This is a genomic window from Streptacidiphilus sp. EB129 (genome assembly GCF_041262645.1).
Taxonomy (GTDB): Bacteria; Actinomycetota; Actinomycetes; order Streptomycetales; family Streptomycetaceae; genus Streptacidiphilus.
Map to the genome: position 1 here is coordinate 1 of NZ_JBGCCS010000033.1, position 55,610 is coordinate 55,610.

Genomic DNA, 55,610 nt, shown 5'->3' on the forward strand with positions numbered 1-55,610 from the left:
ACGAGCTTCGCTACTCGGAGAGTTGCGCGGTGGCCGCCCCATGACCAGGGGTCATTCCAAGATCCCTGCTACACCACTCGGCGGGACGCCATCCGGATCGCGGCCCTCGACCCAGACGAACCCGTCGGCCTCGTGTGTGGCGGTATGCGCGTGCCGGTCCTTGAGTACCTGCTCGCAGCGCCGCAGTGCCGCCGGGCTCGGGGCCGTCCAGAACACGCAATGGACCCCGATTCCTCCGGCTGGATGGGCGGCATGGCTGCTGAGCGACCGCAGGAACAGTTGCGAGCCGTCGGCACCGACCAGCAACGCGGCGGTGCTGGTGTCGGCGGACACCTTCAGGCCCAGGACTTCGCGGTAGAAACTCACCGCCTCCTCGAGGTCGAAGACGTTCAACACGACCGATGCCAGGCGCATGCTGTGCTCGTCCGCCTCCCGAACGCCGTCGGGGTCGAGGCGTGGAAGTCGTCCGGCGGAAGCCGCCGGAGTCGTCTCGGACCCCACAGGAACCTCCCATGTCGCGCCGAGCTCCCCGCAGGAGCATGAAGCATCCAGTCTCCGGGCGGCGCCTCATGCGGCCGCCCACACGCCAGCCGACCACACGGTGCAGGGCCCCGCACCCCGGACCATCCGTCCGGGGAGACGGACTTACCCCGGACCCCGGTGTGGTCAGGGCAGGATCTCGACGTACCCGTCGGTTCCGTGTACGCGGATCCGCTGCCCGTCCCGGATCAGCCGGGTGGCCTGCTCCACGCCCACGATGGCCGGCAGGCCGTACTCCCGGGCGATCACCGCGCCATGGGTCATCAGGCCACCCACCTCCGTCACCAGGCCCGCGATTCCGACGAACAGCGGCGACCAGCTGGGGTCCGTGAAGGTCGTGACCAGGATGTCGCCGGCTTCGAGAACGGCCTCCGCCATGTCAAGAATGACGCGGGCCCTTCCCTCGACGGTCCCGGCGGAGACCGGCAGGCCGATCAGGGCGCCGGCCGGCGCGTCGTCGCGCCGGTACGCCCCGGTGAGGGCCTCACCGTCGGAGGTGAGCACCCGGGGCGGGGTGAGCGCGTGGTACGACCGGAACGCGTCCTTGCGCTGCTGGATGAGCCGGACATCCAGCCGGTTCGAGCGCACGACGTCGTGGAGTTCCTGGAACGTGAGGTAGAAGACGTCCTCCCGCTCCGGAAGCACGTTGGCCTGTACGAGGCGCTCGGCCTCCGCCAGCAGGGCCTGCTTGTAAAGGAAGTAGCGGCTGACGATGCCGTACTTGGGGTACTCCCGGTACCCGATGAAGGTTCTGACCCGGTCGATCATCCGCTTGGTCTGGTCCGCTTTCCGGTCCCCGTCCGGCAGGGCCCGCAAGCGTGACAGCACGTCCTGTTCCTTCTTCCACGCCTTCTGCCGCCCCTGCTCGAAGCGCCGCCCGGCGGCGCCCGGCTCGAAGTTCCTCACGTTGTCGAGGATGACGGGCACCAGCGTGGTGGGGCGCTCGCGCCAACGCGGCCTGGTGATGTCGATCTCGCCGACGCAGCGCATGCCGTACCGGTCGAGGTAGGCCTCGATGGCGTCGCGCGCCTCGGTGCCGCCGGCGAGCTTCGGCAGGTCGTCCAGGAAGCCCTCGTCCAGGCAGCCCTCGCCGTCGACGCCCTGCAGGAACGCCACCACCTCCGGCTGTGGGCGGATCACGTCCGCGACGTCGAGCAGCGCCAGGCCCATCTCCGAGGTGACGTTGCCGGGGGCGGACAGCGTGAGCGTGTCAGCCGCGTTCTTCTCGCCCAGCCACTCCTGCAGCGTGTCGTTGAGCCACCAGGTGGCCTCCATCCCCGCCATGATCGCCTGAAAGTTCAGCGGATCGCCGAGGACTCGCCTGTGCTCCTCGAAGGCCTCCAGCAGGAAGTCGAACAGCGCCGGTCCGCTCCGCGTCCGAATGTCGCGCTCCAGGGCGGCGATGGACGCCCGGCTGCGCTCGATCAGCCCGGTGACGATGGCCGGATCGGTCTCGATCGGGGCGGGCGCGCCGCCGGGCTGCCGACCGCCGGAATGTGGCCCGCCGGAATGTGGCCCGCCGGACTGTGGCCCGCCGGACTGTGGCCCGCCGGCCGGGGGCCCGCCGGGAGGGGCGTCCGGGAGCGAGGGGACGAAATCGTCGCGGTCGAGGACGGTCTCCAGCGCGTCCCTGACCAGCGGATCACCTCTCCCCATGACGTCCAGGAGGGCGGCGCGGCTCGCGGGCGAGGCCAGGCGGCCGGTGACGTCGACGAACAGCCTCCCGCCGGCCTCATGCATCGGCACCATGGCCGTCAGCTGCCACATGGAGAGCCCCAGGGGCTTCATGGGGTCGGTCATCATCTGCTGATGGCCGACGGAGACGTAGAGGTGGTTCTCCTGGTCGCCGGACTCGGGGATGGGGAACAGCGTCGTGATCGGCCGGCTCTGAACGATCTCGAAGCCGTCATCGACCAGGCACCATTCGATGTCCTGCGGGCGGCCGAACCGCGCTTCGATCCGCCGCCCGAGCTGCACGAGCCGCACCACCTGGGCATCCGTCAGGGCCGGTTGCTCCCGCTGCCGCGAGTCGATCGCCACTTCCTGCGTACCGCCGGCCGGCAGGGCGTGAACGGCACGCTGTTTGGCGGCGATCGCCCTGGCGACGACTTCGCCGTGTCGCACCCTGAAGACGTCCGGATTCACCAGGCCGGAGACCAGGGCCTCGCCGAGGCCGAAGCCGGCGTCCACGGTGGCGACCTTCCGGTCGCCCGTGACGGGGTCGGCCGTGAACAGGATGCCGGCCGCATCCGGGAGGACCATCTGCTGGACGACCACGGCCATGTGGACCGTGCGGTGGTCGATGCCGTTGCGCCGGCGGTAGGTCACGGCCCGCTCGGTGAACAACGAGGCCCAGCACCGGCTGATGTGCTGGAGGATCGCCGTCGGCCCCATGACGTTCAGGTACGTGTCCTGCTGGCCGGCGAAGGAGGCCGTCGGCAGGTCCTCCGCCGTCGCGCTGGACCGGACGGCGTAGGCGGCCTGCTCGCCGTGCCGGGCGAGCGCGCGGGTGATCGCCGCGGCGACATCGCCCGGGATGGCAACCCCTTCGATGGTCCCGCGAATCTGCGCGCTGAGCCTGCGGAGCTCCTCCCGGTCGTCCCCCTCCTTGTCACGCTGGGTCGAGTGCGACAGCTGATCGAGTTGCTCGTCGATCGACGGCGCCTCCGCCATGATCCGCCGGAAGGCGTCCGTCGTCACGCAGAAGCCACCCGGCACCCGGACGCCTTCGATCCGCGACAGCACGCCCAGGTGCGCGCCCTTGCCGCCAACGAGCGCGACCTGCGTCTCGTCGGCCTCTTGAAGATCCAGAACATACTGCTCGATCATTGCGATGCCTCCGAGGCGGCCGTGCTCCATTGCACTGGACGGGCCGATCGAGTCACCGACTCCAGCTCCGTCGAACCTCTTCGCACGCCACGTCGTGCCCCTGTTTCCGCAGGTCGTGGCCTCGGTCGACGATTCTGCGGCACGACCCGGGTCTTGCCGCAAGCCCCCTGGTGCGCTATAGGTTAAGAGTGGCAGGGAGAGGACTCTCCTTGCCCTTTGTCTTGTGCCGTCCACTGACGGACGGTTACGAAGACTGAGGTTAGGTAGTTCTACCGATGCTTTCGCCGTTGGGAATTGCGATGATCATTCCCCTTCGCCCCCTTCGTACGAAAGGCACCTCGATGACGCATCCCCCCGGCAACCCGCCGCAGGGGCAGTGGCACCAGCAGGCAGACTCCGCGCAGCAGTCCGCGCAGGTGGCAACCCCGTCCGGTTCACAGGACAACGCGCAGACGGAGAACAAGGGGAGCGAGGACCATCCGTTCAGCTGGATCCTCACCGCCGCCGGCTGCGCGGCGTTCGCCGTCGGAGCCCAGACCTCGCTGTGGGACGACCAGATCGCGGGAAGCAGCACCCGTGGCCGGTACCGGGCCATGAGGGAGTTCATGCAGGCCCTGGGACCGAACTGGACCTCGGTCGTGTTCGGGGTGGCGGCCGCGCTTCTGCTGCTGGTCGGGATCCGCGAAATCCGGGCGGCGTACAAGGACTGATCCATCGGTCGCCGGCCGTCAGGGTGGAGCCTGTCAGGAGCTGCCGGGTCGGTGTGCGGGCCGGGTCTGCCTGTGTGCGCGGTTGGGGATTCCGTCTAGGGCTTGGCGGCGCGAGGCCCCGGTCCGGACGAATCGGTGTCGTACGCCTGCCGGGCGCGCTCGACCGTGTCGAGGTTGGTGGTGGCCCATTCGGCGAGGTGTGCGAACAGCGGGGCGAGGCTGCGGCCGAGGTCGCTGATCTCGTACTCGACCCGAGGGGGCACTTCTGGATGGTAGGTGCGGACGACCAGGCCGTCGCGTTCGAGTTGCCGAAGCCGCTGGGTCAGCACCTTCGGTGTGATCGTGGCGATTCCTCGCTGCAGTTCGACGAACCGCTGGCGGCCGTGCGCGTTGAGGGTCCACAGGATCGGAGTGGTCCACCGGCTGAACACGATGTCCACGACCGGCGCGATCGGACAGGCGTGTTCAGGGTCGGTCGATGCGAGTGCCATCAGGGTCGCGCTGCCGGCCAAGGTGGTCTCCTTATGGGTAGTCACTTTCCTGTAGGTACCTACTATATCGACGATGTTAGCTTCGTCGTGGATCAGCGAGGCCCACCCGGCCCGCGACTCCCTCGCCCGTCCGGGCGGGCTCAACCATGACGAAGTGACACAGGAGCTGTTCATGATCGTAGTGACGGGAGCGACCGGCAACGTCGGCGCGCCACTGGTGCAGGCGCTCGCGGCGGCCGGTCGGCAGGTGACCGCGGTGTCCCGGGGGTTGTCGGGCGTGCCGGTGCCGCAGGGTGTGCCGCACCGGCAGGCGGACCTGGCCGATCCGGAGAGCCTTCGGCCCGTTCTCGACGGCGCCGACGCGCTGTTCCTGCATGACACCGGTGCCGGCGTGCACCGGCTGAACCCACGGGACATCCTCGACGTTGCGAAGGCCGGCGGAGTCGGACGGGTCGTGTTGCTCTCCTCCCAGGGAGTCGTGACCCGCCCGCAGTCGGCCTCCCACGGGGGCACGGGAGGGGCCTTCGAAGACGCTGTCCGGCAGTCGGGCATGGCGTGGACGATCCTGCGGCCTGGTGGCTTCGACTCCAACGCCTACGCCTGGGCCGAGTCGGTCCGCTCCGCGCGGACCGTCGCCGCGCCGTTCGGTGACGTCGGCCTGCCGACCATCGACCCGGCCGACATCGCCGAGGTGGCCGCCGCCGCCTTCCGCGAGGACGGCCACTCCGGGCAGGTATACGAGCTGACCGGACCCGTCCTCAGCACGCCCCGGCAGCGGGCCGAGGCGATCGGCCACGCACTCGGCGAGCCGATCCGGTTCGTCGAGCAGACCCGGGACGATGCTCGCGTTCAGATGCTGCAGTTCATGCCCGAGTCCGTGGTCGAGACCACGCTCGACATCTTCGGTGAGCCCAACCCCGCCGAGCAGCGCGTCAGCCCCGCCGTCGAGCAGATCCTGGGCCGCCCGGCGCGCACCTTCGCCGACTGGGCCCGGCGCCACATCGCCGCCTTCCGGTGACGCCGGCGGGTGCGGATGCGGATACCCGGCTCCGGTGGGAGCTTGGGAGGAAAGGAGGCGGTCCAGATGACGGTCAAACCGATCCCTGAGGGCTACCCGCGAGTCACCCCCTACCTGTACGTGGACGACGCGGCCGGGGCGATCGCGTTCTACCACGACGTCTTCGGCGCGGTGGAGCGGATGCGGATGCCCTCCCCGGGCGGCAGGATCGGCCACGCCGAGCTGCTCCTCGGTGACGCGGTGGTGATGCTCGCCGACGAGCATCCGGAGATGGGCGTGCGCAGTCCCAAGGCCTACGGCGGGTCCGGCATGTCGATCATGCTCTACGTCGACGACGTCGACGCGGCCGTCGCCCGCGCCGTGGAGCGCGGCGCGAAGGTACGCCGGCCGGTCGAGGACAAGTTCTACGGCGACCGCTCCGGCCAGATCGAGGACCCGTACGGCCACGTCTGGGACGTCTCCACCCACGTCGAGGACGTGAGCCCGGAGGAGATGACCACACGCATGGGCGCGATGCCGGGCTGAGGGACGGCGCAGGGCCCGGTCAGGGGCGCTGGGCCCTGCCGAACGTCACACCGTGCCGGCGAGCCGTCATGGCTCGGCGCCAGCCCCCTGCCTGGCTTGTTCAGGTCGCCGTGCGAGGACTTCCGGCCCGATCCAGGGAACCCGGATGCCATGCCCACCGTCAGCGGAACTGCACCAGGTGTGGCACGCGGCCATCAGTCCCCACTGGATGGAGCTGCGCGCCCGTATGGAGACCCACCGCGCTGCCGGCCTGCTGCCCGGAGCCGAGCAGCCGCTGTGACCTGCAGTTGATACACCGTCACCACCGCTGATGACGCGCCGCCCTGAGCGACACGCGGGCCTGCCCAGGGCGCGTACCACCGGCCGGTATACGCGCCCTGGCCGGACCGTGGGTGCCGTTGACGTCGGTTCAGCCGTGCCTCCGGTCGGCTCTGCCCTTGCCCTTGCCTGCGTCGGTGTAGTCGTAGTCCTCGTCGTCGGCGTCGATGTCCATCGCGTCGAACTGCTGTCCGGCGACGGGCTCCGTCTCACCGGTGCCCGGGGAGCTCAGTCCCGGGGGCATCGGCCGCAGGCGACCGTCGTCGTAGTAGTAGTGCTCGCCGGTCTGCCGCTCGACGTAGCAGACCTGCCCGGTGCCGTGGTCGACCGCACGCTGGTAGCCGGCCATCTCGGGGTAGGACTGCGAGGAGCCGTACGAGGGGTTCGCGGACGACGAGGGACCGACCGAGGGGTAGGCGCCGGTCCCGCCCATCTCGACGTCGTCGGGCTGCCGTGGCGCGGCGGTCCGGGCGGGGGGAGTGGTGGGCGCCTGCGTCGGCTTGCTCCTGCTGCTGCTCTTCTTGCTCTGGCGGCGCTTGGAGTCCGGGATCTTGCTGTCGCGGGCCTCGTGCCCGGTCCTGCCGCTGATGCGGCGCGAGACGGTGTCGATGCTCAGTCCGGTGATCTCGGAGATCTCCTTCTGGCTCAGCCTGGACTTCCCGGTCTCGTTGCGCTTGGTGTAGTACCGGAAGGTCTCCCCCTGCTGCTCCTTCGAACCGTGCTCGGTGACCTGCTTGAGGTGCTGCACCTCCTCCGCGGTCGCGTGACGTCCGGCGAAGCGGCCCGGGTTCACCGCCCGGCCCTTGCCCACCTTCCGGCCGCCCTGGCCGGCCGTGTACGGGTTCAGCTTGCGATCACCGCTCTCGTAGCCCACCACCTCCCCCTCCTCGTCGGTGTGCAGCTCGGCCTCGCTCGCCGAGGGCGTCCCGTACGGGCGCCCCCGGGCTTCCTCGGCGGGGATCCGGATCTCGTGGCCGTTGTTGTAGTCGGCATCCGCCGGAGGGGCCTGCCACGACATCGCCGGGACGCTCATGGCGCCGCCGAGCTTCGGATCGATCATGCTCCTGATGTACCCGAGGTAGTTCGGGTCCTCCAGCACATGGCGCAGATGGGAGGCCAGGGACTTTACCGAGTCGGTCCAGTAGTAACCGCAGTTGGGGTTGAACTCCAGGCTGTTGAATCCGGCCCGGTCCCGGTAGTACATCAGCGCCCCCGCGCAGCCCAGGCAGGGCCGGTACTTGCCCATGATGATGTGCGGCCCGTTGATCTCCCTGGGCTTGAGACCGGACCGCTCCATGGCCAGCAGCAGCTTCTGCTCCGCGTGCATCGACCTGGTCCGCGCGGTCTTCGACGTCGTGTCGTCGGTCTTCGCGTAGCGCAGCATGATCACCGCACCGGCGTAGCCGGGGTCGGTGAGCATGTAGTGCAGTTCGGGGCTCTCGGCGTCCACGATGATGACCGACCTGCCGGTGTCCCTGCGGACGGCATTCGCCGTGGCGTCACCGGTGGTGCCGCGTACGCCCGCGAAGGTGGAGACGGTCTTGGTCTCGGCGCGGGTCAGCCGGTCGACGTACTCCCGGGCATCCGCGGCGAGCAGCCCGGACTCGCGGTTCGCGTCGCTCTGGTGAAAGGCCACCACGCTGCGCAGGGCGGCCACCGCGTCCTCGAACTGGAGGTCCCCGATGGCGCTCATGGACTCGTTGTAGTTCGACGCGAAGACCAGCCGGTCGTTGATCAGCATCCCCTGGACCTCGCGGTCGTCCACACCCTCCTCGCCGGACTCCTGGGCGTCGAATTCGTCCTGGACCGCCCGCGCGGCGTCGTACACCAGCATGCTGAGGTGGGACAGGGTCTGGCCGGAGCGCTCGTGCCGCTTGTCGCGCGGGAAGCGCAGCCGCACCTCGTTGGTGATCCGGCCCTGCCGGCCGCCACCGTGGTCGTTCGTGAACCTGGCCACGAAGTCCGTGACCTGCTTGACGAGTTCCGCCTTCGACCCGCCCTTCTCCGACTTCCCGCCGCTCTTCGACCTGCCCGGCTTCTCGTCGCGCCCCGCGCGTTGCACCGCCTGCCCGGAGGCCTGCGGCACCGCTGCGGCGGAGTCGACGGCTGGCACGGCCCGCTGTGCGACCAGGGACGGGGCGTGCGCCGCCCCCGCCCGGAAGGCGGCTCCGGCGGCCGTGGCCGCGCGCTCCTCGCTGTGCCCGGGATCGCTGACGCTCAGTCCGGCACCGTTGTCGGTGCCGGCCACCGCACCCTGGCCCTGCTGCTTGACGTGCAGCGTCTCGTGCCCGAGGGTCTCGTCGTCGTCGCCCTCGGCACCGAGCACGATGTCCTGGCCGACCGTGTAGGCCGCCGCCCCGAGCGCCTCGGCCGACCGCTGGGCCACGAGGTCCGTGTGCACGCGGACCCCGGACAGGTCGGTCTGGTGGAAGGCCTCCAACCTGGTGCGCCTGGCCCGTTCGATCGGCCGGCTCGGAGAGCGCAGGGCCTCGTCGACCAGGTCGCGCTGGGCGACAGGGTCATGACCGACAGGGTCATGACCGCAACCCGCGTCGTGGGCCTGCTCCTCCTGGGCGAGCGCCCGGGCCACGGCCCGATTGCCGGCCGAGCGCTGAAGGGCCGTCACCGCGGCGGCGTTCGGCCACCCGGCCGCCATGCCGTGCCGGGGAGCGGGGGGTTCGGCTGCCGCCCTCCGCGCGGCGCCGGTCGGCTCGACCGGCCGATTCTCCCGTTCGCGCATGGCATTCGCCTCCAGGCAGCTCGACATGAGGACAAGATCCGGATTAGCACATCCCCTGGTTCGGCGGAAGCGCTGTGCGGACCGTCGTGAGGGCAGAGATACATGTCCGTTCGGGCAGCACGACCCGCTTGCTGCAGGTGCGCTCGTGTCAGCAGCGCCGGGGCCGGGGGCGGTCGGCCTCAGTCGTGTCACATCGTCCAGACCCAGCCACCGAGCGGGCGCTGTTTGTGCGATGATCACCCGTCATGGCGGCGTACCGGCGCCGCTGTCGGAGTGGAGACGTCGTGGAATCACCGCCGCCGAACATCGCCCGTATCTACGACTTCCTCCTCGGTGGGAAGGACAACTACGCCTCGGACCGCGAGGTCGGAGGCCGGATCGCGCAGGCGCTCCCCGAGGTGCACCTCGGCGTTCAGCAGCAGCGCGCCGTGCTGCGGCGGGTGGTGGAGTACCTGACCCGCGAGGCCGGTCTGCGCCAGCTGGTGGACATCGGCTCGGGGCTGCCGACGGCGGAGAACGTGCACCAGGTCGCCCAGCGCATCGACCCCGCGACCCGCGTGGTCTACGTCGACAATGACCCCGTGGTGCTCACCCATGCCCGCGCGCTGCTGGCCGACAACAAGCAGACCGTTGTCGTGGACGGCGACCTGATCAAGCCCTCGGCGCTGATCACGGATCAGGCGCTGCGCGCCCACATCGACTTCGACCAGCCTGTCGGCCTGCTCCTCTGCGGCATCCTGCACTACGTGCTCGACGAGGAGGACCCGGCGGGCGTGGTGCGTACCCTGGTCGACGCCCTGCCGAGCGGCAGCTATGTCTTCATCCACCACCTGATCTCTGCCGGCGACCCTGACGCCGCCCAGGCGGAGGCCGCACTCCGCCAGGGCGTCGGCCGCGGCCAGTTCCGCACCCGCGACCAGGTGGCGGCCTTCCTTGACGGCCTGGATCTGGTCGACCCGGGAGTGGTGACCGTCGCCGAATGGCGGCCGGACGCCGGCACGCCATCGCTGGACGCCAACCCGGTGCTGCGCCTGGCGGCAGTCGGGGTGGGCCGCAAGCCCTGACTTCCGTGCCGACAGCGCCCGTCGCCGAGCGACCGCCCGGCGCGAGGGGTCCAAGGGGCCTGAGCTGCTCGGAAGCCCGACTCCGCCGCCTGATAGGCTCGTTGGCACATGATCAGTTGGGGCGGGTTCGGGGGGCCTTGTGACTGGAATCCTGTTTGACTTCGGCTTTGTCGAGGAGAGTCGCCAGACCGTACTCGGCACGATCGGCTCGCTGGCCTCGCACATAGAGGACATCGACGCGCTGGTGCGGCGAATATCGGAGACCTGGACCGGCGACGCGGCCGAGGCGTTCAAGGTGAAGCACGCCGAGTGGCGTCAGGCGGCCGTCAACATCCACGAGGACCTGCAGTACCTGCACACGGTCGTGTGCACCAGCCAGGACAACTTCGCCGGCGCCCACACCACCGTGCAAGGCCTGTGGGGTGCGGGGGCGTGAGCACACCTCCGTCAGGCGCCGGTTCGAACACCGGCGCCGGCAGCGGTACGGGTGGGGGCACGGGCGGCGGCAACCTCCCCGCGCCGCAACCCACGCCGCCGGCTCCCGCGCCGACGGGCGGCTCCGGAGGTGGCGGAAACGGAGGCGGAGGCGGCGGGGGTCTGCCCGTGCCGAAGCCCAGCAACCCGCCGGCCACGCCGACACCGGGCCAGCCCCCGGCGACCCCGGCGCCCGCTCCGGGCGGGGGCAGCGGCGGCCCGCCCGCTCCGACGGCCGAATGGACGCCGCCGACCAACAGCGGGGTCGTCGAGGTCGACCCGGAGCAGCTCTGGGACGCCGCGAAGCAGATGACGTCCCTGCGGGACGACTTCATCAAGACCTGCCACGGCTACGCCCAGGCGCTCACGGGCACCGCCAACATGTCCGGTGAGGACTACGTCGGCATCTACTTCGCGGGCCTGTACGACCCGGTGGCCCAGGACGCCATGAGCGCCATCGGGGACCTGATGAACTCCGTCGGCGGCGTCATCGAGGGCCTCGTCCTGTCCGCCAACACCTACGCCGCGGCGGACTACGCCAGCACCCACGGCGCCACGGGCGGTGCGCCGTCCATACCGGTGCCCTCCTACGGCCCGGAGACCTTCGCCCGTCCCGCGCCCGCCACGCTGTACGGCTACCAGGACCTGGAGTCGTGGACCAGCAACCCGGTGGAGACCGCGCTCCTGCAGCCGCTGGACGACCCGATCGCCGCGCTGACCGCCTGGTTCCCCAAGGGTCACCAGGACCGGCTGATCGCCGCGGCCGCCGCCTGGCGCGGGATCGACGCCGAGGTGGTGGCCCTGGCGCAGGGGCTCAACACCATCCTCGACGGCCTCACCGTGGACTCCTCGGTCGCCAAGACGGCGCGGGGCGGGCGCTGGGGCGGACTCCTGACCAGCAATCAGGTGCAGGCCTGGCAGCAGGGCATGCGCAAGTTCTGCAACAAGATCTGGGGCGCCAAGCCGTGGGGCACCAAGGGGCTGCCCGCCCATCCCCTCGGCCTCGCCGGCACCTGCGCCGAGCAACTCGCCACGATGTGCGACGACCAGCGCCAGGCGATCGATGCGGCCCGCAGCGCGCTGGAGCGCCAGGTCGCCGGTACCGTACTGGCCACCGTGGTCGGCGCGCTGCTGACCGAGGTGACCTTCGGGATCAGCGACCTCATCGCAGAGATGATCGACGAGAACGAGATCCGGGCCGCGATCATGACCCTGGTCGACACCTACTACCGGCCGCTGCAGCAGATCGAGCTGACCTGGAACCTGCTGACCCTGCGGAGCAGCCTGGAGCAGGCCCTCCAGGCGGCGCCGACCATCCAGTACATGGAGGCCCAGGCCGACTCGGTCGGGACCCGCAGTCTGCACGACTTCGGCTACCCGGGGATGAAGGGCCAGCCGCCCACCGGCGGGAAGTACTCGACCAAGCAGTACAGCGGCTGGGGCGACCCCTCCTCGATGCCTGCCTACCCCGTCGACCTGGCCGGCCAGGAGGGCACCGGCGGGGCACACGTCCTCGACCGGCACGTCGGCCTGACCGACGCGCAGCTGCTCGACCGCGCGAACGGGATGGACATGACCAACCCGCAGAATGGTTCCAGCGGCTTCACCGACGTGTCGTCCGCGCAGACCCTGGTCCAGGGCGATATCAACGATCCGGCGAACCAGGCCGCGATCGCCGCCTGGCTGGCCGGTCCGCGCAGCTCGAACCCGAAGCAGGACCAGTTGACGATCAACGAGACGCTGCCGCCGGGCTCGGCCGCCACCGGCCGGGTTGTCGTCGACCAGAACGGGACACATCAGGTGGTCGACGGGAACGGGGTACGGGCGGTGCTCAAGTACAACAAGGACCTCAATCCGCCGTTCTACGTCTACACGGCCTTTCCGACCAGCTAGCAGCAGGGGCGGGGCCGACCGAGCGGAGCGAAGGGAACGAGACGGGTGGACGACGTGGACGACGGCACGGAGGGCCGCGCGGCGGCCGGGGACGGCTCCGCCCGGTCCGCCTTCCTGGCGGCCCTGGGCGTGGACGCCGGCCGGGAGCAGGTGGACATCCTGCAGCAGGAGCTGGAGTGGTTCGCCCATCCCCGGGCCCGGGTCGCCGCGCGGCGGCAGGAACCGGTGGACACGCTCGTCGAGTTCCTGGCGACGACCCGGCTGGCCGTGCCCGGGGGCGCGGCACAGGGGTTCCGGTCCCGGCTGGCGGACGCGATCCGGGCGGCGACGGAGCCGGGGCTCGACCGGTCCCCGCGCGAGACGGTGATCGCCTGTGTGCCGGACCTGTTCGGCCACGCCCCCGAGACCCTCGCGGCGCGGCTCGAAGCGCTCGTCACCCTGTGCGGGAGCGAACAGCGCCCGCTGGACAGCCGCACGCTGCGCCGCCTCTACGCCGAGGCGTCCGACCTGTGCGACGTCTGGGTGCTGGCACTGCGCGAGGGGCTCAACACCGCGTCCGACCCGGTCGGCATGGCCGACGAGCTGTACGCGACCGAGGGCGCGGTCCTCAGCGTGTTCGAACCGGCCGACGCCGGCGTGCGGCGGCTCGAACTGGCCGACCTGGTGCGACAGCTGACCGAGCTGGTGGCCCTGGACCGGTGGGGGCTGCTCCCCCGGAGGGACTGGCCGTCCGCGGAGCTGCCGTCCCTGGGCTGGCCGTCAGTGCTCATCCAGGCGCAGTACCGGCTCCGCCAGGTGGCGGCGGCCGGCCCGTCCGCCGCGGTGGAGTCCGCTGCCCCGGAGTCCGCCGCCCTGGAGCCCGCCGCCCTGGAGTCCGCCACGGCGGCGGACGGCTCGGGTGGCCCGCCGGCCGCGGCAGGCCTGCAGGGCGACCGGCGGTACGGCCAGGCCCGCCACCTCCTCGCCGCCTACGGAGCCGACGAGCGCCGGTCCGCTCCGACGCGCGGTCGGCCCGGCATCGGCGACCAGCGCATCCGGCGCTCCCACCGCGAGGTGATGTTCTGGGCGACCCGGCTCCAGCTGGCCGACCTCGCCTGGGCCCTGCGCCGGCAGCCCGAGCCGATGGCGGCGTACCGGCTGGGCCGGGACGACGACGCCGAGGCGACCGCCGACACGCTGGTCGTCCTGCTCTCCGACCCGCCTTCGGTCCAGCCGGTGCCCGGGCCCGACCGGCTCCCGCTCGACTCCTGGGAGCTGCGCGAGCTCTTCCCCGAACTCTGCCGCCTCCTCGGCTTGTACCGCGTGCTGCTGACGCAGCCGGAGGGTGACCCGTACCGGGAGGCCAACGACCCGTCGGTGCTGCCCGACCTGGCCGCCGCCGCGTACGTCGACTCCTGCGGCGGTTCTGGCCGGGTCGCCGCCGAACTGTCCGCCGAGATCGCGGCGTTCGACCTGCTGTTCACGGGGGACGCGGAGGCCGACCGGGCCGTCGCGCTGCTCGGCGAGCAGCCGCGCGGCGCGGACCCCCAGGTGCCCTGGTGGGATGATCTGACCTGGCGGGCCTGGCTGCGCGACGCAGCCGCCGACGTGCTGTGGCGGGCCCGCCCCGGTACCGCCCCGAACGGAGGTCCCCGATGACGGTGGTGCTGCGAGCGTCCAGCTTCGCGAGCGGATCCGAGGCGCAGGACTACGTCCAGCGTGTCGTGAACCGCAACCGCGACCGGATCGCGCAGTGGCTGTCCGGCGGGGCCGGCGAACGCCTGGTCCTCACCGCCGACTTCCCCGGTGAGATCACCGGACGGCTGCTCCCGGCCGCGACGGCGCTGGCCGGACGGGCGCCCTTCGACGTGTCGACGGTGCGCGTCGTCCTCCAGCGGGACACCGCCGCGGCCAACGGCTTCGTGGTCCGCTACGCCTATCCGACCGAGGAATGAGAAGTCTGCCCATGCCCACGCACGACCGGTCCGATCAGCCCCCGTCCCCGGCGCTCTGGCAGGCCCACCACGCCGCGCTGCGGGACCTGCTGGAGGCCTACGCGGGCATGCCCACGGACGACGCGCCGGGCGCGCCGAGCGCGGCACTCGGCGAGTACCTCGGCGCCATGCTGCTGGTGGACCCGACCGGCCCGGCTGTCGCGGCCGCGCAGCTTCGGCGGCTCGCCGGCGGCGGCGCGTCAGCGGCGGCATCGGCGCCCATGCTGCCGTGGCCCCCGATGGCCGACCGGTTCGCGTGGATGGAGACGGTGGCGGACCTGATCGAGTCGTCGGTCGCCTCCGGGAACGCGGCCCCCGTCGACGTGCCAGGGACCGGTTGGGCCTGGCGCCGCCGGTTCCCTCAGCTCTTCCAACTCCTCGGCGGGTACTTCGGACAGGACTTCCCCGCTGAGCACCCCGGCGTGGATTCGGCCGAAGCCGAGCGCCGCGTGGTCGCCGCATGGCGGTCCGGCACCAGCCGCTCGGTGGTGGCCCGGACCGTCGGCGAGGTGCACGAACTGCTGGCCCTTCAGTTGGACCGGGGCCGGCTGGAGTACGCCCTGGGCGCCCTGGGCCGCGATGTCGAACTCGCCCCCGATCCCCACCTGTGGCTGCGCCGCCTCAGCGCCCTGCTCGTCGGCGGCTGACACCCGGCCAGAACGCGTTCCGCAGCTGACAGGGCCCTTGGTGGAGCGGAACATGACGAGTTTTCAGACATTCGCCCGTTGTGCGAAGTGGCATTTCGTGGCCTGTTCCAGGGGCCGGTACGGTCGGGTTCATGGAGTGGATATATCAAACGGCCGAAACACTCGCTGCTGCCCTGCGCGCCGGTGAAGTGAGTTCGGCGGAACTGACCGACGAGGCCATCGCCCGTATCGAGCGGGACGACAAGGCGATCAACGCGATCTGTGTGCCCGACTTCGACCGTGCACGGGCCGCCGCGCGGGATGCCGACCAGGCGCGCGCCCGCGGTGAGGACCGGCCGCTGCTCGGCATCCCGGTGACGGTCAAGGAGTCCTACAACATCGCGGGGCTGCCCACGACCTGGGGCATGCCGGCACACCGCGACTACATGCCGGCCGAGGACGCGGTGCAGGTGTCGCGGCTCAGGGCCGCGGGCGCGGTGGTGCTCGGTAAGACCAATGTGCCCCTGGGGCTGCAGGACATCCAGAGCTTCAACGACATCTACGGCACCACCAACAACCCGTGGGATCACGCCCGCACATCGGGCGGATCCTCCGGCGGATCGGCGGCCGCCCTGGCCTCCGGCTTCGGCCCGCTGTCCATCGGCTCCGACATCGGCGGTTCGCTGCGCACTCCCGCGCATTTCTGCGGTGTCTACGCACACAAGCCGACCCTCGGGCTGGTGGCGAACCGCGGTATGGTCCCGCCGCCCGCACCGGCACTGCCGATCGATCTCGACCTCGCCGTCGTCGGTCCGATGGCGCGCTCCGCCCGCGATCTCGCCCTCCTGCTCGACGTGATGGCCGGGCCGGACCCGCTGACCCTCGGGGTGGCGTACGACCTGCGGCTGCCGCCCGCGCGCCATGAGCGGCTCAGCGACTTCCGGGTCCTGGTCCTCGACGAGCATCCGCTCATTCCGACCGGGGCCGCGGTGCGGGCGGGCGTGAACCGGGTGGCCGACGCGCTCGTCGCCGGCGGCGCCCGGGTCGAACGGCACAGTCCGCTGCTGCCCGATCTGACCGAGGCCGGGATCGTCTACACGCAGTTGCTGATCTCGGGCTCCGTCGCACGTTTTCCGGTCGAGTCGTACGAGGAGTTGCGGACCCAGGCCGCAGCACTGAGCGCGGACGACCAGAGTCTGGATGCGGTGCGGCTGCGCGCCATGGTGTTCAGCCACCCCGACTGGATCGAGGCGAACAGCCGTCGCGAGCTCCACCGCCAGGGCTGGCGGCGGCTCTTCGCCGAGTTCGACGCCGTGGTGTGTCCGGTCACGCCCACTCCGGCGTTCCCGCACGACCACAACCCCGATCCGAGGACACGCCGGCTCGACATCGACGGCGTCGACTACCCGTACTTCGACCAGCTCGTCTGGGCCGGGGTGGCCACCATGCCCGGCCTGCCCGCCACCGCCGTACCAGCGGGGCTATCCCCCGAGGGCCTGCCGGTGGGAGTACAGCTCATCGGTCCGATGTTCGAGGACCGTACCCCGCTGCGACTTGCCGAATTGCTCGAACAGCGGATCGGCGGCTTCCAGGCACCGAAGTAGGGCGCAGCACCGGGCGTACCGGGCACCGCAGGCCCGGAGCTCACACCGGGCCTGCGCCCGACGCTGCCGTCTCCCGCGCCTGCTCGGCCCCCGGGATGGGCGTGTCGGTCGTCGCGAGTGCGTCGGGGTGGGCCCTGGCCCAGAGCACGAGGCCGATGTAGAGGAGGTCGAACACACTGCACAGGACGCCGATGCCGAGTACGAACGCCGAGTGGTCGAGCAGGCCGATCGAGAGCGTGGGTGCCAGGGTGCCGAGCCATTTCGCGACGGCGATGGTGAGGGTCTGCCCGCGCAATCCCCGCCGTGCGATCAGCATCGCGATGAACAGGCCCGACATCAGCAGGTTCTGCAGGAACGCCGAGTAACGGGCGCCGACGGAGGAACCGAACTGCACGATGAACAGCCACTGCACCGCGTACGAGGCGGCGAAGAGCAGCACGCCCCAGACGGTGAACATCGACCGCGTCACGAAGCGCGGGAACTCCGCGCGGCCGAAGGCGAAGAAGGTGTACACGATGACGAGGTCGGCCAGTGCCCAGACGATGTTGACCACGGTCTGCGGAGACAGGCCGCTCATCAGGTCGTGCACCGCGTAGATGGACTCCCAGGCGAAGTTGAGGCCCAGTGCGGCCATCGGGATCGCGTAGGTGCGGTGCCGGAACCCTATCCGGATCGCGCTGATGTAGACGATCGTCCAGGCCAGGCCGCTGACGGCGGTGAGGATCAGGTCCATGGGGAATCTCCGGGTCGAGGGGTGGTGGCGCGGTAGCGGCGGACGAGATCGGTCACCGCTGCCCGCAGCCACTGCGGGTCGCGCGCCGGGTCCGGTGTGAGAGCGGTGAGGACGAGGCCCTGCAGGGCGGCGGTCACGGTCAGTGCCGCCGCCTGCGAGCCGACGTAGGGCTCCAGGAGGCGGGCGAGCCGCCGGTCCAGGAGTCCTTTGACCGGACCGAGGTCCGGGTCATGTCCGGTCGCGATGATCATTTCAAAGACGGCGACGGCGTCGGTGCGCCGATCGGTGACCAGGTGTGCGGTGAAGTCACCGCACAACGCCGGCAGGGCGTCGGGTCGCGCGGCGGTGCGGGTGACCAGGGCGCGGAACTCCAGCCCGATCCTTGAGCCGGCGTGCTCGAACGTCGCACGGCGCAGGTCGTCGATCGAGGGGTAGTGGTACGTGACGGAGGCCAGCGACACGGCGGCGCCCGCGGCGACGGCGCGGTGGGTGAGCGCCCCGGCGCCCTGTTCGCCGACGACCCGCACGGCCGCATCCAGCAGCAGCTCCCTACGGGCCTCGCCCCGCGCGAGACGCCCGTCGGCTGCCTTGGACATGACCCCTCCCTCACCTATGCGTACAGATGTACCGGCAACTAGCGGTACCAATGTACCGCTAGTTCGGCGTTCGGGGGAACCTGGACGACCCGGCTCGAAGCCGCCTGAACCCCCGCGGTCCGGGGCATCAACGAGAGGTGAGGGAACACGCGTGGATCGGGCGCCCGGCAGTCGTCGCATCGGTGTTCTGTGGGGCTGCCGGCGCTGCGGCGATCGCGCTGGGCGTCGCCGGGGAGTCGGGCGCTGCCGTGGGTCTGGGGGTGGCGTCGGTCGTGGCGCTGCGGCTCGCGGTGCTCTTCACGCGCATCCGCGCGACACGCCGCCCCCGGAGCTGACCGGGGGCCCGCCGGATGGGTCAGGACTGGTCGCTCGCCGAGCCGTAGACGTTCTTCGGGCTGATGACCTGGGTGATCGCCCGGCCGAGCAAGGTACCGGGATTCTCGTTGTTCGACCTGATGTCGGTGTTGACCAGGATCACCACGGTCGCCCGGAGGGCGGGCAGATAGACCGTCAGGCTCTGGTAGCCGGGCAGCGAGCCCGCGTGGCCGATCCATCCGTGGTTGATGTCGATCCCCAGGCCGTACGCGTCACCCGGGGCGCCGGTGGGCAGCGCGTCGAGGCGTTCCGTCTGGGTCTGCGGCTTGAGCAGCCCGCCGGTCGCCACGTTCGCCGCCCAGGAGTGCAGATCCTCAAGGTTCGAGATCATGGCGCCGGCCGCCCAGCCCCAGCTGGGGTTCCAGTTCGTCGCGTCCGCCTCGGCGCCGTTCACCGTCTCGTCGGTGTAGCCGTGGGCGTGCGGCCGGGGGAACTCCGCGCGGATCGGCAGGAAGGTGTGGTCCAGGCCGCTCGGCCCGGTGATCATGTCCCGGAAGGCGTCCCGCAACGGGCTGTGCGTGACCTTCTCGACGACCAGGCCGAGCAGCACGGTGTTGGTGTTGGAGTAGTCGAACCGCGCGCCCGGCGCGAACTGGTTCGCGTGCGCGAACGCGAAGCGGAGCAGCTCCCACGGGGTGTACTGGCGGTGCGGCTCGGTCTGCAGCAGGTGCTGGAAACCCTTGTCCGCGCTGTAGGGGAACAGGCCGCTGCGCATCCCGGCGAGTTGACGCAGCGTGATGTGCCGCCCGTCCGGTACCCCCGGCACGTAGCGGGAGACCGGGTCGTCCAGGCCGACCTCGCCGCGGTCGACCAGTTCGAGCAGCGCGGTGACGGTGAAGGTCTTGGTCTCGCTGCCGATGCGCATGTACAGGTCCGGCCGCATCGGGTCGCAGTCGGTCTTGTCGGCGACGCCGAACGCGCGCACGTAGCGCTGCCGTCCGGGCATCCAGACGCCCACGATCACCCCGGGGACCCCGGCCTGCGTGGCCGTGCTCTGGATGACCCTGTCGAGCTCGGCCGCGGTGTCGGCTCCGAGTCGCGGTGCCGCGGCTGCCGCCTTCGAGGCGGACACGGCGGCCGCACCCCGCGTGGGTGAGGCCGCCGCGGGAGCGGACATGGCCGGCAGGGAGACCGCCAGGCAGGCGGCGACAATCGTCGAGGCGGTCGGCAGAGCCACTCGGCGGATTCGGATGCGCATGCTTCCTCGATAGGCCACCACGGGCCCGCGCCCATCTCGCCACGCCCGCCGGCTCGCCTGATCAACCCGATTGGTCCCCGCTGTGGACCTCGGCCTCCAGTTGCTCCGAGCAGGTCCTGCCGCCGGCCCTGGTCGCGCGGCCGAAAGCGGCTGGCCCGCCCCCGTTCCGGTCAAATAGATCTTCTGGGGCTATCAGCTGACTTATCAGACTTGCGGGGTGAGCTGCGGGGTGGCTTTGCCGCATGATGTCCCGCGTGCAGAGTGCGGAGGAGTTCGGCGGGGCCGACAGTGGGACGGGAAGCGCGGAGGTGCTGCGGCAGCGAGCGATGCGGGAGATGTCCGAGCAGGTCATCGCGGCGCAGCGGGGGGATGAGGAGGCGTTCAGGGCTCTGTTCAGGGAGGTCCAGCCCGGACTGCTGCGCTACCTGACCGTGCTGGTCGGGGAGGACGCCGAGGATGTGGCGTCCGAGGCATGGCTGCAGATCACCCGCGATCTGGGGTCGTTCAGCGGGGACTTCGACGGGTTCCGTGGCTGGGTGGCGACGATCGGCCGCAACCGGGCGATGGACCTGCTGCGCAGCCGCCGTCGCCGGCCGATCGGCAGCGTGCCGGTGGAGTACCTGCTGGACCGGCCGGCGGCCGAGGACACCGAGCGGGCGGCGCTGACCACCGTCGGTACGGCCGAGGCGCTGGCCCTGATCGCGGGGCTGCCGCGCGACCAGGCCGAGGCGGTGCTGCTTCGGGTGGTCATGGACCTGGACGCGGACAGCGCGGCCCGGGTGCTCGGCAAACGGGCCGGTGCCGTGCGGATGGCGGCGCACCGGGGCCTTCGCAAGCTGGCGGTTCTCCTGGAGCAGCGGGAGGCGGACGCCGAGCGGAACGGGCCCGGAGCGGGCCGGCCGAGGCCGCCGGAAAAAAGTTTCGCCCCGGGAGTGACACCGACGACGGCTTCGACGCTGAAGGACATGAGATGAGCACCAACCGATCCCGTCGGATCGACCACGACACGGCCGAGCAACTGCTCGGCGGGGCCGGGGCCGGCACGGCAGTCGGCCACGACGCTCTCGCCGGACTGATCGCCGCTGCCGCCGCCCCCGCAGCCGACGGTGAACTGCCCGGCGAGCAGGCGGCCCTGGCCGCGTTTCGGGCGGCTCGCCTCGCTCCTGTCCCGCCGTCCCGAAAGCGACCGATGCTCACGTCTGCCGTGTTGCGGCTCCTCAGCGCCAAGGTGGTGGCCGCTGCCCTGGCCACCGCCCTCGGCGGTGTCGCCGTCGCGGCTGCCACCGGCAACATGCCCGCCGCCCTGGGTGGCAGGCCCGTGCGCAGCGGTCCTGCCGCCACGGCCAGTGCGGGGGCACCCGGTCGGTCGCCCTCGGCGACGGTCACCGGCTCGGCTGCGGCAGTACCGTCCGAGCTGGCCGCCCTGTGCCGTGTCCTTGCCGTGAGCGGCGGTTCGAATCCCGGCACGGTGCTGGCCGAGCACCGCTTCGCCGCACTGGTCGCGGCCGCCGGAGGCCAGGCCGAGGTCCCCGGCTACTGCGCCCCGGTCCTGGCCGGCCACGGCAGCGGCCAGAGCGATGCGCCGGGTACGAAGCCCACGGTCGACCGGCCGGGCACCGTCCCGACGGGGCCCGGCGCGCCCGGAGCGGGCCATCGGCCCGGCGACCCGGGTGCGGGCCACGGCGGCGGCCAGGGCAGCCACCCGACCGGCCGTCCGAGCACCGCCCCGAACCCGCCCCGCAAGGGCGATCCGAGCCCCCACCGCACGGGGCGCCCCCAATAGCCCCGGGCGGGCCGTGGTCTCTCCCCAGTCTCCACGGCCCGTCCGGTCCCGCACCGCGGTTCGCACGCGGTGCCCACCAGTCCCCGGACGGGTGGTCGGTCTCCCCCGTGGCCGTCCGTCCGTCCGGTCCTCACCCGCCACCTGTTGAGCCGTCCACCCGTGCAACCACAACCGGGTTCCGGTCAGGCGGCCCAGGCGCGCTGGATGAAGGCGGCGGCGGAGTTCAGGGCGCGGTCCGCGTCGTCCAGGACGGCGGCGAAGCCCTGGAAGACGTGCGGGACCTCGGGCCAGACCTGTAGCTCCACGGCCACGTCGTGGTCGGCGGCGCGGGCGGCGAGGCGGACGGCGTCGTCGAGCAGGATCTCGTGCGAGCCGACCTGGATGAGCAGCGGGGGCAGGCCGGTGAGGTCGGCGAAGACGGGGCTGGCCAGCGGTGAGGCCGGGTCGCGATCCCCGAGGTAGTCAACGGCCCTGGTACGCAGGGCCTCGGGGGTGAGCGCGGGGTCCAGTTCGGCCTTGCCGGTCGCGCTGGCGCCGGAGACGGTGAGGTCGACCCAGGGGGAGAAGACCGCGGCCACGCAGGGTTGCGGCAGGCCGGTGCTCTTGAGCGCGACCAGGGTCGCGGCGACCAGGCCGCCGCCGGCGGACTCGCCGACGAACGCGATGCGCTCGCTGGGCACGCCCTCGCCGAGGAGTGCACGGTAGGCGGCGACGGCGTCGTCGATGGCAGCGGGGAAGGGGTGTTCCGGGGCGAGGCGGTAGTCGACCGAGATGGCCCGGGCTCCGACGCGTCGGGCGACGTCGGCGGCCAGGCCCACCGAGTCGGGCGCTGAGCCGAGGGCGTACGCGCCGCCGTGGAAGTAGAGGACCAGGGCCGATGGGTCGAGCCCCGGGGTTTCGACGGTCACCACGGGCACGCCGCCGAGTTCGCCCTGCTTGGCTGAGACGTCGTCAGGAAGCGGTGTCGCGGAGATCATCTCGTGGAAGATCGCGCGCTGCTCGGCGACCTCGCCCCCGACGTCGAGCGAGCCGTGACGCAGGAGTTCATCGAGGGCTTGGCGCTGCTGCTGGGTCATGGTGCTGGTGCCTTTCGGGCTTGGAGCAGACTGGCTCTGAGGCGGACCGGTCAGCGTGGCGGGCCCAGGATGACGTTGCCGTACTTGTCGGCGATGCCGGGATCGGGTTGCACCTGGAAGCCGGGTGGACGCGGGGTGGACTTGTCGCGGCCGGTCTCGCGGAACATTCCCTCGATGCCGGCCGGTGTGTTGATCATCAGCAGGTCGGCCCTCTTGGAGGTGATGCGGTACCCGTGCGGGATCTGCTTGGGTAGGAACACCACACCGCCCTCGGCGAGTTCGTACTCCTGGTCGTCGCACCACACCAGGGCGGTGCCCTTGAGCAGCAGGAAGACCTCGTCCTCCAGGGTGTGCCGGTGATAGGGCGGCGCCTCGCCCTCGGCGACGTCGAAGCGCCCCATCATGAGCTGGCCGTCGGTGGCCCTGCCGTCGAGCAGCATCGCCAGGGTGCCGCCGTCCAGCCATTCGAGTTGCTGCTGCTGTTCGGGTTGCGCGAGGTAGACCATGCTCATGGCGGGCTCCGTTCAGGTGCGGGGGCGCTCGTGCAGGCGCAGCGTCGAGGGGTGCGGGCGGTCGTGGTGGTAGGTGTCGGTGCCGACCTTGGTCCCGTAGAAGTGGGTCATCGGCGCGTCGGTGATCAGTGAGTCCTGGTTGGTGATCTCCAGCCGGATCCGGTCGCCCCGGCGCGCGAGGAAGGACATCGGCAGGAGTTCAACCCGCAGTTCGTAGACCTCGCCGGGCACCAGCGGCTCGATCTTCGCGTGCTGGTGGAACGGGCGCATGTCGGAGGTCAGTTCCGGGTCCTCGGCGCGGTGCGAGGCACGCAGCCAGCCCTGAGTGACCTTGACCGGCAGCCCGGCGTCGGGGGCGGCCGAGACCAGCGAGACCTTGACGAACAGGTCGAGGTCGGTCTGGTCGGTCGAGGCGTGCAGCGTCAGGACGCCGTGGCCGGTGAACTCCCGGTCCCGGTCCATCGGTGGTGAGGTGTAGGTGGTGACGCGGGCGACGTGGTCGGGCACGCCGTGCTTGTCGAAGACGGTGACGCCCGCCATCCACTTCGGGTCCGGGTAGGACCACGAAGTCGAGTCCTGCTCGCACTCCGGTGCGGTCTCGGTGAGCGAGCCGTCGTTGAGCGAGGCGACGGCACCGCTGCGGGCGCCGGCGAGGTGGAAGGCCGTCGGTGCCGCGTCCGGTGGCGGCCAGGATTCGGCGGACCGGTAGGTGTCCTCGCCGTTGACGTAGAAGCGCGCCGCGGGCTGCTTCATCACCCCGTTGTCGATGCCCTTGAGGTGGTGGTCGTACCAGGGGAGCAGTTCGTCGCGGTGGAACTGCTCGTCGAAGTAGTACATCTGGGCCTGGGCGAAGCCGGACGGGTGCGCGACCAGGAGCTTCTTCGGTCCCTGGACGCGTTCGTAGCCGTAGAAGTTGCCGCGCAGGTGCAGCGCCGCCTTGCCCCACACGCCGATCGAGAACACCGGGATGTCGACGGACGGCAGTTCCCAGAAGGGCGACCTGCGGCGCTGCCACTCGTCGTCCAGCGGATGGGAGAGGACGTCGTAGATGTACTCGTGCTTGTCGCCGACGTGGAAGTCGATGCCCCGGAGCTGGTGCTGGTAGAGCACGGATCCGAACAGCCAGGTGTTGAGGAAGCCCTGGATCGGGATCCCGCCCTGGTACATCCAGTCGCAGTACATGTCCGTGGCGCCGTCGTAGGCCACGATCGTCCGCAGGTGCGGCGGACGTGTCCGCGCCGCGTTCCACTGGCTCCAGCAGTAGTGCGATATGCCGATCATGCCGACCGCGCCGGTGGACCACGGCAGGACGGCGACGTGCTCGATCATGTCGTGGATGGCCTCGCCCTCGGCGCGCGAGACCGGGTCCCAGGTTCCCTCGGAGCGCCCCGTGCCGGGGAGGTCCATCGCGACGTAGGCGTAGCCGTTGTCGAGGTACAGCTGGATCGGGCCGTATTCGGTGAACGCGAACACGGGGTTCGGCGGGAGATAGCGTAAGGCCTTCTGGTACGGGGACGCTCCGAGGACGATCGGGAAGGGGCCGACGCCGTCCGCTGGAAGGTACACGTCGGCCCGTAAGAGGTTTCCGCTGCGTCCTCGTACCTCGACTTCGAACGGTTCCACGTTCACGTCGACCATGTCGGTCCGTTTCTGTTCAGTCGTGCGGCAGTGACTTCAGTGCAGGGAACCGGCGTCGTCGACGGTGACTAAACGGACGCTATCGTCCGCTTGATGGGCTGTCAATGACACCGAGGGGGTACTCGATGAAGGCTGGCGTGGTGCCATCATCGAGGGTGTGACGAAGGCACAGTCGAACGAAGGCGTCCGGCCGCGGGAGTTGCGTCGTGACGCGGCGGACAACAGGGACCGGGTGCTGGCGGCTGCCGCAGCCGCGGTCAGAAGAGAGGGCGCCGCGGTGCCGATGGCGACCGTCGCGGCGGACGCGGGAGTCGGCGTGGGCACCGTCTACCGTCACTTCCCTTCGCGCGAAGCCCTGCTCGGAGCCCTGACGCACCGCTCCTTTCAACTTGTCCTGGACGCGGCCGCCAAGGCCGCCGAGAGCGACCGGTCCGGGATCGAAGCGGTGCGCGGCTTCCTCGACCAGACCATCGAGCACGGGCCCGACCTCGTGCTTCCCCTGCACGGTGGTCCGGTGCTGATCGACGAGGACACCGTCGCCATCCAAGCCGCCGTGCACCGGGAGCTGGCCTCGCTGCTGCACCGAGGCCAGCAGGACGGCACGATCCGGCACGACGTGCGCACGGCCGACCTCGTGATCTTCGGCGCGCTGATCGCGCAGCAGCTCCCGCACGTCCCCGACTGGCGTCGAACCGCGCAACGCCTGGTGGACATCCACCTCGCCGGTATGGCACCGACGACGCAGCCGCTCAGGAGCTGAGTGGTCAGTGCGGGCGCCGACAGGCCGGGCTGCTCCGGCTCCTTGCATTCCAAAAATAGGGACGGGGTCAGGCGGTCCGGTACGGACGGCCTGACCCCGTGAGGAGCGGGATGGTCAGACTGTTGCTTCGAGGAGCACCTCGACGTTGCCGCGGGTGGCGTTGGAGTACGGGCACACCTGGTGCGTGGTCTCCATCAGCTGGTCGGCGGTGGCCTGGTCCAGGCCGGGCAGGTGTGCGCTGAGCTTGATGGCCAGGGAGAAGCGCTTGCCCTCGTCCAGGGCGAGCAGGCTCACCGTGGAGGTGATGGTCGACCCGGTCACCTTCAGCTTCTGCTCGCCGGCGATCAGTCGCAGGCCGTTGTGGAAGCAGGCCGCGTAGCCGGCGGCGAACAGCTGCTCGGGGTTGGTCCTGTCGCCGCCGGGGCCGCCCATCTCCTTCGGGACGGTGAGCGCTGCTTCGAAGATGCCGTCCAGGGTACGGACTTCGCCGTTGCGGCCGTCACCGGTCGAGATGGCCTCGGTGGTGTAGAGCACGGACATGCTGGTCTCCGTTCGTGGATTCCACGGGGTGTGGACAGGGGTCATGCGGGGTCACCGAACAGGCATTCGGCAGTTTTCGAGCAGGCTGAAGTCGCCTATGGGTCACAAGGACCAGGATGTGGCGGGCGTCAGCGGAATCCGGCGCTGTCGCCCGGTTCCGACGTGCTGCTCATGGATCCGAGTATGGATTCGCCCGCATGCGCGTGCCTGCCCCTGCCAGTGTCAGTCTTCGCTCCCGGGCTTCCGGCGGGGCCGGGCTACGCCTGCGGAGTGGGGGACGGCCCGGTCCGGTGGTGGGTGTCTGGAGCCGTTCACCCGCTGGGCTATGACGCCGATTCAGCCGGTTCGAGTACGGCCTCGATGTCGACCATGACATCGACCAGGTCGCTGACGACCACCCCGCCCCGGTCCACGACGTCGTTCCAGCTCACGTCGAAGTCCTGGCGGTTGATCCGGGTCTTGGCAGCGAAGCCGGCCCGTCGCCTGGGCCCGAGGTCGCGACCGTCCTCCCACCAGGGGGTGTCCCACTGGCCCAGATAGGAGACGTCGAACACCACCGGACGGGTCACCCCGCGGATGGTCAGGTCGCCGGTGACCTCAAAGGCACTCGCGCTGACCTGGTGGACGTGCGACCCGACGAACGTCCAGGTCGGATGGTGCTCGATGTCGAAGAAGTCGGCACTGCGCAGATGTGCGTCGCGTTCGGGCGAACCGGTGTACACCTGGCTCGCGTCGATCGTGGCCTCGACCCGGGCCTTTTCCGGCTCGTCCGGGTCCACCTCCAGGCGGCCGTGCACGTTCTTTATCTGACCGCGCACATAGGTCACCATCATGTGCCTGGCGCGAAACTCCGCGCCGGTGTGGCTGGGCTCGAAAAACCACTTCAACGTAGCCATGGCAGCTCCCGGGCACTCGTGCCCCCTGCAGCCAGGGTAGGACGTGAACGCGCACCGGGCCCCATAGGGTGATGCAAACCAAGTTGGGAGATCGGGTGGCCACCTCCGCAGTCGGTTATGCCAGCCTTCAGGGGCTGGGAAATGTTGAAGGCTGCGTGGAGGTTCTGCGTGCCGTGGACAGGGCCGTCGCGAGGTTCAATCGCGACGCAGGTGCCCGGGTGGCGGATTTCGCCCCTCTGTTGTTTCGCAGTGTGGACATGCTGGAAGTGGAGGCGATCGATCCGGAGGTGATGCACAAGGTCACGGGCGGGAGCTATCCGGTGGCATGCATGCACGTCACTTACGATCCAGATCGATTGCCTGCCGCCGATCTGGTCGACCTTGAACGGGAGTTTGACCTGAGGGTCATTGGCCGAACCTCCTCTCAGTTGCTTGACCTGCTCAAGTTCGAGTCCAGTCCCCGATCGATCACGACTCGATGCGGACCCTCGCCGAGGGTGTAGGCGTCGTAGTGGACGGCTTCCGCGGTACGGGCGGCTGAGGCGACGGCCAGGGTGCGGTTGAGCCACCGGTAGCGTTCGTCGCCGGTCTCGAAGCGGCAGAAGAGCCGGAAGTAGTACTCGGTGGGGTGGACCGCCGCTCCGGCGGCGAGCCGGCGGAGGACCTCGGGTGGGCCGTGGCGTACGCCGCTGGTGTGCGGCCAGCCGGCCGGCCAGGCCGAGCTCGGTCAACTCCCGGACCGCGTGCGGGAGGAGGTTGATCCCCACGCCGAGCGGACGGATCTCCTGGGCCGCCTCGTGGACGACCACGTCGTGGAATCCGGCCGCATGCAGACTGAGCGCGGTCGCGAGCCCGCCGATTCCGCCTCCGGCGATGGTGATCCGCACGTCGCCGACCTGGAGAGCCACATCCACCGCCCACGCGGCTGGACGCTCCCCGGCTTCCGGCTGATGTTCAAGCTCTGGCTGCTGGGCCCCACCCAGCCCGCCAGGCTCGCCGAGATCTCCGCGATCTCCCGCGCGGCGGTCACCAACGCCCTCAACACCCTCGAACGGGACGGCCTGGTCGAACGCCGCGCCCTGCCCGGCGACCGGCGCGCGGTCGCCGCCGCCCTCACCCCCGCGGGCGAGGAAGCCGTCCGGGAGGCGTTCGCCGAGCAGACCCACCGCGAGCAGCAGTGGTTCGCCACCCTCGACCCCGGGGAGCGGGCCACCCTCACCGGCCTGCTCACCCGCGTGCTGGCGGCACGTCCCGAGGACGCCGATGGCTGAGCGCGGCAGAGGCGCTACTGCTGCGGGGAGGGCAGTGGGTCCTGGCCCACCAGGCGGTGCCCGCGGGCGGCCGAGTCGCGCACGGCGTCGAAGCCGTAGCCGCGCATCTCCTCCAGTGCTGGACAATCGGGTTGCCAGGAGTTTCGAGGGGGGCAGACGTGCTGCGGGCGATCCTGATGCTGGGCGCGGGGGTGGCCGGCGGCATGGTGGGGTCGGCAGGCGGCACGGCCTCGCTGATCACGTATCCAGCACTGCTGGCGGCCGGGATCACGCCGCTGGCGGCCAATGTGACCAACTCAGTGGCATTCCTTGCCAACTGGCCGGGGTCCGCGCTCGGTGGACGGCCGGAACTGAACGGGCAGGGGCCGTGGCTGCGGCGATGGGCACCGCTGACCGCGGTCGGCAGTGCGGTCGGCGCCGGTCTGCTGCTGCTCACCCCGGCCGCGGCCTTCGACCGGCTGGTGCCGTTCCTGCTGGCCGTCGCCGCGCTGGCCCTGCTCGCGCAGCCGAAGATCTCGGCGTGGCTGGCCCGCAGCGGCCACGCAGGCGGCCTGAAGGGGCTGCTACCGGTCGGCCTGGCCCTCTGCGCGATATACGACGGCTACTGGGGAGCGGGGGCAGGCATCATGACCCTCACCGTGCTCATGATCGCATCCAAGCTGCAGTTCGCCCAGGCCAACGCGCTCAAGAACATGGTGCTCGGCATCGCCGACGCGGCCTGCTGCGCCGTGTTCGTCCTGCTCCGGCCGGTGGACTGGGCGGCGGCCGTCCCGATGGGCGCAGGGTTCCTGGCAGGCAGCATGCTCGGCCCTTCACTGACCAGACGCGTGCCCGCCTCCGTCGCCCGGGTCACCACCGCGCTCATCGGTCTCGGGCTCGCCGTGAGCCTGTGCCTCAGGACCTAGGCCAGGCCGCCGATCGTCGGGTGGCGCGCTGTCGACCGTTGGCATCGCCGTCACGGTGACGCCGTTGCGAACGGTTCGGACGGGCGAACGCGGCCGGTGCGTTTGACCGAGGTGAGGATGGGAGTCACCTCCAGCGCGCGGACGTCGTCGAGCGATCCGACCGTTGTGGTGAGGAAGGTGTAGAGGCCGTTGAGATCTTCGGCGGCGACAGCCACGAGCAGGTTGGCCGCACCGGTCGTCGCGGCGGTGAAACGCACCTGCGGATGCCGGCTCAGCGCGTTTCCCACCGCTTCCAGGCTGCCGGGACCGGTGGCGATCCACAGCAGTGCCTCGCCGGCGATGCCGAGCAGACCGAGGTCGACTTCGCAGGCGAGGCGCACCAGGTGCGCCGAGAGGAGCATCTCCAGCCGGCGGCGCACGGTCGAGGCGGAGGTGCCCAGGAGCGTGGCCAGCTCGCTGTAGCCGGCGCGCGCGTTGATGGTCAGCTGGTCGATCAGTGCCTCGTCGAACGGCTGAATCTCCGGCGGGTCCACCGGGTCGTGCGCATACGGGCTCATGGCGTCGAACTGTTCCGTGGTCAGCAGACCGCCGCTCCATGTGAAGCCCGCGGGGAACACCCTCATCAGGTCGAAGGCATCCCAGGACAGGACGTCGGCGGTGGCGGGCAGGTCCCGCAGCAGCAGTGAGTTGCGGGCCTGGGATCCGTCGAGGAACAGGACGCTGCTGATCTCGTTGCCGGCGCCGAGGATGTCGACCCATACCGTGTCGGATCGTCGCGCCAGCCCCGCGGCGATCGCCCTGATCCGGCTCGGGCGGCAGCGGATGCGCAGAACCATCGGAACGAGCCGGGGGAAGAGCGCGGGATTGCGGACCGCCGTGGGCCGCAGTGTGCCGTCCTGCAGGAGTGGCGTGGCTCGGCGCACGACCGTGCGCTCGGACAGGTCGAGCACGTGGGCGACGGTTCGCCAGGATGCCCGCGGCGAGGCCATCAGCACTGCGGCGATCCGCCGGTCCGTCTCGTCCAGGGGATGCCTCGCGTGTCTCATATCCGCCATTGTTTCAGGTGTCACGTCCTGTATCGAGCAGAAGGCAGGCATTGTGTGCCTGCTTCCGGCACATGACGGTACACCGGAGGTACTCCATTCCAGCCAAGGAAGGTGGCACCGATGAACGTGATGAACCGCCCCGTCGTCGAGACCGAGTCGGGCAGCGTCCAAGGGACCGTCGAGGACGGCGTCGCCGCGTTCCGCGGCGTCCCCTACGCGGCCTCGCCGGTCGGGGACCTGCGCTTCGCCGCCCCCCAGCGGCACCCCAGGTGGCCGGGTCTGCGCGACGCCTCCCGCCCGGGCCCGTCCGTCCCGCAGGACGCCTCGCGGCTCGAAGCGGTGATGGGGCCGCGTACCCCCGACTGGAACGAGGACGGCTCGCTCACCCTCAACGTCTGGACGCCGCGCCCCGCGGACCACGGCTCCGCCGGGCGCGCGCTGCCTGTCCTGGTGTGGTTCCACGGCGGCGGGTTCACCAGCGGATCCGGCGGCTGGGACTGGTACGACGGCCGGAACCTGGCCGCCGCCGGCGAGATCATCGTCGTCACCGCCAACTACCGCATCGGCCCGCTCGGTTACCTCTACCTGCCGGAGTCCGGCACCGAGAACCTCGGTGTGCAGGACCAGGCCGCCGTGCTCACCTGGGTCAGGCGCGACATCGGCGGCTTCGGCGGAGATCCCGGGGACATCACGGTCGGCGGCCAGTCCGCCGGTGCCTTCTCCTCGCTCTACCTCGCCGCATCGCCGGTCACCGGACCGCTGGTCCAGCGCGTCATCGCGCAGAGCGGCCCCTTCGGCCTCGCCCCGCAACCCCCCGAGCAGGCGGCCGACCACGCCCGGCGTTTCGTCGAGATCCTCGGCCTGAGCGGGAGCCCGGACCTTCTCGCCGGGCTGCGCGCGGTCCCCGCCGACCGACTGCTGGCCGCCTACCGGCAGCTCGCCGGGGAGCTTTCCCTCCCGGGCAACGTCGCTCCGCCGATGTATCCCGTGCTCGGCGCCTCCGGGATTCCGGTGACGTGGGAGCAGGCGCTGTCCGACGGGCGCCTCGACGACAAACAGCTTCTGACCGGCACCACCAGCAACGAGATGACCGCGTTCTTCGCGTTCGACCCGCGCATTCAGGCGATCACCGCCGACCAGGCGCGCTCGATCGCGGCCGGACAGGTCGACGGCGGCGCCGACCGGTATGACCGGGCCGCCGCCCGGCAGCAGAACGCTGCGCCGAGCGACGTGCTCACCGAGGTCGAGACCGAGATCGTGTTCCGCGACGGGACCCTCGTCATCGCCGACCACCAGGCCGCGGCCGGCTCCACCACCTACGTCTACCAGTTCGACTACGCCCCGGCCGACGACCCCGCGCACATCGGCGCCGCGCACTGCGGCGAGCTCCCCTTCTTCTTCGACACCATCGACGCCTACCCCGACAGCCCCATGCTCGGCACGCCCACTGCCGAAGTCCGGCGTCTCGCCGGCACGTTCGCGCACGCGGTGGCGGCCTTCGTCGCCACCGGACGGCCCGCCGACAGCCGGTGGCAGCCGTACGAATCCGGCAACCCGGCGACCGTCCGGCACTTCGCCTGACACCCGCCGCACGCTTCGCCCAGGCGAGTCGATCCGCTCAGTCGACGACCTGGCGGAGTCGGTCGGCGAACGCGGCCGGGTCCTCCATGAAGCCGCCGTGGCCACCCGGGAACATCATCGGCTCGATCTTCAGCTCTGTGGCCAGCGCACGGGAGGTGCGATCGCAGAACTGGCCCGCCGAGGTCTCGCCGATGCCGATCACGAGGCGGGCCGTCGTAGCGCGCAGGGTATCCAGGTCCGGCACCCAGTCGGCGGTGCCGCGCAGCTCGTGCAGGTAGAAGAACCGTTCGCTGGTGACCTCGTCCGGGGACTTCTCTCCTCCGAACATCTGCTGGAACACCTCCTCCGGCATCACCAGGCCGGCGTTGGACAGGAACCTGCGCACCGCGCCGATCGTGTCCCCGCTCAGGTAGGTGGCGATGGTGTCCTCGTTCGCGGCCAACTGCTGCTCGTGGTCATCGAGCAGCTGGGCGAGCGGGGGCTCGTGGGCGATCACGGTGCGTACGAGCTGCTGATGCGTCTGAAGCAGCGCCAGCGCCGTGACGGCGCCGCCGGAGGAGCCGAGTACCACTGCGGGCCCGGCGTCCACATGGCGGATCAGGTGGGCCAGATCGTCGGCGCGCAGCCGCGGGCTGGAGTCGGCGTCCGGATCGTCGGGAACGCTGCCGAAATGGCCGCGCGGATCCATGGTCAGCACGGAGTGGTCAGCGGCCAGCAGGTCGGCCAGCGGCGCGAACGGCGCCGAGTGCATCGGCGCACCGACGATCGCCACCAGCGGACCGCTCCCGCGCAGTTCGTAGTACAGCCGGGCGCCCGGCACGGCCAGTGTGCCGGGCGTGACGTCAACGGACGAGGTCATCGAAATCCTCCACGGGTCAGCGGAACTGCGTCACAGCCTTGGACGCCCGCGGTCCCCGAAACTCATCGGTCCCCGAAGCTCATCGGTCCCCGAAGCTCATCGGTCGGGGGAGGCGGTGTGGGTGTGCAGGCGGGCACGGACGGCGTCGGCACTGGTCGGCGAGAACGGCTCCGGCAAGACCACACTCGCCCGGCTGCTGTCCGGGCTGCTCCTGCCCGAGGACGGTGCGGTGCTCTGGGACGGACACGACACCCGTGATCTGGACCCGATGGCCTTGTGGGCTCAGACCGCTGTGGTGCCGCAGGGCTACGCGCAGTGGCCGCTGACGGCCCTTGTGCTGGAGAAGGGACGGGTGGTCCAGTGCGGCCGGTACGACCAACTCCTCGCCCGGGGCAGCGGACTGTTCTACGAGCTGTGGCGGCTGCAGAACACCGACACGGCCCTTCCCGGCCAGCGCGGCGGTGACTGAAGCAAACCGATGGTCCTCGACCACGACCGTGGTCGAGGACCATCGCCGACTGTTCGTCAGGGGGCTGCCCGGCGCGTGGCTGGACGGCCCTTCGATGGGATTGTCAGCGGCCCTTGAGTGGTGGCTCAGCCCTTGGCGACCGCCGAAGCCCAGTCGAGGTTCACGCCCATCTGGGCGTACATGTCGGTGTACCCGACGTAGCAGTCGAACTTCTCGATCTTGCCGTTGTGCAGGTACCAGAAGTCGGCGGTCGGCGCGTCGATCTTCGCGCCGGTCGGCTTGACGGTGCCCGCCGGCGTCTGCAGCGGCCCCTCGAAGGTGCCCTGGATCGACAGTTCGAGGCTGACCACGTCGCCGTTCACGGTGATGCTCTTCAGGTCACGGTGAACGTCGGGGAAGATGGCGGCCATGCCGGTCAGCACGTCGCCGAGCGCCTTGCCCTGGTAGGTCTTGCCGGCGACCTCGTCGTTGAAGACGCCGTCCTTGGTGAAGCTGTTGATGAACGCGTTGACGTTCAGGCTGTGGCCCTCCGCGTCGTGGTACGCGTTCAGGACGACTGCGAGATTCGCTATCTCATGCGCGGTCAGGTGGCGGTTCGTGAGCGGCAGTGCGGCCAGTTCGCGAGGAGTCAGGCCCGCGTGGGCCTGCGAGTTGCTGACGGCGTGGACCTGCGCGGTGCCGGTGACGGGGCTTGCGGCCTGGGACGGTGCGGCGGCAATGGCGAGACCGCTCAGGCTCGCGACCGCGGCCGTGGTGACGATCGTCTTCCATCCGAGCGACTTCATGGCGTGTTCCTCCTGGTTGGTTCTCGGGATCTGAGGATCCGTCGAAACGGTTGCGAGGCGCGTGCGGCACGCTTTCCAATCAAGCACTTGCTTGACTTTATGAGCGGCCGCGCAGGCCTGTCAAGCAGATGATTGATTGATATGTCGCGGGGCGTCCCGGTGCGGGATGCGCCTGCCTGATGGGTCCGCTGATGGATGATCAGCAGGCGGCGGGCGGCGAGTACCCGTCCGTACCTGGGACCGGCTCCTTGACAGCAAAATCAATCAGATGTTTGAATACTTCCCATGGCGACAGAGCGCACAGATCAACGCCGCGAGGCCGGCCAGCGGACGCGGGACGGCCTGCTGGCCGCCGCGGTGGCGTTGCTCGCGCAACGTGGCCAGGACGGTGTGACCCTCCGTGAGATCACCGACCATGCCGGAGCCAACGTCTCCGCGGTGAGTTACCACTTCGGATCACTGAAGACGCTGTGCGATTCGGCGATCGAGCACGCGCTGGAGCGGTATCTGGACGAGCAGATCACCGCGGTCGATTCACTCGACGCCACGTCGGGCGTCGAGGAGCTGGCCGAGGCGTTCACCAGGCCGATGATGCGCGCACTGGCGGCCGGCGGACAGGATCTGGCGGTCATCCGGACGGTGGCGCGAGTCGGGATCGACCCCCCCGAGGGCTGGGATCGGCTGGCTGCGAAGTTCCAGCAGTCCCGGCGGGACATTGTCCGGAAGCTCTCGGCGAACCTTCCCGGAGTCGGCGAGCAGGAGTTGGACTTCCGCGTCCGGTGCGCGGCCGGCCTGCTCAACTGGCTCGCGCTGGCGCCCATCGGCGCCGAACTGGCCGCCGAGCCCCCCGAGCAGATCGAGCGGTGGCTGGTCCCCGTGTTGGCCGGGGCGTTCCGCGGCTCCCCGAACATCGGCTGACCGTACACGGATTCCCATTTCCGTGGGCACCGCTGGGGCCTGTCATCACCAGCGGTGGGGCGGGCCTGTGGCGGGGGTGTCCGTGGCCGGCACCGCGGGGAGTGGTGCCGGCCACGGGGTCTCAACGCCGGTGGGGGAGCGGGTGCGTGAGCCCGGCTCGGTCGGGTCGGCGGTCTACGGTCGGGTCCAGGGCGCGCTTGAGGTCGAGAGGCGATGGGTGGCGACGGAGGTGACGACGAGGATCGCCAGGGCGACCTGGAGCACCGTCGTGGTTCCGGAGTGGTGCAGGAGTTCGGCTCCGCCGAGGGCTCCGAGGAACATCGCCAGGACGGACAGCAGGCGGCGGCCCGGCCGTGGTGCGGTGCCGCCGGCGGGTGTCGAGTCGGCGGCGAGTCCGGTCAGGGTGAGGGTCAGCACGGTGGTGGTCAGGTCGGGGACGCCGAGGCGTCTGGCGACCGCGTTCTGCAGGCCCATGCCGAGGGCGAGCAGGACGATCAGGGTGTACTTGGCCACGGCCGTGGTTGCGTCGGTGAGCGCGCTGGTGACCACGGCCGCGGCCATCAGCAGGCTCTGAACGGCGGTGGAGACGGTGAGCAGTCTGCCCCGGTGTTCTGCGAGCCGGACACCGAGGTGTCCTCCGGCCAGCGCGCCCGCGAGGAACGCGGCCAGGGAGGCGATCGAAGCCAGGGCGGACAGGCCGGGGGCACCCGCCAGGGCGAAGCCGAGAAAGACGACGTTGCCGGTCATGTTGGCGACGAAGACGTGCCCCAGCCCCAGGTAGCTCACCGCGTCGATCAGACCGGTCACCATGGTCAGCACCAGCAGCAGCGGTGGCAGCGGGCCGTGCCGGTCCTCCTTGGGAGGGATCAGCGTCCGGGCCGCGTCGGTCAGCAGCCTGCGCATACCGGCACCGCGCAGTCGTCGGGGGCGGGCAGGGCAGCGGTGAGCAGTGCGGGGCTGGGAACCGCAGCGGCCCCGGTGGGGTCGACCATGGTGGCTCCTCTCCAGAAGTGGTGTGATGGACGGCGGTTGGCGAGCCGGGTCGGGACCGGTGTGCGGAGGTCCGGCCCGGTCCCCGCGCGGACCTCACATGTCGAAGCAGGGGTCGAGTACCCCGCTCAGCGGGTCACGGGTCCGCGCATCCGTGGTGTGGCCGCGCCGGGCGCGCCACTGGCGGTGCTGCTCCGATTCGGCGACGGCCTGGCCTATCAGGTCCGCCTGCCGAGCGCCCGAGGTGCTCGGCCTGGGGGAGGCCTGATAGCCGCCGAAGTGGGCGACCGGGCTCCACGCCGGCCCGAGGGCGGGGAGTTCCTCGTCGAGGCCCTCGTACTCGCCTGCCGCATAGACGATCCGGCCGCCGGTGACCGTCAGCAGGGACTCGATGTGCGGGATGTCGCCCTCCGGCACCGTGAAGTAGTCGTCGGAAAGGACGGCCAGATCACCGTAGCAGCCCGCCTGCAGCGTGCCCTTGACCATGTCCTCGCCGGTCAGCGCGGCGCCGGCCCGGGTGAACATGGCCAGGGCGGTCTCCCGGTCGACCCGGTTCGCCGGCGGATGGATGGCCATTCCGCCGACCGTGCGACCGGACACCAGCCAGTGCAGGGCGACCCAGGGGTTGTAGGAGGAAACCCTGGTCGCGTCGGTGCCGGCGCCCACGGTCAGACCCAGGTCGAGCATGGCCCGGACCGGAGGGGCGTCCGCGGCGGCTCCCGGTCCGTACCGGCGGACGAACGCCTCACCCTGGAAGGACAGCCGGTTCTGTACGGACATCGCGCCGCCGAGCGCGGCGATCCGGTCCAGGCTGCTCCTGGAGACCGTCTCCGCGTGGTCGAAGAGCCATCGGTTGCCGGCCGGGAAGAGTCCCTCGGCGGCAAGCTTCTCGAACACGGCGAGGTCGCGTCGTATGGTCTCGTCGTAGGTGGCGTGCAGCCGGAATCCCCAGCCGTTCTCCATCAGCAGCCGCACCGCCTTCTCGAAGTCGGCGTCCGCGCCGCCGAGTTCCGGGCGGGGCTGGGCGAAGTTCTCGAAGTCGGCCGACGCCCAGGTCAGGTTCTCGCCGGCGCCGTTGAGGCGTAGCCATTCGTCCCCGTCCTGCGGGCTGACCGTCTCCATCCAGCGCGTCAGGTCGTCGAGCTCCTGGCCTCCGGTCTGCGGGAAGAGGTGGTAGGCGATGCGCAGCGAGAGCTGACCGGCCGCGGCCAGCTCGACCACGGCCGCGTAGTTCTCGGGGAAGCTCTGGAAGCCTCCGGCGGCGTCGATGGCCGATGTCAGTCCGAACCGGTTCAGTTCGCGGAAGTAGTGGCGGGTGGAGGTCTTCCTGTCCTCGCCCTCCAGGGTCGGTGCCTTGGCCAGGATCGAGTAGAGGATCAGGGCGCTGGGAGAGGCCAGCAGTACGCCGGTGGGCTCACCGTTCCTGCCTCTGACGATCTGGCCGCCCTTGGGGTCGGGGGTGGCCCCGGTGTATCCCACGGCCTTGAGTGCGGCCCGGTTGAGGAGGGCCGACTGGTACAGGTGAAGGACGAACACCGGTGTGTCCGGCGCGGCGGCGTTCAGCTCCGCGACGGTCGGCAGGCGACGTTCGGCGAACTGCTCGGCCGAGAACCCTCCCACCACGCGCACCCACTGGCCCTTCGGCGTGCGCGCCGCCTGCTCGCGGAGCATCGCCAGGGCCTGCCGCAGGGAGGTCACCCCGTCCCAGCGGAGTTCGAGGACGTAGTTGAGCCCGCCTCGGATGACGTGCACATGCGAGTCGTTGAGGCCGGGGATCATTCGGCGCCCCAGTGCGTCGACGACCCGCGTCTCCTCGCCGAGATGAGGTGCCATGTCCTTGTCGTCACCGACGACCGTGATCAGACCGTCGCGGATGGCGAGCGCCTCGGCCTGTGGGCGGCCCGGATCTCCGGTGTGAATCTTCGCGTTGCGGACGACAAGGTCCGCGGCATCGTCGGCGGTCCGTCGAACCAACCCGCCGACCGGCATGGTAGGCACCTGAAATTCCTCCAATGGATGGGCCTGCTTCGGCTGCACGCTAGTCCGGCCGGATTCCCGCAGCTGGTCCCAGAGCGCCGGGGCTCTTCTCCCTCTGCGCACTGGACGGCGGCGGTCGGGGACCGGTGGGTGGCCGGATGACCGCGCACGCACTGTTCTGTTCCGGCAGCGCACCGTGGTGCCGAATCAGCGGGCCGCTCCCCTGATCGACGAGCACAATGGACGGCGGGCGCCCGTCACGCACGGCCCGCCGAGCAGTCCCGAACGAGTCCCGCAGTCCTGAATCCCGCAGTCCTGAACGAGTCCCAGGTGGAGAGACATGGCAGAGCCGAGCGAGACCGTGCGGACCGTCATTCTGACCGTGGACGACGATCCCGCGGTGTCCCGCTCCGTCGCCCGGGACCTGCGCCGGCGCTACGGTGACGCGTACCGCGTCGTCCGTGCCGAATCCGGCGAGTCGGCGCTGGACGCCCTGCGCGAGCTGAAGCTGCGGGGCTCCCCGGTCGCGGTGATCCTGGCCGACTACCGGATGCCGCAGATGGACGGCATCGAGTTCCTGGAGCAGGCCATCGACCTGTTCCCGGGCGCGCGGCGGGTCCTGCTCACCGCCTACGCCGACACCGATGCCGCGATCGACGCCATCAACGTCGTCGACCTGGACCACTACCTGCTCAAGCCGTGGGAGCCGCCGGAGGAGAAGCTCTACCCGGTCCTCGACGACCTGCTGGAGTCCTGGCGGGCCACCGACGGCCGGGAGGCGGGCACCACCAAGGTCGTCGGCCACCGCTGGTCGGCGCGCTCCTCCGAGATCCGGGAGTTCCTGGCCCGGAACCAGGTGCCCTACCGCTGGTACTCCTCCGACGAGCCGGAGGGCCGCAGGCTGCTCTCGGCCGCCGGGCAGGACGGGCTTCGGCTGCCGCTGGTGGTCACCCCCGACGGAACGGCGCTGGTCGAGCCGGAGGAGCGGGAGCTGGCCACCCGGGTGGGCCTCTCGACGACCCCGGCGGCCGACTTCTACGACCTCGTCATCGTCGGCGGCGGACCCGCGGGCCTGGGCGCGGCCGTGTACGGGGCCTCCGAGGGGCTGCGGACGGTGCTGGTGGAGCGCTCGGCGACCGGGGGCCAGGCGGGCCAGAGCTCACGGATCGAGAACTACCTCGGCTTTCCCGACGGAGTCTCCGGAGCGCAGCTCACCGGCCGGGCCCGCCGGCAGGCGGCGAAGTTCGGCGCCGAGATGCTGACGACGCGCCAGGTCACCGCCCTGGAGGTGAACGGCGCGGCGCGCACCCTGCGGTTCGCGGACGGTTCCACCGTCTCCGCGCACAGCGTGATCCTGGCGACCGGCGTGTCGTACCGGCAGCTGGACGTGCCCGGCGCCGCCGAACTGACCGGGCGCGGGCTGTACTACGGCTCGGCGCTGACCGAGGCCCCCGGCTGCCAGGGCCAGGACGTGTACGTCGTGGGCGGGGCGAACTCCGCCGGCCAGGCCGCCATGTTCCTGGCCAGGGGCGCCAGGTCGGTCACCCTGCTGGTGCGCGGGCCCTCGGTGGCCGCCTCGATGTCGCACTACCTGCTGCAGCGCGTCGAGGACGCCCCCACCGTCTCGGTCCGTACCGACACGGTCGTGGCGGCCGTCCACGGGAAGGAGCATCTGGAGGGGCTGACCCTGCGCGACACCGTGAGCGGGAAGACCGAGGAGGTCGACGCCCAGTGGATGTTCGTGTTCATCGGCGCGGCCCCGATGACCGACTGGCTGGACGGCACGGTGACCAGGGACGCGCACGGCTTCATCCCGACCGGCCCCGACCTGACCGCCGACGGCCGCCCGCCGGCCGGATGGGCCCTGGACCGGCCGCCGTACCACCTGGAGACCAACGTCCCCGGGGTGTTCGTGGCGGGGGACGCACGCGCCGAGTCCGCCAAAAGGGTCGCCTCCGCGGTCGGCGAGGGCGCCATGGCCGTCATGCTGGTACACCGCTATCTGGAGCAGTCATGACCGGCGGCCCGGTTCGGTGCGAGGAGCAGGAGCTGCGTTCCCTGTTCCTGTTCGAGAAGCTGGATTCCGACCAGCTCGCGCGACTGTGCCGCGACGGCCGGGTGTACCGGTTCGACCCCGGCACGGTCTACCGGGAGGGCGATCCGGCCGCGTGCCTGTTCGTCCTCCTGGAGGGGACGGTGGTTCTCTCGCGCCGGGTCGGAGGCCAGGAGGTCGACGTCAACCGGACCTCCGCCCGCGGGGTGTACGCCGGGGCCTTCCAGGCGTACCTGGGCGACCAGGTGCCGCAGGTGTACAACAACTCGATGCGGATCACCGAGCCCTCACGGTTCTTCGTCCTCCCCGCGGACACGTTCGCCGAGATCATGCGCGAGTGGTTCCCCATGGCCGTGCATCTGCTGGAGGGGCTGTTCTTCGGTACCAAGAACACCCAGGAGGCGATCGGCCAGCGCGAGCGACTGCTGGCTCTCGGGTCGCTGACCGCCGGGCTCACCCACGAGCTCAACAACCCCGCCGCCGCCGCGGCGCGGGCGGCCTCGGCCCTCAGGGAGCGGGTCGCCGGGATGCACCGCGGGCTCGGCGAGATCGCGGCCGACCCCCACCAGCGCGCCGGCCTGGAGCAGCTGACCGATCTCCGCGCGAGCGCCGCCGACAGCATCTCCCAGCCCCCGGCGCTCACCCCGCTGCAGGCCGCGGACCACGAGGACGCCGTCGTCGACTGGCTCGATGAGCACGACATCGACGACGGATGGCAGCTCGCGCCGGCCTTCGTCCAGGCCGGTCTCGGAACCGACTGGCTGGACCGGATCGCCCGGGCCCTGCCCGCGGACGTGCTGGGCCCGGCCGTGCACTGGCTCAACTGCACCGTCGAGACCGAACTGCTGATGAACGAGATCGAGGACGCGACCGGCCGCGTCTCCGCCCTGGTCAACGCGGCCAAACAGTACGCGCAGCTCGACCGCGCACCGCACCGCAGAGCCGACGTCCACGAGCTGCTCGACAGCACGCTGGTGATGCTCGCTCAGAAGATCGGCCCGCGCATCCGCGTCGTCAAGGACTACGACCGCACGCTGCCCCCGATCCCGTGCTACCCCGGCGAGCTCAACCAGGTGTGGACCAACCTCATCGACAACGCCGTCTCCGCCCTCCATGGTTCGGACGCGGACGGCACCCTGACCGTACGCACCGCACGGGACGGCGACCGCGTGCTGGTCGAGATCGGTGACACCGGACCCGGAATCCCTCCCGAGATCCGCGACCGCGTCTTCGACCCGTTCTTCACCACCAAACCCGTCGGTGAGGGCACCGGGCTGGGCCTGGACATCTCCTGGCGCATCGTCGTCAACCGGCACGGCGGCGACCTGAGAGTCGAGTCCGTGCCCGGCGACACCCGCTTCCAGGTACGCCTTCCACTGACCGCAACCAACCCCGACACCCCACAGGAGCAGCAGTCATGACCCCAGAGAACGCGATCGACCCCACAGTCCCGCCCAGCGGTACCGGCTGCGTCGAGTGCGACGCCGCCGGGGGATGGTGGCTGCATCTGCGCCGCTGCGCACTGTGCGGCCACATCGGCTGCTGCGACGACTCGCCCTCGAAGCACGCCACCGCTCATGCGAAGGCCACCGGACATCCGGTGATCCGCAGCTTCGAACCGGGAGAGGTGTGGTTCTGGAACTACGACACCTCGGAGATGTACGAGTCGGGGCCGCGACTGGCGCCGCCGGAGAGCCACCCCGACCAGCAGCCGGTGCCGGGCCCGGCCGGACGGGTGCCCGCCGACTGGCTCGACCAGTTGGGCGCCCGGTAGGCCCGCAACCCACCTTCGTGCCAGCCCCGTTGGACGGCGATCCGGGCGGGCCGCATCGTGCGGCCCGCCCGGATCGCCGTGGGTCCCGTGCCCCGAGGCCGGCTCCGACATGTGCTCAGCCTGCGAGGGTGACGGCCCGCGACAGTCGGGTGATCTCCTCGCGTTCGGACTCGGTCAGCCCACCCCACACGCCGTGCTGTTCTCCGAGCGCCAGGGCGAACTGTCGGCACTGCGCGCGGACCGGGCAGCCCAGGCACACGGCGCGAGCGCCGGCCTCACGGCCTCGCCGCTGGGCGCCGCGCTCGCCGGTGGGGGAGTAGAAGACGGAAATGTCCATGCCGCGGCACGCGGCCTCGCGCTGCCAGTCCCACAGGTCGGCGATCGGCCTCGGCGCTGTTCGTGCTCTCATCCTTGCTTCTCCGTTCTGTTCCGGGATCGGGCCGCCCGGGGAATCCTGTGCGGGTGATGGTGCGTCAGTGTGGCTTCAGGGCTGCGAGTTGTTGCTCGAAAGGGACCACCTCCAGTTGCCCCGCGGCCGGGTGGCTGCCGTCCGCGCGGGTGGCGCCTGCCGGGGTGGCGCCCATGAGCGCGGCCAGCTCCGCGCCCGCCCGCTCGATGCGCAGGTCCAGCTCCTCGCTGCCGGCATCCCCGGCCGAGCCCCAGTCCTGCGAGGCGGCGTAGACGGCGGTGGGGACGACCACCGCGCGCAGATACGCGAACAGCGGGCGCAGGGCGTGTTCCAGGACGAGCGAGTGGCGCGGGGTCCCGCCGGTGGCCGCGATCAGCACCGGCATGTCCTGGAGCGTGTCCTGGTCCAGCACGTCGAAGAACGACTTGAACAGGCCGCTGTAGGAGGCGGCGAAGACGGGCGTGACCACGATCAGGCCGTCCGCCCGGGCGACCGCGGTGACGGTCTGGCGCAGGGTGCTGCCGGGGAATCCGGTCACCAGGTTGTCGGCGATCTCCCTGGCGTGTTCGCGGAGCTCCACCACCTCGACCGAGAAGGAATGCTGATGATCGGTCAGGTGGGTGGACGTGGCATGGGTGAGCCGGTCCGCGAGCAGGCGGGTGGACGAGGGCACGCTGAGGCCGGCGGTGACGACGACCAGGTTCAGGGGCTGCATCGGTTCTCCTCTGTGGTTCGGCGTCAGGAACTCTGCGGCGTCGCGGATTCGGCGAGTCGAACGACGCTCTGCGCCTCCCGTTCGGCGAGCAGCGACGCGTGGGTGGGCGCGTCCGGGACCTCGGCGGGGCGGCCGATGGCGAACTCCCGGCGCAGCACCGGGACGACCTCCTCGCCGAGGATGTCGAGCTGCTCCAGGACGGTCTTCAGCGGGAGCCCGGCGTGGTCCATGAGGAAGAGCTGGCGCTGGTAGTCGCCGGCGTACTCGCGGAAGCTCAGGGTCTTCTCGATGACCTGCTGCGGGCTGCCGACGGTCAGCGGGGTCTCGGCGCTGAACTCCTCCAGCGAGGGACCGTGTCCGTAGACCGGGGCGTTGTCGAAGTAGGGGCGGAACTCGCGCACCGCGTCCTGGGAGTTGGCGCGCATGAAGACCTGGCCGCCGAGGCCGACGATGGCCTGTTCCGGGGTGCCGTGGCCGTGGTGGGCGAAGCGCCTGCGGTAGAGCTGGACCATCTTCTGGGTGTGCTCCTTGGGCCAGAAGATGTTGTTGTGGAAGAAGCCGTCGCCGTAGTAGGCGGCCTGTTCGGCGATCTCCGGGCTGCGGATCGAGCCGTGCCAGACGAACGGGGGGATGTCGTCCAGCGGGCGCGGGGTGGCGGTGAACTCCTGCAGCGGGGTGCGGAACTTGCCGGCGAAGTTGACCACCTCCTCGCGCCAGAGCTTGTGCAGCAGGGCGTAGTTCTCCACCGCGAGCGGGATGCCCTGGCGGATGTCCTTGCCGAACCAGGGGTAGACCGGGCCGGTGTTGCCGCGTCCCATGACCAGGTCGACCCGGCCGTCGGCGAGGTGCTGCAGCATCGCGTAGTCCTCGGCGATCTTCACCGGGTCGTTGGTGGTGATCAGCGTGGTTGCGGTGGAGAGGATCAGGCGCTCGGTGCGGGCGGCGATCCAGCCGAGCATGGTGGTCGGCGAGGAGGGGACGAAGGGCGGGTTGTGGTGCTCGCCGGTGGCGAAGACGTCCAGCCCGACCTCCTCCGCCTTCAGGGCGATGGTGGTCATGGCCTTGAGGCGCTCGTGCTCGGAGACCGCGAGGCCGGTGATCGGATCCGCGGTGAGATCACCCACGGTGAAGATGCCGAACTGCATAGGGGGGCCTTTCCGGCGTGCTGGAAGGTACGGGCGTCAGGTCCCGGACGCTACAGAGGGGCGTCGCGCAGCGGTGTCGTGCCAGCGCACAGGTCCTTGCTCCTCCATGCACCGGGGTGGAGTGCAGTGTGGGAACGGCCCTGGGCGCGCAGGGAGAAGAAACGTCCGGGGGGTGCCGTCTAGCGTCGTGGACGTGACGGAGCGTAGGTGGCTCCGTCCGGCCCAACTCCCTGATGCACCCTCAAGAAGGAACAGTCATGGTCGACTTCGCCGACGTGCACGCCGCCCCCAGCTCCGATCTGCTGACGCCCGAGAACTCGATGATGCTGTTCGTCGATCACCAGCCGCAGATGTTCTTCGGCACCGCCAGTGGCGACCGCACCGCGATCATCAACGCCACGGTCGGCCTGGCCAGGACCGCCACCGTCTTCGACGTGCCGGTGGTGCTGTCCACGGTGGCCGCCGAGTCCTTCTCCGGACCGATCCTGCCGCAGCTGAAGGCGGTCTTTCCGGACCACCAGGTCATCGACCGGACCACCATGAACGCCTGGGAGCATCCGGCCCTGGTCGAGGCGGTCAAGGCCACCGGCCGCAGCAAGATCATACTTTCCGGTCTGTGGACCGAGGTCTGCCTGGTGCTGCCGGCCCTGTCCGCGCTGGGACAGGGCTACGAGGTGTACGTGGTCGCGGACGCCTCCGGCGGCGTCACCCCGTCGGCGCACGAGCACGCCCTGCAGCGGATGACCGCGGCCGGCGCCGTGCCGGTGACCTGGATCCAGGTGCTGCTGGAGCTGCAGCGCGACTGGGCCCGCGCCGAGACCTACCTGCCGGTCATGGACGTGGTCAAGGAGCACGGCGGCGCCTACGGCCTGGGCGTGGTCTACGCCCAGACCATGATCAGCGAGCACGCGGCCGGCTGAACCGGTAGCTGAACCGGTAACCACCGCTCCGAGAACGGGAGTTCACCATGAACGCAGGTCTTCTCCTGCTCCGGCTCGTCGTCGGCCTGCTGGTCGCCGGGCACGGTGTCCAGAAGGTCAGCTTCCACCTGGGCGGCCGGGGACTGGCCGGCGGCACCGAGGAGTTCCGCGGGGACGGCTTCCGCGGCGGGATGCTCACCGCGCTCACCGCGGGTGGCAGCCAGATCGGGTCGGGGCTGCTGCTCGCCCTCGGCCTGCTCACCCCGCTGTCGGCGGCCGGGACGATGGGCGTGATGTGCGTCGCGCTCACCGTCAAGTGGCCGCACGGTCTGTGGGTGCAGAACGACGGCTTCGAGTACCCCTTCGTACTGATCACCAGCGGCGCCGTACTGTCCGCCACCGGTCCCGGGCGCTGGTCCCTGGACGCCGCGCTGGGGCTGCTGCCCTGGCCCTCCTGGTGGCTGCCGGCCGCCGTGGTGGCCGGCGTCGGCGGCGGGCTCGCCACCCGCCTGGCCCTGCACCGGCGCTGAACCGGCCGCCGACGGAACCCCCTCCGCCGGCCGCCGACACCCCTTCGCGTGCTCCGGCACGCCGCGTACCGCTCGGGCCCCGACCCGTCCCCCCGTCGGGGCCCGAGCCCTTCCGCCCGTCACCCGCCCCCTTCGCCCGGGAGTCCCCCATGGCTTCGCCGGCCGCCATCGAGCTGTCCCGCTGGCAGTTCGCCATCACCGCGATCTTCCACATGTCCTTCCCCGCCCTGACCGTCGGGCTGTCCGTGCTGCTGGCCGTCGTCTACACGGCGTACGTGCGCACCGGAAACCCCCTGTACCTGCAGATCTTCCGCTTCTGGAAGAAGATCTTCGCGGTCGGCTTCGGTCTCGGAGTCGTCGCGGGAACCGTGATGACCTTCGAGTTCGGACTCAACTGGGGCGTCTACGCCCATGCGGTGGGCCCGGTCATCGGGGTCACCATCGGGATGGAGGTGATCACCGCCTTCTTCCTGGAGGCCGGGTTCATCGGCGTCATGCTGTACGGCGACGGCCGGGTCCGCCCGCGCACCATGGCCCTGGCGAGCTGGATGGTCGCCTTCGGCACCCTGCTCTCCACCACCTGGATCCTGTCCGCCAACAGCTGGATGCAGGACCCGGTCGGCTACACCGAGGTCGCCGGTCAGTTCCACGCCACCGACTGGTGGCAGGTGCTGCTGAACCCCGCCTTCGCCTACCGCTTCCCGCACATGCTGCTGGCGGTCCTGATCAGCGCGAGCTGGTTCGTCGGCGGGATCTCCGCCTGGTACCTGGTCAAGCAGCGCGTCTTCGCGCTGCCCTTCGCCCGGCGCTGCCTGTCCATCGCCCTGGGCGTGCTCGCCGTCCTGATGCCGGTCCAGCTCTACCTGGGCGACGAGACCGCGATCTTCATGGCCCAGCACCAGCCGGCCAAACTGGAGGCCTTCGAGGGCAACTGGAAGACCGACAACAACGGCTACAACCTCGTCGTCGTCCCGGACCCCGGCAACGGCCGCGACAGCCTGCGGATCGAGATCCCGCACCTGGGCGCGGTGATCGGCCACGACCTCACCGGCCAGGCCCACGTGCCCGGCCTGCTGAACACCCCGCCCGACCAGCGCCCCAACATGTGGAGCGCCTTTTACGGCTTCCGGGCCATGTACCTCACCGCCCTGGCCATGTTCGCCACCGCCTTCGCCGGGCTGGTACTGCGGCTGCGCGGACGCCTGTTCACCTCCCGGCGCTTTCTGCGCTGGATGGTCTGGATGACCCCGGCCGGCATCCTCGCCATCACCGGCGGCTGGATCACCGCCGAGACCGGCCGCCAACCCTGGGTGGTCTACGGAAAGTTGCGCACCTCCGACGCGCTGTCCCACCTGTCCACGGCCGAGGCCGCGTTCAGCCTGATCGGCTTCGTCGCCCTCTACGCCACGCTGCTGGCGATCTGGGCCCGCTACATCGTCCGCACGGTCAAAGCCGGCCCCGAGGCGCTCGCGGGCGCCACCGGGACTCCGGCCCTCGCATCGGAGGCCCCCGTTGCTTGAGTACGCGAGCTACGCCCTGGTCCTGCTCTCGCTGGCCATGTACGTCGTCCTGGACGGCTACGACCTCGGTGTCGGCATGCTGAGCCTGTTCGCCGCCGGCGAGCGCCGCCGCGAGTACAGCGAGCTGATCGCCACGGCCTGGGACGCCAACGAGAGCTGGATCGTCCTGGCCGGCGTCGCCATGTGGGCCGCACTGCCGGGCCTGTACGCCACCGTCCTGCCCGGCGTCTATCTGCCGCTGATCGTCATGCTGTTCTCGATCATCCTGCGCGGCATGGGACTTGAGTTCCAGAGCGCGGCGCCGGGCTACCGGCGGGGCTGGGCGCTGCTGTTCGGCGCGGCGTCGGTCACGGCGACGGTCTGCCAGGGCCTGGTGGTCGGTGCGGTGCTCTCCGGGCTGCGCCAGACGCGCGGCGTGTTCCACGGCGGCGCGTTCGACTGGCTCACCCCCTACAGCGTGCTGTGCGCGCTCGGCCTGGTGGTGCTCTACCTGCTCGCCGGTGCCGCCTGGCTGCAGCTCAAGTCCGAGGGGGAGACCCGGGACCGGGCTGCCCGCGCCGGTCGGCCCCTGCTCGCCGGCACGGTCGCGGCCGCACTGATCCTGGCCTTCGGTCTTGAGGTGGCCGACCCCCAGCGGTTCCGCTTCGACGAACCCCTCCGGGCCACGCTGTTCTGGCTGGCCGTGGCGGCCGCCGCGGCGGCGGGGGCGTACGCCTGGCACGGCTTCGGGCGCCGGCCGGACTGGCGGCCGTTCGCCGCAGTCGTGGCCGCCGAGGTCCTCGGGCTGCTCGCGCTGGTCGCGGCAACCGTGCCGGTGCTGGTGCCACCGGGGCTGACGGTGCATCAAGCATCGAGTCCGCACGGTTCCCAGCTCTTCCTGGTGCTCGGGGTGGGCCTGTGCATGCCGGTGGTGTTCGGCTACAACGCCTACGCCTGGTGGGCGTTCCGGGGCAAGTTCAGGCAGCCGGTCGAGCCGCCGCTGCCGCCGGTGTCCCGCTCCCTGGCGGTCGCGCCGGAGCCCGCACCCGTACCGGACGGTGGCATCCTGGCCGTGACGGTCCGCCGGATCCTGCTCACCGTCCTGGGGATCGCCCTCGCCGCCGTGTCGCAGGACGTCTTCGGTGGCGTGGCCACCTGGATCGACCCGCTGGGCATCGCCCTGCTCTGTGCGGTGGCACTGGCCGCGTGGATCCACGGCGACCGGCGTGACCGGCGCGACGGCGCGTTCGACCTGCCGACCGACCAGGCGGCGGGCCGGTGACGGCACGTCGCCTGGTCGCGGGGTATGCCTGGCATGCGGGGCGCCAGGCGGTTCGTGGGGTGACCGGGTGAGTACCTCCACAGCTCTGCTCTCCCAGCTCGCGGACGACCGGACGTCCGACGGCGACGCGCAGGGCGGACCCGACCGGCTGCGTGCCTGGGCGGCCCTCGGACGCGCGGACCTGCGCCGCGCCGGCACACTGCGCGGGCTGGCGCAGCTCGGCACCGTCCTGTGGGCCGCAGGCCTCGCCTGGGCCGCCGAACGGGGGCTCGCCGCCCAGCACTCGCAGGCCGCCACCGTCACCGCGGTCCTCCCGGCGGCCGGGCTCGTGGCAACCGGGCTGGCGCTGCGCGCCGCCCTGCTCTCCGCCGGTGACTCCGCGGCGGCTCGCGGCGCCCGCACCGTGCGAGAGGAACTGCAACGCCGGCTGCTGCAGGCGGCGCTGCCGTCCCGAGGCGCGCTGCGCATTCGGCGAGGGCTGTCTACCGGAGCAGGGCTGCCTACCGGGCAAGGGCCGCCTACCGGGGTGGAGCTGCCCACCGGGCAAGGGCTGCCCAGTCGGGGTGGCTTGCCCATCCGGGGGGAAGCCGGCACCGAGCTGAGCGACGCCGCTGTGGCCGAGGCGGCCGACGGCGAGATCGCCCGCCTCACGGACTGGCTCACCGGCTACGTCCCGGCCCGCACCACCATGCTGCTCGGCAGCTCCCTGGTGCTGGCCGCGATCGCCTGCCGAAGCTGGTTCGTCGCCCTGATGCTGCTGGCGGCCACCCCGCTGCTGCCGGCGAACCTGAAGGTCATCGGCCTGGGCACGCAGGCGGCCGTGCACGCCCAGCTCACCGCTGTGCGGCAGCACAGCGCCCGGCTGCTGGACCAGCTCCGCGGACTGCCCACCCTGGTCGGTCTCGGCGCCCACCAGCAGGCGGCACGCGCACTGCGCGAGGACGACGAGGAACTCGCCCGGCGTACCCAGACCGTACTGCGGGTCGCGTTCCTCTCCACCGCCTGGATCGAGCTGCTGATCACCGGCACCCTCGCCGTGGTGGCCACCTACTGCGGCCTGGTCCTGCTCGACTATCTGCACCTGCCCGGAGTGCCCGGGCGGATGAGCCTGGGCACCGCGCTGTTCGTGCTCACCCTCACCCCCGCCTACTTCGCCCCGGCCCGGGACCTGGCCCGTGGCTACCACGCCCGCGCCCAGGCGGCGGCAGCGGCGGAACTGATCGCCCAGGCACTGGGACCCGAGAACCCCGGCACCACTGCCGCAGCCCCCGAGGACTCGGCCGGACCTTCCCCGGTCTCAGGTACCGGAGCCCCCGGGCTGCGCCCGGACCGGGTCACCGTCCGCTACCCGCACCGCGAGGCGCCGGCCCTGGACGAGGTCGGCCTCGTCCTGGCGGCCGGCCAGGTCCTGGCGGTCACCGGCCCCAGCGGCGCCGGCAAGTCCACCCTGCTCGCGATCGTCGCCGGACTGCTGGAACCCGACTCCGGCCGCTGCGCCCTCATCCGGGACGACGGGCCGCAGGCCGCGACGCCCACGCTGGTGTCCTGGGTCGGCCAGCCCGCGCACCTGCTCCCCGGCACCGTACGCGACAACCTGCTCCTGGCCCGCCACGACGCGACCGACGAGGACCTGCTGGCCGCCGCCGCCGAGCTCGGCTTCCAGGACCTGCTGGCCGCTCTCCCGCAGGGCCTGGACACGCCGCTGGGCGAGCGGGGCCTGGGACTGTCCTCCGGCCAGTCCCAGCAGTTGGTGCTGATCCGCGCACTGCTGCGGGACGCGCCCCTGCTGTGCCTGGACGAGCCGACCGCCCATCTGGACCCGCAGGCCGAACAGCGCGTCGTCGCGGCGCTGCGCACCCTCGTCCGGGACCGCACCGTCCTGCTGGCCACCCACAGCCCCGCCCTGCTCCCGCTGGCGGACCAGATCCGAACCCTGGACCGGGGGAAACTGCGATGAATCCCTGGCGTCTGCTCCGGAGCTCCGTCCGCCGCCGCGACCTGGCCGCCGGTGTCGCGCTGGCCGCCGGGGCGGAACTCAGCGCCGCCGCGCTGCTCGGCATCTCCGGCTGGTTCCTGACAGCCTGTGCCCTGGTCACCCTGCAGGCCAACACCACCTGGTCGTGGATGTACCCCTCCGGCGCGGTCCGGGCGCTGGCGCTGATGCGCACCGGCCTGCGCTACCTCGAACGGCTGGTCAGCCATCGCACCCTGCTGACCGCCACGGTCGACCTGCGCTCCCGCCTGGTGCGTGGCGCGGCCGCGCTCACCCCGCGCGAGCTGCGCGGCGAACGCGACGGCGCGCTGCTCAGCCGGCTCACCACCGACGTGGAGGCCGTCGGCGCACTGCCCGCGCAGGTGGTCGCGCCACTCGCCGCCCACCTGGTGACGACCGCCGTCGTCGAGATCCTGCTGCTGCGCGCGAGCCTCCCGCTCGGGCTGGCCGAATTCGCCGTGCTGGCCGCCGGCGTGGGCTGCGCCGTGGGCGCGCATCGGCGTGCCGAGCGCCGACTCGCCGCGGCCGCCCGGGCCCGCTCGCTGGCGCGGGCCGAACTGCTCGGCGCCCGTGGCGCATTCGCGGAGCTGCGCTGTCTGGACGCCGTCCCCCGGGCACGCCGGTCAGTGGCCTCGGCCCTCGGGCGCGCCGAGGACGCCGAACAGGCCGCCGCACGGACGGAGCGTCACGGCCGCCTGTCGATGCGGCTGATCGCCGCCGTCGGCCAGGGCGCCGCACTCGTCCTGGCCCTGCAGTTCGGCGGCACGCCCCAGCCCGTGGCCGTCGCCGTCGGCGAACTCCTGCTGCTCGCGGCGGGGTGGGAGCTGCTGGAGGGCCTGCCGCAGCTCCTGCAGCACCTGGCGCGGGCCACCGACGCCGCCGGACGCCTCGCCGCCCTCGCCCGGGAGGCCCGGCCCGGAACCCCCGTGGCATGGGGGCCGCTGCAGGTGGCCGACCTTCCGGTCGGCAACGGTGCGCACCGGCTGTCACTGACCGTACGGGCCCCGGAGCTGGTGCTGGTCACTGGCCCCAACGGCAGCGGAAAGAGCACCCTGCTCGGCCAGTTGGCGGGCCGGCTGCCGGTCCCGCCCGGCAGCGTGCGGCTTGGCACCAGGCCGGTGCACGCGCTGGCGTCCGGCGCGGTGGCGGAGGTGCTCACCCTGGTCGAGGCCGACGACTGGCTCGCCGACGCCGGCGTGTCCGCGAACCTGCGCCAGGCCGCCCCGGACGCCGACACGGCCGTCCTGCGTGCCGCGCTGGCCGTGGTCGGCCTCGACGCCCTGTCCCTGGACGCACCGGTCGGCCCCGGTGGCGGCGCCCTGTCCCAAGGACAGCGACGACGCCTGGCCATCGCCCGCGCGGTGCTGCGCCAACCCCCCGTGCTGCTCCTGGACGAGCCCACGGCCGGCCTGGACCGCCCGACCGCCACCGCCCTGCTGCACGGCCTGCGCCGCGCGCTGCCCGACTCCGCGCTGGTCATCGCCCTGCAGGAGCAGGAACTCGACCTTCTCCCCTGGCCCGCCGATGCGACGGTGCGGGTCGGCACGGCAGCGGAGTATCGCGAACGCGCCGCAGCGGGCGGGTGAGGGAGGCCGGGTGACGGACGGTCAGGCGACGGCGGAATCGGTCACAGGTCGTCGAAGAAGTCGCGCAGCTGGTGGCGACTGCTGACCCCGAGCTTCGGATACACCTTGTAGAGGTGCGCGCCGATGGTGCGGGGGGACACCAGCAGCTGCTCGGCGATCTCCCGGTTGCGCAGGCCCTGCGCCGCCAGGCGGACGATCCGCCGCTCGTGCGCGGTCAGCTCGGACAGCGGATCGGCGGCGGTGGGCGCGGACCCGGATCCGGGAGTGGACCCGGGCGCGGAGCCGGGCGTCGAGGTGGCGAAGCCGGCCGCCCGGAGTTCACCCCGCGCCTCCTCCAGCAGGCCGACGGCGCCGAGTCGGGTGAACGTGTCCATCGCCGGAAGCAGTAGCTCCCGGGCCTCGGAGGGCCGTCGGCGGCGGCGAAGCCACTGGGCGTAGTGCAGTCGGGCCTGGGCCCGGGCCAGTGGCCACTGTTCGGCCGCGGGGTTCACCACGGCCGACCGGAAGTGCTGTTCGGCGTCGGCGGGACTGCCGGTCAGGGCGGTGGCGTGGTGCAGCAGCAGCGTCATCCGGGTGGTCGGTTGCGGACCCGTCGCCTCGCGCACCGCCGCGAGGACGGTCGCGGCCTCCTGCTGCCGGCCCGTTCGTTGCGCGAGGGCGGCCAGGTCGGCGATCGACCGGTGCGACAGGAAGTAGTGCAGCGGTGCGGCCGCGTCGTCGAACAGCTGCCGGAAGTGGCGGTAGCCGCTGTCGTAGTCGCCCGAGGCCGCGGCCGCCGTGCCCGCGGCCCGCAGCAGGGCGGCGTGCGTGGCCCGGTTCTCCTCCAGGCCGACAGCGGTCCACGAGGGATCGGCCGTCTCGCCGCCGTCGGCGTGGCCTCCGCGCAGGGCGTGCAGCAGCATCCGCAGAGCGTCCACGGCGACCTCGAGGTGGGTCAGCTTGTGGACCGCGGCGAGCGTCCACATCTCGCTCAGCAGTTCGTCGGCCTCGGCCCACCGTCCGGTGTCGATCAGCGTCAGGGCCATCGGCGCGAGCGCGTTCGCCCCGGTGCCCATCGCCCCGTACGCCCGCAGCAGGGCGAAGGTCTGCCGGAAGGCGTCGACGCACAGGTCCGACTCGTCGGCGTAGAACGCGATCGCGCCGACGACCTGGAGCCGGGCCACCTCCGCTCCGCCGGGCAGCGGATCCAGCAGCGACGGCTGCCGGGTCGGGCTCAGCAGGGCGGGCGCGTTGGCGACCGGGTCGATCCCGGCTACGACCCCCGCCCGGACCGCGTCGACCGCCTCGGTGGGCAGCAGCGGGGTGTGGGCGGGCGCCATGCCCTCGATCACGCCAGGCTCGATCACGACGTGGTCGAGCATCGCCGGGACCGCACGCCGGATCTCCGGCAGCCCGGACTGATATCCGAGCGTGTGGACGATCGCGGCCACCGCGAGCATGGTCCTGCCGTCCTTCGGCGGCGCGTCCACCGCGCCCTTCAGCACCTGGAACGCCTCCCGCTGACGGCCGAAGAAGGACAGCGCCATGGCCACCCCGCACGCCGACGCGCAGAGCAGTTCAGGGTCCTCGGTGAGCGCCGCGACCTTGCCGTACAGATCGCGGACCCAGGACGGGTCGCCCGCGTTGATCGCGGCCCGGATGGCGTTGGCGTAGCGGCGTGCCCGGTCTGCATCGGCGGGGCTGACCTCGGCGGCGCGCTCCAGCGCACGGGCTGCCGCGTAGAGACCACCGCGCCGTTCGACGATGCCCGCGGTGTCCTCCAGGGCCGCGGCGACGGACTCGTCCCGGCCCGGGCATGCCTCGGCCAGGTGCCAGGCCCGGCGTGCGGGGTCCTCCTCCAGGGCTGCGGCGAGATCGGCGTGTGCCTGCTGCCGGAGGTGCGCCGGGGCGCCCTGGTAGGCGGCCGCGCGTACCAGCGGGTGGCGGAACCCGACCCGGCCGGCGGTGATGGTGATCAGGCCGGCGTCCTCGGCGGGCCCCCAGGCCGCGAGGTCGGTGCCGGTTGCGGCGGCGGCCGTCAGGGTGGTCAGGTCGGTGTGGTCCGAGGCCGCGGCCGCGTACAGGACCAGTCGCTGGGTGACCGGGGGCAGGGCGCGCAGCCGGGCGGCGAACATCTCCTGAATCCGCAGTGCCTGCGGCATTCCGCCGCCGGGGAGCCCGGAGAAGGAGTCCTCGACGGCGGCACGGGACAGTTCGATGATGGCCAGCGGATTGCCGTCGGCCTGCTCCAGCAGGTCGATCCGGGCCCGGCCGGCGGGGGTCCGGGGCTGAGCCTTCAGGAGGCGCGCGGCGGACCGGCCGTCCAGCGGCCCCAGGGTCAGCACCGGCAGACCTGCGGCGATGCCGTCCGGTGGCGTCAGTCCGCGGGCGGCGAGCAGCGTGGCTATCGGTTCGGTGGCGAAGCGGCGCAGGACGAAGCTGATGACGTCGCGGGAGTCGCGGTCGAACAGCTGGGTGTCGTCGAGGACCAGCAGCAGCGGCTCGTGCCGTGAGACGTCGGCCAGCAGGGTGAGGACCGCGACGCGCAGCAGCAGGGAGTCGGCCGGCGTGGTGGCGGGGGTCATGCCGAAGGCCGTCTCCAGGGCTTCGCGCAGATGCGCCGGCAGGTCGGCGATGGTGGGCAGCAGCGGGAGCAGCAGCTGGTGCAGGGCGGCGAAGGACTGCTCCTGCTCGCCCTCACAGCCCTGGGACGTCAGGACCCTGGTGCCGGTCCCGCGTGCGTGCCCGGCTGCCAGGGCCAGCAGCGCGGACTTGCCGGTACCGGCCTCACCGAGCAGCAGCAGCGTCTGCGGGGCACGGCGGCCCGCCTCGACCACACCCAGGACCCGTTCGGTCTCCGCCTCCCGGCCGATCAGGGTCCGTTCGTCCATGGTGCGTCTCCCTGCTCCCAGCGCGGCACTCGTCGGCTGTCGATCCCGGACAGCGGGACGGTTGGACCGATTCTGCCAGCACGGACAAGAGTGCAGGTCGGCGGCCTGCTGTGCACAACGGGACGGCGTGTTGACGGCGTGTCGGCGGCGGGAGGCCGGGCGGACGCCGAGGGCGCCCCCCGCCGGCTTCGCCGGTGCGGGAGGCGCCCATGGTGACGCGCGCCGGCCGATGTGTCCGTCAGGGGTGGAGGACGTCGTGCAGGAACTCACCGCCCTGCCGGGTGGCGGCCAGGGCGGCCTGGGTCTCGCGCATCGCGTTGACCATGACGAAGTCGTGGATGATGCCCTCGTAGCGCACGGCCGTGGTCGGGACGCCCGCCGCGCGCAGCTTCGCCGCGTAGGCCTCGCCCTCGTCGCGCAGCACGTCGGCCTCGCCCACGATGACCAGCGCCGGCGGCAGGCCGGTCAGCTGCTCCAGGCTCGCCCGCAGCGGGGAGGCGGTGATCTGCGCGCGCTCCTCGGGGTCGGTGGTGTACTGGTCCCAGAACCAGTGCATGCCCTCGCGGCTGAGGAAGTAGCCCTCGGCGAACTGCTGGTACGAGCCGGTGTCGAACGAGGCGTCGGTGACCGGGTAGAACAGCAGCTGCCCGGCCAGGGCGGGGCCGCCGCGCTGCTTGGCCATCAGGGTGATGGCCGCGGTCATGTTGCCGCCGACCGAGTCACCCGCGACCGCGATGCGGCCGGCGTCCAGCCCCTCCTCGGCTCCGTGCTCGGCGATCCACAGCAGGGTGGCGTAGATCTCCTCGATCGCGGTGGGGTACTTCGCCTCCGGCGAGAGGCTGTAGCTGACGAACACCGTCGCCGCCTGCGCCCGCACCGTGAGCTCCCGGACCAGCCGGTCGTGGGTGTGGGCGTTGCCGAACACCCAGCCCGCGCCGTGGGTGTACAGCACGACCGGGAGGGGGCCGCTGCTGCCGACCGGGGTGAGGATCCGGATGGAGACGCTGCCGGACGGGCCGACGGGGATGACCAGGTCCTTCACGTCGGCGTCGGGCACCGGAACGTCACCGTCCTGGACGCCGTCGACGGCCTTGCGGCCCTCGACCGGGCCCAGGTCGTAG

51 protein-coding genes and 2 pseudogenes (1 of these 53 running past the window's edge) are annotated in these 55,610 nt (G+C 71.4%); 29 read left to right on the top strand and 24 right to left on the bottom strand.

What is annotated here, in order from left to right:
• Positions 1–51: 51 nt before the first annotated feature.
• Both ABH925_RS29800 and rph read right to left on the bottom strand, forming a co-directional pair.
• Positions 52–414 carry a VOC family protein gene (locus tag ABH925_RS29800; RefSeq protein WP_370152903.1) on the bottom strand — a complete coding sequence of 121 codons (363 nt, stop codon included), beginning with the start codon at positions 412–414 and terminating at the stop codon, positions 52–54.
• Positions 415–666: 252 nt separating this feature from the next.
• On the bottom strand, positions 667–3,369 hold the full coding sequence (rph, locus tag ABH925_RS29805) for a rifamycin-inactivating phosphotransferase (RefSeq protein ID WP_370153042.1): 2,703 nt from the start codon (positions 3,367–3,369) through the stop codon (positions 667–669).
• A 341-nt stretch (positions 3,370–3,710) separates the two neighbouring features.
• Between rph and ABH925_RS29810 the strand changes: the two genes are divergently transcribed.
• The gene (locus ABH925_RS29810) at positions 3,711–4,079 is read left to right on the top strand and encodes a hypothetical protein (RefSeq protein WP_370152905.1); all 369 of its coding nucleotides are present in this window, start codon (positions 3,711–3,713) and stop codon (positions 4,077–4,079) included.
• 95 nt (positions 4,080–4,174) lie between these two features.
• Here the strand turns inward: ABH925_RS29810 and ABH925_RS29815 are convergent, their stop codons facing one another.
• Positions 4,175–4,570, bottom strand: coding sequence for a winged helix-turn-helix transcriptional regulator (locus ABH925_RS29815; protein ID WP_370153044.1), 396 nt, complete (start codon positions 4,568–4,570; stop codon positions 4,175–4,177).
• Between the two features lie 172 nt (positions 4,571–4,742).
• Between ABH925_RS29815 and ABH925_RS29820 the strand changes: the two genes are divergently transcribed.
• The 3 genes from ABH925_RS29820 to ABH925_RS29830 all read left to right on the top strand — a co-directional run bounded on the left by ABH925_RS29820 (position 4,743) and on the right by ABH925_RS29830 (position 6,393).
• The gene (locus ABH925_RS29820) at positions 4,743–5,588 is read left to right on the top strand and encodes an NAD(P)H-binding protein (protein ID WP_370153047.1); all 846 of its coding nucleotides are present in this window, start codon (positions 4,743–4,745) and stop codon (positions 5,586–5,588) included.
• 66 nt (positions 5,589–5,654) lie between these two features.
• A complete protein-coding gene (locus ABH925_RS29825) occupies positions 5,655–6,113 on the top strand; it encodes a VOC family protein (protein WP_370152907.1) in 459 nt (152 codons plus the stop codon).
• Between the two features lie 145 nt (positions 6,114–6,258).
• Positions 6,259–6,393 (top strand): hypothetical protein, encoded by a 135-nt coding sequence (locus ABH925_RS29830; protein ID WP_370152909.1) that lies wholly within the window; start codon positions 6,259–6,261, stop codon positions 6,391–6,393.
• 129 nt (positions 6,394–6,522) lie between these two features.
• Here ABH925_RS29830 and ABH925_RS29835 read toward each other — a convergent pair whose 3' ends face one another.
• A complete protein-coding gene (locus tag ABH925_RS29835; RefSeq protein ID WP_370152911.1) occupies positions 6,523–9,198 on the bottom strand; it encodes a DUF4157 domain-containing protein in 2,676 nt (891 codons plus the stop codon).
• Between the two features lie 257 nt (positions 9,199–9,455).
• Here ABH925_RS29835 and ABH925_RS29840 point away from each other — a divergent pair, with 257 nt between their 5' ends.
• From ABH925_RS29840 to ABH925_RS29870, 7 genes are all read left to right on the top strand, one after another.
• Complete coding sequence (locus tag ABH925_RS29840) at positions 9,456–10,235, top strand: SAM-dependent methyltransferase (RefSeq protein WP_370152913.1); 780 nt, start codon at positions 9,456–9,458, stop codon at positions 10,233–10,235.
• Between the two features lie 139 nt (positions 10,236–10,374).
• Complete coding sequence (locus ABH925_RS29845) at positions 10,375–10,671, top strand: WXG100 family type VII secretion target (protein WP_370152915.1); 297 nt, start codon at positions 10,375–10,377, stop codon at positions 10,669–10,671.
• Between the two features lie 167 nt (positions 10,672–10,838).
• On the top strand, positions 10,839–12,602 hold the full coding sequence (locus tag ABH925_RS29850) for an RNase A-like domain-containing protein (RefSeq protein ID WP_370152917.1): 1,764 nt from the start codon (positions 10,839–10,841) through the stop codon (positions 12,600–12,602).
• 45 nt (positions 12,603–12,647) lie between these two features.
• Positions 12,648–14,240, top strand: a complete 1,593-nt coding sequence (locus ABH925_RS29855; RefSeq protein ID WP_370152919.1) for a hypothetical protein — start codon at positions 12,648–12,650, stop codon at positions 14,238–14,240.
• Positions 14,237–14,536: an RNase A-like domain-containing protein gene (locus ABH925_RS29860; RefSeq protein WP_370152921.1), complete on the top strand. Its 300-nt coding sequence runs from the start codon at positions 14,237–14,239 to the stop codon at positions 14,534–14,536. The genes ABH925_RS29855 and ABH925_RS29860 overlap by 4 nt, the downstream gene beginning before the upstream one ends.
• Before the next feature lie 11 nt (positions 14,537–14,547).
• Positions 14,548–15,222 (top strand): contact-dependent growth inhibition system immunity protein, encoded by a 675-nt coding sequence (locus ABH925_RS29865; RefSeq protein WP_370152923.1) that lies wholly within the window; start codon positions 14,548–14,550, stop codon positions 15,220–15,222.
• A gap of 131 nt (positions 15,223–15,353) precedes the next feature.
• Entirely contained in the window at positions 15,354–16,805 is a 1,452-nt protein-coding gene (locus tag ABH925_RS29870; protein WP_370153049.1) for an amidase, read from the top strand.
• A 40-nt stretch (positions 16,806–16,845) separates the two neighbouring features.
• On the opposite strand, the gene ABH925_RS29875 is transcribed toward ABH925_RS29870, so the two are convergent.
• From ABH925_RS29875 to ABH925_RS29885, 3 genes are all read right to left on the bottom strand, one after another.
• Positions 16,846–17,538 (bottom strand): hypothetical protein, encoded by a 693-nt coding sequence (locus ABH925_RS29875; RefSeq protein WP_370152925.1) that lies wholly within the window; start codon positions 17,536–17,538, stop codon positions 16,846–16,848.
• Complete coding sequence (locus ABH925_RS29880; protein WP_370152927.1) at positions 17,529–18,134, bottom strand: TetR/AcrR family transcriptional regulator; 606 nt, start codon at positions 18,132–18,134, stop codon at positions 17,529–17,531. The genes ABH925_RS29875 and ABH925_RS29880 overlap by 10 nt, the downstream gene beginning before the upstream one ends.
• Positions 18,135–18,489: 355 nt before the next feature.
• Positions 18,490–19,707: a serine hydrolase domain-containing protein gene (locus tag ABH925_RS29885; RefSeq protein WP_370152929.1), complete on the bottom strand. Its 1,218-nt coding sequence runs from the start codon at positions 19,705–19,707 to the stop codon at positions 18,490–18,492.
• Between the two features lie 335 nt (positions 19,708–20,042).
• Between ABH925_RS29885 and ABH925_RS29890 the strand changes: the two genes are divergently transcribed.
• Both ABH925_RS29890 and ABH925_RS29895 read left to right on the top strand, forming a co-directional pair.
• Positions 20,043–20,681, top strand: coding sequence for an RNA polymerase sigma factor (locus ABH925_RS29890; RefSeq protein WP_370153051.1), 639 nt, complete (start codon positions 20,043–20,045; stop codon positions 20,679–20,681).
• Positions 20,678–21,490: a hypothetical protein gene (locus ABH925_RS29895; protein WP_370152931.1), complete on the top strand. Its 813-nt coding sequence runs from the start codon at positions 20,678–20,680 to the stop codon at positions 21,488–21,490. The genes ABH925_RS29890 and ABH925_RS29895 overlap by 4 nt, the downstream gene beginning before the upstream one ends.
• Positions 21,491–21,672: 182 nt before the next feature.
• Here the strand turns inward: ABH925_RS29895 and ABH925_RS29900 are convergent, their stop codons facing one another.
• The 3 genes from ABH925_RS29900 to ABH925_RS29910 are packed head-to-tail and all read right to left on the bottom strand — an operon-like array spanning position 21,673 to position 24,701.
• Positions 21,673–22,566 (bottom strand): alpha/beta hydrolase, encoded by an 894-nt coding sequence (locus tag ABH925_RS29900; protein ID WP_370152933.1) that lies wholly within the window; start codon positions 22,564–22,566, stop codon positions 21,673–21,675.
• Between the two features lie 50 nt (positions 22,567–22,616).
• Positions 22,617–23,078 carry a cupin domain-containing protein gene (locus ABH925_RS29905; RefSeq protein WP_370152935.1) on the bottom strand — a complete coding sequence of 154 codons (462 nt, stop codon included), beginning with the start codon at positions 23,076–23,078 and terminating at the stop codon, positions 22,617–22,619.
• 12 nt (positions 23,079–23,090) lie between these two features.
• Positions 23,091–24,701, bottom strand: a complete 1,611-nt coding sequence (locus ABH925_RS29910) for a CocE/NonD family hydrolase (protein WP_370152937.1) — start codon at positions 24,699–24,701, stop codon at positions 23,091–23,093.
• 172 nt (positions 24,702–24,873) lie between these two features.
• Here ABH925_RS29910 and ABH925_RS29915 point away from each other — a divergent pair, with 172 nt between their 5' ends.
• Positions 24,874–25,476, top strand: coding sequence for a TetR/AcrR family transcriptional regulator (locus tag ABH925_RS29915; protein ID WP_370152939.1), 603 nt, complete (start codon positions 24,874–24,876; stop codon positions 25,474–25,476).
• Positions 25,477–25,590: 114 nt separating this feature from the next.
• On the opposite strand, the gene ABH925_RS29920 is transcribed toward ABH925_RS29915, so the two are convergent.
• Positions 25,591–26,016: an organic hydroperoxide resistance protein gene (locus ABH925_RS29920; RefSeq protein WP_370152941.1), complete on the bottom strand. Its 426-nt coding sequence runs from the start codon at positions 26,014–26,016 to the stop codon at positions 25,591–25,593.
• Between the two features lie 323 nt (positions 26,017–26,339).
• Entirely contained in the window at positions 26,340–26,912 is a 573-nt protein-coding gene (locus ABH925_RS29925) for a YceI family protein (protein WP_370152943.1), read from the bottom strand.
• 95 nt (positions 26,913–27,007) lie between these two features.
• Here ABH925_RS29925 and ABH925_RS29930 point away from each other — a divergent pair, with 95 nt between their 5' ends.
• Positions 27,008–27,415 (top strand): hypothetical protein, encoded by a 408-nt coding sequence (locus ABH925_RS29930; RefSeq protein WP_370153057.1) that lies wholly within the window; start codon positions 27,008–27,010, stop codon positions 27,413–27,415.
• On the opposite strand, the pseudogene ABH925_RS29935 reads toward ABH925_RS29930, so the two are convergent.
• Positions 27,337–27,549, bottom strand: a pseudogene (locus tag ABH925_RS29935) (DUF3237 family protein); the annotation flags it as partial. The gene ABH925_RS29930 and the pseudogene ABH925_RS29935 overlap by 79 nt on opposite strands.
• A gap of 58 nt (positions 27,550–27,607) precedes the next feature.
• A pseudogene (locus ABH925_RS29940) lies at positions 27,608–27,799 on the bottom strand (flavin-dependent oxidoreductase); the annotation flags it as partial.
• Between ABH925_RS29940 and ABH925_RS29945 the strand changes: the two are divergent.
• Together ABH925_RS29945 and ABH925_RS29950 are read left to right on the top strand one after the other, a co-directional pair.
• On the top strand, positions 27,740–28,183 hold the full coding sequence (locus ABH925_RS29945) for a MarR family winged helix-turn-helix transcriptional regulator (RefSeq protein WP_370152945.1): 444 nt from the start codon (positions 27,740–27,742) through the stop codon (positions 28,181–28,183). The pseudogene ABH925_RS29940 and the gene ABH925_RS29945 sit on opposite strands and share 60 nt — an antisense overlap.
• Before the next feature lie 158 nt (positions 28,184–28,341).
• A complete protein-coding gene (locus ABH925_RS29950) occupies positions 28,342–29,088 on the top strand; it encodes a sulfite exporter TauE/SafE family protein (protein WP_370152947.1) in 747 nt (248 codons plus the stop codon).
• 50 nt (positions 29,089–29,138) lie between these two features.
• Here the strand turns inward: ABH925_RS29950 and ABH925_RS29955 are convergent, their stop codons facing one another.
• On the bottom strand, positions 29,139–30,134 hold the full coding sequence (locus ABH925_RS29955; protein ID WP_370152949.1) for an Lrp/AsnC family transcriptional regulator: 996 nt from the start codon (positions 30,132–30,134) through the stop codon (positions 29,139–29,141).
• Positions 30,135–30,254: 120 nt separating this feature from the next.
• Here ABH925_RS29955 and ABH925_RS29960 point away from each other — a divergent pair, with 120 nt between their 5' ends.
• Entirely contained in the window at positions 30,255–31,715 is a 1,461-nt protein-coding gene (locus ABH925_RS29960) for a carboxylesterase/lipase family protein (RefSeq protein ID WP_370152951.1), read from the top strand.
• Between the two features lie 37 nt (positions 31,716–31,752).
• On the opposite strand, the gene ABH925_RS29965 is transcribed toward ABH925_RS29960, so the two are convergent.
• Positions 31,753–32,574 (bottom strand): alpha/beta fold hydrolase, encoded by an 822-nt coding sequence (locus ABH925_RS29965; protein WP_370152952.1) that lies wholly within the window; start codon positions 32,572–32,574, stop codon positions 31,753–31,755.
• A 121-nt stretch (positions 32,575–32,695) separates the two neighbouring features.
• On the opposite strand from ABH925_RS29965, the gene ABH925_RS29970 reads away from it, so the two are divergent.
• A complete protein-coding gene (locus tag ABH925_RS29970) occupies positions 32,696–33,043 on the top strand; it encodes an ATP-binding cassette domain-containing protein (RefSeq protein ID WP_370152954.1) in 348 nt (115 codons plus the stop codon).
• Between the two features lie 125 nt (positions 33,044–33,168).
• Here the strand turns inward: ABH925_RS29970 and ABH925_RS29975 are convergent, their stop codons facing one another.
• The gene (locus tag ABH925_RS29975) at positions 33,169–33,828 is read right to left on the bottom strand and encodes a nuclear transport factor 2 family protein (RefSeq protein WP_370152956.1); all 660 of its coding nucleotides are present in this window, start codon (positions 33,826–33,828) and stop codon (positions 33,169–33,171) included.
• A 285-nt stretch (positions 33,829–34,113) separates the two neighbouring features.
• On the opposite strand from ABH925_RS29975, the gene ABH925_RS29980 reads away from it, so the two are divergent.
• Entirely contained in the window at positions 34,114–34,746 is a 633-nt protein-coding gene (locus ABH925_RS29980) for a TetR/AcrR family transcriptional regulator (RefSeq protein ID WP_370152958.1), read from the top strand.
• Positions 34,747–34,920: 174 nt separating this feature from the next.
• On the opposite strand, the gene ABH925_RS29985 is transcribed toward ABH925_RS29980, so the two are convergent.
• Together ABH925_RS29985 and ABH925_RS29990 are read right to left on the bottom strand one after the other, a co-directional pair.
• Positions 34,921–35,649, bottom strand: coding sequence for a YoaK family protein (locus ABH925_RS29985; protein WP_370152960.1), 729 nt, complete (start codon positions 35,647–35,649; stop codon positions 34,921–34,923).
• Positions 35,650–35,832: 183 nt separating this feature from the next.
• Positions 35,833–37,725, bottom strand: a complete 1,893-nt coding sequence (locus ABH925_RS29990) for an amidohydrolase (RefSeq protein ID WP_370153053.1) — start codon at positions 37,723–37,725, stop codon at positions 35,833–35,835.
• A gap of 328 nt (positions 37,726–38,053) precedes the next feature.
• Here ABH925_RS29990 and ABH925_RS29995 point away from each other — a divergent pair, with 328 nt between their 5' ends.
• From ABH925_RS29995 to ABH925_RS30005, 3 genes are read left to right on the top strand one after another with little or no spacing between them, the layout of a single operon-like run.
• Entirely contained in the window at positions 38,054–39,730 is a 1,677-nt protein-coding gene (locus ABH925_RS29995) for an FAD-dependent oxidoreductase (protein WP_370152963.1), read from the top strand.
• A complete protein-coding gene (locus ABH925_RS30000; RefSeq protein WP_370152965.1) occupies positions 39,727–41,187 on the top strand; it encodes an ATP-binding protein in 1,461 nt (486 codons plus the stop codon). Before ABH925_RS29995 ends, ABH925_RS30000 begins: the two co-directional genes overlap by 4 nt.
• Positions 41,184–41,540 (top strand): UBP-type zinc finger domain-containing protein, encoded by a 357-nt coding sequence (locus ABH925_RS30005; RefSeq protein WP_370152967.1) that lies wholly within the window; start codon positions 41,184–41,186, stop codon positions 41,538–41,540. The genes ABH925_RS30000 and ABH925_RS30005 overlap by 4 nt, the downstream gene beginning before the upstream one ends.
• A gap of 115 nt (positions 41,541–41,655) precedes the next feature.
• Here ABH925_RS30005 and ABH925_RS30010 read toward each other — a convergent pair whose 3' ends face one another.
• From ABH925_RS30010 to ABH925_RS30020, 3 genes are all read right to left on the bottom strand, one after another.
• A complete protein-coding gene (locus tag ABH925_RS30010; protein WP_370152969.1) occupies positions 41,656–41,949 on the bottom strand; it encodes a WhiB family transcriptional regulator in 294 nt (97 codons plus the stop codon).
• Positions 41,950–42,013: 64 nt separating this feature from the next.
• Positions 42,014–42,664 carry an FMN reductase gene (locus ABH925_RS30015; RefSeq protein ID WP_370152971.1) on the bottom strand — a complete coding sequence of 217 codons (651 nt, stop codon included), beginning with the start codon at positions 42,662–42,664 and terminating at the stop codon, positions 42,014–42,016.
• A 23-nt stretch (positions 42,665–42,687) separates the two neighbouring features.
• Positions 42,688–43,809, bottom strand: a complete 1,122-nt coding sequence (locus ABH925_RS30020) for an LLM class flavin-dependent oxidoreductase (RefSeq protein WP_370152972.1) — start codon at positions 43,807–43,809, stop codon at positions 42,688–42,690.
• Between the two features lie 257 nt (positions 43,810–44,066).
• Here ABH925_RS30020 and ABH925_RS30025 point away from each other — a divergent pair, with 257 nt between their 5' ends.
• The 6 genes from ABH925_RS30025 (at position 44,067) to ABH925_RS30050 (ending at position 51,619) form a co-directional block, all read left to right on the top strand.
• On the top strand, positions 44,067–44,729 hold the full coding sequence (locus ABH925_RS30025) for a hydrolase (protein ID WP_370152974.1): 663 nt from the start codon (positions 44,067–44,069) through the stop codon (positions 44,727–44,729).
• Positions 44,730–44,776: 47 nt separating this feature from the next.
• Complete coding sequence (locus ABH925_RS30030; protein WP_370152976.1) at positions 44,777–45,259, top strand: DoxX family protein; 483 nt, start codon at positions 44,777–44,779, stop codon at positions 45,257–45,259.
• 149 nt (positions 45,260–45,408) lie between these two features.
• Positions 45,409–46,779, top strand: a complete 1,371-nt coding sequence (locus tag ABH925_RS30035; protein WP_370152978.1) for a cytochrome ubiquinol oxidase subunit I — start codon at positions 45,409–45,411, stop codon at positions 46,777–46,779.
• Positions 46,772–48,040, top strand: coding sequence for a cytochrome d ubiquinol oxidase subunit II (locus tag ABH925_RS30040; RefSeq protein WP_370152980.1), 1,269 nt, complete (start codon positions 46,772–46,774; stop codon positions 48,038–48,040). The genes ABH925_RS30035 and ABH925_RS30040 overlap by 8 nt, the downstream gene beginning before the upstream one ends.
• Positions 48,041–48,107: 67 nt before the next feature.
• The gene (locus tag ABH925_RS30045; RefSeq protein ID WP_370152981.1) at positions 48,108–49,997 is read left to right on the top strand and encodes an ABC transporter ATP-binding protein/permease; all 1,890 of its coding nucleotides are present in this window, start codon (positions 48,108–48,110) and stop codon (positions 49,995–49,997) included.
• Positions 49,994–51,619 (top strand): ATP-binding cassette domain-containing protein, encoded by a 1,626-nt coding sequence (locus tag ABH925_RS30050; RefSeq protein ID WP_370152983.1) that lies wholly within the window; start codon positions 49,994–49,996, stop codon positions 51,617–51,619. The genes ABH925_RS30045 and ABH925_RS30050 overlap by 4 nt, the downstream gene beginning before the upstream one ends.
• A 41-nt stretch (positions 51,620–51,660) precedes the next feature.
• Here the strand turns inward: ABH925_RS30050 and ABH925_RS30055 are convergent, their stop codons facing one another.
• The gene (locus ABH925_RS30055) at positions 51,661–54,489 is read right to left on the bottom strand and encodes an AAA family ATPase (RefSeq protein WP_370152985.1); all 2,829 of its coding nucleotides are present in this window, start codon (positions 54,487–54,489) and stop codon (positions 51,661–51,663) included.
• A 238-nt stretch (positions 54,490–54,727) separates the two neighbouring features.
• Positions 54,728–55,610: the 3' portion of an alpha/beta hydrolase gene (locus tag ABH925_RS30060; RefSeq protein ID WP_370152988.1), read on the bottom strand. It continues 89 nt past the right edge of the window; 883 of the gene's 972 nt are visible here — the last part of the coding sequence; its start codon lies off the right edge, out of view — the gene reads right to left on this strand; the stop codon is at positions 54,728–54,730.

Coding starts and splice junctions, on each gene's coding strand:
- ABH925_RS30050 (WP_370152983.1), top strand. CDS start 49,994: ATGAATCCCTGGCGTCTGCTCCGGAGCTCCGTCCGCCGCCGCGACCTG.
- ABH925_RS29980 (WP_370152958.1), top strand. CDS start 34,114: ATGGCGACAGAGCGCACAGATCAACGCCGCGAGGCCGGCCAGCGGACG.
- ABH925_RS30015 (WP_370152971.1), bottom strand. CDS start 42,664: ATGCAGCCCCTGAACCTGGTCGTCGTCACCGCCGGCCTCAGCGTGCCC.
- ABH925_RS29985 (WP_370152960.1), bottom strand. CDS start 35,649: ATGCGCAGGCTGCTGACCGACGCGGCCCGGACGCTGATCCCTCCCAAG.
- ABH925_RS30005 (WP_370152967.1), top strand. CDS start 41,184: ATGACCCCAGAGAACGCGATCGACCCCACAGTCCCGCCCAGCGGTACC.
- ABH925_RS29835 (WP_370152911.1), bottom strand. CDS start 9,198: ATGTCGAGCTGCCTGGAGGCGAATGCCATGCGCGAACGGGAGAATCGG.
- ABH925_RS29900 (WP_370152933.1), bottom strand. CDS start 22,566: ATGACCCAGCAGCAGCGCCAAGCCCTCGATGAACTCCTGCGTCACGGC.
- ABH925_RS30020 (WP_370152972.1), bottom strand. CDS start 43,809: ATGCAGTTCGGCATCTTCACCGTGGGTGATCTCACCGCGGATCCGATC.
- ABH925_RS30025 (WP_370152974.1), top strand. CDS start 44,067: ATGGTCGACTTCGCCGACGTGCACGCCGCCCCCAGCTCCGATCTGCTG.
- ABH925_RS29880 (WP_370152927.1), bottom strand. CDS start 18,134: ATGTCCAAGGCAGCCGACGGGCGTCTCGCGCGGGGCGAGGCCCGTAGG.
- ABH925_RS29885 (WP_370152929.1), bottom strand. CDS start 19,707: ATGCGCATCCGAATCCGCCGAGTGGCTCTGCCGACCGCCTCGACGATT.
- ABH925_RS30035 (WP_370152978.1), top strand. CDS start 45,409: ATGGCTTCGCCGGCCGCCATCGAGCTGTCCCGCTGGCAGTTCGCCATC.
- ABH925_RS29875 (WP_370152925.1), bottom strand. CDS start 17,538: ATGGACCTGATCCTCACCGCCGTCAGCGGCCTGGCCTGGACGATCGTC.
- ABH925_RS29865 (WP_370152923.1), top strand. CDS start 14,548: ATGCCCACGCACGACCGGTCCGATCAGCCCCCGTCCCCGGCGCTCTGG.
- ABH925_RS29945 (WP_370152945.1), top strand. CDS start 27,740: ATGCAGACTGAGCGCGGTCGCGAGCCCGCCGATTCCGCCTCCGGCGAT.
- ABH925_RS29825 (WP_370152907.1), top strand. CDS start 5,655: ATGACGGTCAAACCGATCCCTGAGGGCTACCCGCGAGTCACCCCCTAC.
- ABH925_RS29870 (WP_370153049.1), top strand. CDS start 15,354: ATGGAGTGGATATATCAAACGGCCGAAACACTCGCTGCTGCCCTGCGC.
- ABH925_RS30010 (WP_370152969.1), bottom strand. CDS start 41,949: ATGAGAGCACGAACAGCGCCGAGGCCGATCGCCGACCTGTGGGACTGG.
- ABH925_RS29905 (WP_370152935.1), bottom strand. CDS start 23,078: ATGAGCATGGTCTACCTCGCGCAACCCGAACAGCAGCAGCAACTCGAA.
- ABH925_RS29890 (WP_370153051.1), top strand. CDS start 20,043: ATGTCCGAGCAGGTCATCGCGGCGCAGCGGGGGGATGAGGAGGCGTTC.
- ABH925_RS29815 (WP_370153044.1), bottom strand. CDS start 4,570: ATGGCACTCGCATCGACCGACCCTGAACACGCCTGTCCGATCGCGCCG.
- ABH925_RS30030 (WP_370152976.1), top strand. CDS start 44,777: ATGAACGCAGGTCTTCTCCTGCTCCGGCTCGTCGTCGGCCTGCTGGTC.
- ABH925_RS29975 (WP_370152956.1), bottom strand. CDS start 33,828: ATGAAGTCGCTCGGATGGAAGACGATCGTCACCACGGCCGCGGTCGCG.
- ABH925_RS29995 (WP_370152963.1), top strand. CDS start 38,054: ATGGCAGAGCCGAGCGAGACCGTGCGGACCGTCATTCTGACCGTGGAC.
- ABH925_RS29965 (WP_370152952.1), bottom strand. CDS start 32,574: ATGACCTCGTCCGTTGACGTCACGCCCGGCACACTGGCCGTGCCGGGC.
- ABH925_RS29895 (WP_370152931.1), top strand. CDS start 20,678: ATGAGCACCAACCGATCCCGTCGGATCGACCACGACACGGCCGAGCAA.
- ABH925_RS29920 (WP_370152941.1), bottom strand. CDS start 26,016: ATGTCCGTGCTCTACACCACCGAGGCCATCTCGACCGGTGACGGCCGC.
- ABH925_RS29810 (WP_370152905.1), top strand. CDS start 3,711: ATGACGCATCCCCCCGGCAACCCGCCGCAGGGGCAGTGGCACCAGCAG.
- ABH925_RS29800 (WP_370152903.1), bottom strand. CDS start 414: ATGCGCCTGGCATCGGTCGTGTTGAACGTCTTCGACCTCGAGGAGGCG.
- ABH925_RS30000 (WP_370152965.1), top strand. CDS start 39,727: ATGACCGGCGGCCCGGTTCGGTGCGAGGAGCAGGAGCTGCGTTCCCTG.
- ABH925_RS29820 (WP_370153047.1), top strand. CDS start 4,743: ATGATCGTAGTGACGGGAGCGACCGGCAACGTCGGCGCGCCACTGGTG.
- ABH925_RS29860 (WP_370152921.1), top strand. CDS start 14,237: ATGACGGTGGTGCTGCGAGCGTCCAGCTTCGCGAGCGGATCCGAGGCG.
- ABH925_RS29955 (WP_370152949.1), bottom strand. CDS start 30,134: ATGAGACACGCGAGGCATCCCCTGGACGAGACGGACCGGCGGATCGCC.
- ABH925_RS29960 (WP_370152951.1), top strand. CDS start 30,255: ATGAACGTGATGAACCGCCCCGTCGTCGAGACCGAGTCGGGCAGCGTC.
- ABH925_RS30055 (WP_370152985.1), bottom strand. CDS start 54,489: ATGGACGAACGGACCCTGATCGGCCGGGAGGCGGAGACCGAACGGGTC.
- ABH925_RS29830 (WP_370152909.1), top strand. CDS start 6,259: ATGCCATGCCCACCGTCAGCGGAACTGCACCAGGTGTGGCACGCGGCC.
- ABH925_RS29990 (WP_370153053.1), bottom strand. CDS start 37,725: ATGCCGGTCGGCGGGTTGGTTCGACGGACCGCCGACGATGCCGCGGAC.
- rph (WP_370153042.1), bottom strand. CDS start 3,369: ATGATCGAGCAGTATGTTCTGGATCTTCAAGAGGCCGACGAGACGCAG.
- ABH925_RS29925 (WP_370152943.1), bottom strand. CDS start 26,912: ATGGCTACGTTGAAGTGGTTTTTCGAGCCCAGCCACACCGGCGCGGAG.